The organism is Bradyrhizobium valentinum, from assembly GCF_001440405.1.
In the GTDB taxonomy this organism is placed as follows: Bacteria; Pseudomonadota; Alphaproteobacteria; order Rhizobiales; family Xanthobacteraceae; genus Bradyrhizobium; species Bradyrhizobium valentinum.
The window spans coordinates 13,078-70,127 of the sequence record NZ_LLXX01000121.1; the positions used below are offsets into that span (position 1 = coordinate 13,078).

A 57,050-nucleotide genomic window follows, 5' to 3' on the forward strand; every position below is an offset into this window, starting at 1 on the left:
CAGCGTCTTCCACGGCGCCGACGCCGGCACCGCCAGCAGGGTCGGATCAGCCAGCACGCGCGCGATCGGCGCGAACTGCGCGACCTCATACGCCACCGGGCGATCGAACAAGCGGTCGGCTTCTGGCAGCACGGCGAGCGAAGACAGCGTCATTAACAGCGTGTGGCCGTCAGGCTCGGCGCGCGCCGCCGCCGCATTGCCGACCGATCCGCCACCGCCGCCGGCGCGGTTGTCGACGATCACGGGCTTGCCGAAGATCCGCTCCAGCGCCTGCGCCACAGGGCGCGCCGCGAGATCGGCCTGGCCGCCCGGCGGAAATGGGACAATCATGGTGATGTTGCGCGAGGGATATGGGCTTTGCGCGAAGGCGGTGTGCGAGAGCACGGTGTTCGCCAGCGGCAGCGCGGCGGCGGCTTTCAGGAGCTCGCGGCGGTTCATGGTGGTTTCTCCCCAGCGATTTTGTTTTGGTTGTCTGACGAGCGTAGCCTCAAATCGTAGGGTGAGCAAAGCGCAGCGTGCCCACCAACTTCTAGTGCACTGTCAGACCTCATCCTGAGGAGCCGCGCAGCGGCGTCTCGAAGGATGAAGGGCACCAGCGGGGCCTCGTGGTTCGAGACGGCGCTGCGCGCCTCCTCACCATGAGGGTTTAATGGTCGACACAGAACCGGCTACTTCCGCTTCTTCGCTTTCGCAAAGTGCTTCGCCAGAAAATCCGCCAGCACTTCCACGCGCGCAGGCCGCGGGCCGCCGGGTGGGGTGACCAGATGCACCGCGCCTTCGGGCTGATGCCAGCCTTTCAGGATCACCTCGACCTCGCCCGATGCGATGGCCTCGCCAACGATGAAATCCGGCAGGTCGGCGATGCCGAGCCCGGCAATGACGCTCGGCAGCAGCGCCTCGCCGTTGTTGACGCGGAGCTGGCCCGCAGGCCGCACGCTGGCCTGCTCGCCGGCCGCGTTGGTGTAGTGCCAGACGCCCGGTGTCGAGAGATAGGCATAGCCGAAGCATTTGTGCTGTGCGAGATGCATCGGATGCGTCGGCCTGCCATGGCGCTTCAAATAGGCCGGCGCCGCGATCGTGTAGCGCGGCATCGCGCAGAGCCGCCGCGCGATCAGCGAAGAGTCTGGCAGCCGCGCGATGCGCAAACCGGCATCGAACCCTTCGCCGATCAGGTCGACCGCCGCATCGCTCAGATGAAGATCGATCGAGACTTCCGGGTAAGCCGCGAGAAATTCAGGCAATAACGGAGCGACCGCCTTCACCCCGAACGTCATCGGCACCGCGAGCCGCACCAGCCCGCGCGGCGCCATCGCTTGCGACAGCGCTTCGTTCTCGGCGTCCTCGCCATCCGCGAGGAGGCGCGCCGCGCGCTCGGCGAGCTTCTGCCCGGCATCGGTCAATGCCAGCCGCCGCGAGGTGCGGTTGAACAGCCGCGCGCCGAGCCGCTGCTCCAGCCGGCTGACAGCCTTGGACACCGTGGCCTTGGACAGCACCAGCTCGGTCGCGGCTGACGCAAACGACCGCAATTCCACGACTTTCGCGAAAATCGCGAGCGCCTCGAAATCTGGGAGTCTCGACATTCAAGGCTCACTTTTGGAAACAATGAGTTTCAATAGTTTCTATTTCTATACCACGTCGCAGCGCATATCCAATGGTCCATCGGAATTCAAGCAACGGAGAAATCCAATGACCAAGAAGCTCTCAGGCAAGGTAGCCCTCGTCACCGGAGGTTCGCGCGGGATCGGCGCGGCAAGCGCTCGCGCCCTCGCCGCCGAAGGCGCGGCACTAGCCCGGCAGAGTGCGGTGAACGTCGATGGCGTCATCACGGCGATCCGCGCCGCGGCAAAGCTGATGGGCGAAGGCGGCCGCATCGTCACGATCGGCTCCGATATCGCGACCCGCGCCTCGTTCCCCGGTCTCGCCGATTACGCCGCCACCAAGGCTGCCGTCGTCGGCTACTCCAAGGGCGCGGCGCGCGATCTCGGCCCCCGCGGCATCACCGTCAACGTGCTGCAGCCGGGATCGATCAACACCGACATGAACCCGGACGACGACCGCGATTTTGCTGACCTCCAGCGCAAGCAGCACGCGCTGCAGCGCTTCGGCAAGCCGGAAGAAATCGCAGCCGGCGTGCTGTTCCTCGCGAGCCCCGAAGCGTCCTTCGTGACCGGCACGGTGCTCAATGTCGATGGCGGCTTCGGCGCGTAACTCTAACCCAGCGAGGCCGGGCGGATGCCGCCCGGCCGCCTAATTCAAAAAACTTACAATGAAGGAATATTCCATGATCGAGCTCAGACCTTTTGCAAAACTCGCCAGCGCCGATCACGGCTGGCTGAAGGCAAAACATCACTTCTCATTCGGCAGCCATTACGATCCCGACAATATGGGCCACGGCGCGTTGCGGGTGTGGAACGATGACGAGATCGCGCCGAACACCGGCTTTCCCGCCCATCCGCACGCCAACATGGAAATCATCACCTATGTCCGCGAAGGCGCGATCACGCACCAGGACTCGCTCGGCAACAAGGGCCGGACCGAGGCCGGCGACGTGCAGGTGATGAGCGCCGGAAGCGGCATTCGTCATTCCGAGTACAATCTGGAGCCTTCGAAGACCAAGATCTTCCAGATCTGGATCGAGCCGACGACGAAGGGCGGCCAGCCGACCTGGGGCGCCAAACCGTTTCCGAAGTCGAATCGCTCCGGCAAGCTCGTCACCATCGCCAGCGGCATCGCCGGCGACACGGACGCGCTGCCGATCCGCGCCGATGCGCGGGTGCTCGCCACCACGTTGAAGGCCGGCGAGCGGGCGGAATACGCACCGCAGAATGCGCGTCATCTTTATCTCGTGCCGGCGGCCGGCAGCGTCGAAGTCAACGGCGTTCGCGTCAACGCCCGCGACGGCGCCGCGATCCGCGACGAGGCGAAGCTGACGATTACCGCGCTGGAAGATTCCGAACTGGTGCTGGTCGACGCGGCGTAGCCCGCCCACTCACTGCTTGTCGTGCCCGGGCTTGACCCGGGCATCCATCCTCTTAGCGAGACTCTTTCAAAGGCGATGGATTGCCGGGTCAAGCCCGGCAATGACACCCAACAAACAACACAACTTCAAACCCAAAGGAAAGCCATCATGGCCAAAGTACTCGTGCTTTATTACTCCGCCTACGGTCACATCGAGGCGATGGCGAACGCCGTCGCGGAAGGCGCGCGCAAGGCCGGCGCCACCGTCGACATCAAGCGCGTGCCGGAACTGGTGCCTGAAGCGATCGCCAAAGCCTCGTACTACAAGCTCGATCAGGCCGCACCGATCGCCAAAATCGAGGATCTCGCCAATTACGACGCGATCGTCATCGGCACCGGCACGCGCTTTGGCCGGATGGCCTCGCAGATGGCGAACTTCCTCGATCAGGCCGGCGGCCTCTGGGCCAAGGGCGCGCTGCACGGCAAGGTCGGCGGCGCCTTCACCGCGACGGCGACCCAGCACGGCGGACAGGAAACCACGCTGTTCTCGATCATCACCAATCTGCTGCACTTCGGCATGACAGTCGTCGGTCTGAACTACGGCTTCGCCGGCCAGATGAAGCTTGACGAGGTCACCGGCGGCGCGCCTTACGGTGCGACCACCATCACCGGCGGCGACGGCAGCCGCCAGCCAAGCGAAAACGAACTCGCCGGCGCGCGCTATCAAGGACGCGTGATCGCCGAGACCGCCAGCAAACTGCACGGCTGATGCGACAAGGGCGGCATTCTCATTCGGGGATGCCGCCCTGTCTCGTCCCTCACGGCGGAAACAATGATGGTCGAACTTCTTTTCATCGCTCAACTGGCGCGTCAGCCGCTGCAAGCTGTGATGCGGAGCCTCTACCGCGCCTCGCGCACAGCGGCGCTGCCGGGAATGCACGAAATCGTGAGCCGCGCTTTTTAAACCTCTCATGAATTCGTGATACGCCTTCTGTCTTCACGATGAGCGCCGACAGGGTTCTGATATGAGCAAAAAATCGCAAGGCCCGTGGCCGGAATTGCCGACCGCGGCGTGGCGCGACACCTGCGCGACGCTGCACCTCTGGACCCAGATCATCGGCAAGATCCGGCTGACCAAATCGCCCTGGCTCAATCATTCCTGGCATGTGACGCTCTACGTCACGCCGCGCGGATTGACGACTTCCCCGATGCCCGACGGCGCGCGAACGTTTCAGATCGATTTTGATTTCATCGACCATCGCTTGAGCATCTCGACCAGCGACGGCACGCAGCGGCACTTTGCGCTGGCGGGTCATTCCGTCGCCAGCTTCTACGCCGCCACGCTTGCTGCACTTGCCGAACTCGGCATTGCCGTTGCCATCGACGAGATGCCGAACGAACTGCCCGATCCGGTGCGCTTCCCAGAAGACACCGCGCACGCCTCCTACGATCCCGATGCCGTCGGGCGCTTCCTGCAAATCCTGGTCAACTGCGACCGCGTCTTCAAGCAATTCCGCACCGGCTTCCTCGGCAAGGCGAGCCCAGTGCATTTCTTCTGGGGCAGTTTCGATCTGGCGGTGACGCGCTTCTCAGGCCGTCGCGCGCCGCGCCATCCGGGCGGCGTGCCGAATTTGCCCGACCCGGTCGCCCATGAAGCCTATTCACACGAAGTCAGCAGCGCCGGCTTCTGGCCAGGCAGTGGCGCGATCGATTATCCCGCGTTCTATTCCTATGCCTATCCCGAGCCATCAGGCTTCCGCGCGGCGAAGGTGCTGCCGGAGGCGGCGTTCTTCAGCGAAGCGCTCGGCGAGTTCATCCTGCCCTACGATGCCGTGCGCACGGCTGCCGATCCCGACAAGGCGCTGCTCGATTTCCTGCAGAGCACCTACGAGGCCACGGCGATCGCAGCGAAGTGGGATCGCGGGGAACTCGACTGCGATCCGGGCAAGCCGGGTGTGGTGCGGCAGGTTTAATGCTGCTGTGTAGGGTGGTTAGGCACAGGCGTAACCCACCATCGCGGCAAAGAAATCGTTGGGTTGCGCTTTGCCCTGCGAATTCACCGGCTAATGTTGCAGTTGCGGCTTCGCGATGGTCTGGCGAACTTCGGCGCCGCAGTCGGCGCATTCATAGGTGAGGTCGATCTTCGCCATGCTCCAATGCGGCTCGACGTCGCGCACAAACATCGGCAGTCCGACGCAGCTCGGACAGATGACGAAGGCTGGTTCGATATCGTGCTGATGGATATAGGCTGGCATGTCGGCTCTCCCCAAGAAAGCTTTCAAGAAAGCATTCACCAGTGGTCCCTGACCCAACGCGGAGCATATGCCCATAGCGCGAGGGCGATCATGAACTCTCGCGAACACAGGAAGAACATCCGCACAATCCCCGTACGTGTTGCATATTTGCACGCCGTTCCCGTGCGGCAACAATGTGTCAATCTTCGTGTGGCAGCGGCTTACCGAGCGCGCGTCTCAGCCAGGAGCCGCGGATAGTTGCGCAATGCGCGCACCACACGATCGCGCGCCGTCTCTGTGCAGCGCTGCCGGCGCTCTATCCCGGCAGCCAGGTTACGGATTACAGATGCGTCGACGACCTGTCTCATGAGACGATCTTCGAAGCCTTGCAGGGTTGCGGTTCGAGGCCGAGCGCGGCCAGCGCGCTGCCGATCGCCACCGTAATGGGATGCATGGCAATCGTCCGCTCACGTTCGGTCAGGATTACGCCCACGGCATAGACAATAGAAAGCGGCAAGGCTGCCAGCAGTTTGGCGGTCAACTTCGCCCGCAGCCAGAGCGTCGGCGTCGCCTTGCGCTGGACGTGATAATTGATCGCTCCGATCCGCAGGCCGCGCATAGCCAGCCATTTCAAGCTGCTCCGGCTTTTCGGCACGGTCTCGCTGATCACGGCTTTGGCCACCCAATGAAACCGCAAGCCGAGCCTCATGCAACGGTAGAAGAAATCGGTATCCCCGCCGCCCAGAAAATTGAAACGGAGATCGAACGCCGGCATGCCCAACCGCTCAAATACCGAGCGCCGGATCAGGCAATTGCCGCAGCCGTAGATCAACGGCACCGGGCCTGAGGCGTCATACGCTGGGGCAAAAGCGGGGTGGCGGCGCAAGCCGCGCTTCCGTTCATCATCGAATTCAGGGAATACCGGTCCGCCGACGATGTCGGCGCCGGTCGCATTGGCAGTCCTTACCATCTGCTCCAGCCAGTCCGGCGAAGCGATTTCGTCGTCTTCGATCATCAACAAGTTGGTTGCCGCCGGGAACATCTGCAGCGCCGTCTCGAAGGCAGCGTTGATCGCATGGCAATTGCCCTGCCGCGGCTCGATCACGCACAGCCCTGCGAATTTCCCCGACGTCAGCAATTCGGCCGCAACCGGGACGCTCTCGCTCTTCGACGCATCATTCTCCACCATGACGACGGCGAAGCGACGGCTGGTGCGCTGAGCGGCAAGCGACTCCAGCGTCCGGCGCAGATGCTGAGGACGGCGGAAACAGGGGATGCAAACGACGGTTTCAACCGTGGGATCGAGCGCCGGCGAGATCGCCACCAGCGCGCGGAGAGCCCTGACCGACGGATCAGGCCCGTTCACCCGGAGATCGCTGATCGAAATCTCTGCCATGACGCTTAGGTCGTTCACGAATATGTCTCATCGTCTCGAAACGGGATTGGCGGCGTCATGCCGGGACACTTCCGTCTCGATAAGGTCGTTCATTCCGGTATTGATCCGGCCCGTCGAACGTAACGCGCACAGTCGTGCAATATTCGGTCCCGCCCCCGAAGCGTGAAGCAACGAACTCCAGCGACGGTTAATGGACGCGGTTAATTCGCGCTGAACAAACTCGCGTCGCAAATCAGCGGCTGAACAGCTTTCGGAACAACCGGTGAGTAAGCGGCGTAGGAAATCCTGTCCTGGTTCTTCATGAACCGGTCGTGCATCTGCTGAACGAAGAACGGGTTGTCGCCGGCGTTGCTCACGCCCCATTCGGGTTAGCTCATCCGCTTGCCATGCCGATGCTGCCGGGCCTCGCCGACGGCTTTGCTGCAAGAGACGCGAGAAAAGCGGCAAGTTAACCACGCTAATGCGCGGCAAGATGTGTTGCGCCGGTTCGGCACCGATCTTGCTCCATGGGCAGCGCGGGGTTCTGCGCCGGTCTCGAATGGACCTGGTGCATCTGGCTGGAGCCGCGCCGGCTGTTCTGGCACTATTTGACCACTAATCCGCGCGCGCTCTATCTATTGCTGAACAGGAGCCGATCGACTGATATCGGCAGGAAACACAACCAATGAGCAGCCGTCCAGCCATTCTCGTTACCGGCGGCGCGGGCTATATCGGCTCGCACTGCTGCAGGGCGTTAGATGCGGCGGGCTATCAGCCCGTCACCTACGACAATCTTTCGACCGGCCACCGCAGCTTCGTCGCGCGCACGCTGGTCGTCGGCGACATCGCCGACAGGGCCACGCTGGCACGGGCCTTTGCCGAGCATGACATCGTGGCCGTCATGCATTTCGCCGCCTCCAGCCTGGTCGGCGAGTCCGTTGCCGATCCGCAGAAATATTACATCAACAATCTCGCCGGCACGCTGTCTCTGCTGGAGACCATGCGCGAGGCCGGCTGCAAGCGCCTGGTATTTTCGTCGACCGGCGCGGTCTATGGCAATGCCGACAGCAAGGCGCTGCGTGAGGATTACGCCTGCGCCCCGATCAATCCCTATGGCGCCTCGAAATGGATGATCGAGCGCGTGCTGGCGGATTATCGCGCAGCCTATGGCTTCGGCTCGTTCGCGCTGCGTTATTTCAACGCTGCTGGCGCCGACCCCGCCGGCGGCATCGGCGAGCTGCGCGAGGTCGAAACCCATCTCATCCCGCGCGCCATGATGGCGCTGCAAGGACACGTACCTGACTTCGCCGTGTTCGGCGACGACTACGACACGCCCGATAGGACAGCGATCCGCGACTACATTCACGTGACCGATCTCGCGGCCGCCCACGTGCTTGCGCTCAAGCTGCTGCTCGAGGGTCATTCGGGCGGCGCGTTCAATCTCGGCACCGGCAACGGCTTTTCGGTCCGCGAGATCCTCGCGGCGATCACGGCCGAAACCGGCCGCGAAGTCCCCCACGTCGTCAAGCCACGGCGGTCAGGCGATCCGACCTATCTGGTCGCCGATCCCTCCGCCGCACGCGCGACGTTGAACTTCAGCCCCACCCATTCGGATCTGGCCACGATCATCCGTACCGCGTGGGCGTGGCACAAGAAGGCTCACCCGCTGAAGACGGGTGCGCCTGGTCGGGTGTGAGACGAGCGGTGCAAGCGATCGCTCAGCGACCTACAGCGGCTTGATCTGCACCTTGCGCCACTTGATGACGCCAGAACCGTACTGCAGCGCGAACGGGCCGCTGGCGTGTTTTGAATCCTGGACATCAACGGTCTTCTGGCCGTTCAGCAGGACAACGAGATGCGGTCCCTTGGCCGTGATTTCGTAGGTATTCCATTTGCCGCCCGCCTTCGGCATCGGGTCGACCTTGGCCACATCGACGATTGCGCCGGTGCCGTAGGTCGGATCGGGCCGCTTGTCGAAAATATTCACCTCGTAGCAGATCTTGGAGTCGATCTTCCCCGACTGGTCGCAGCGAATGAAAATTCCGCTGTTGGCGTCATCGTCGGCCCAGAACTCGACCTTCATCTCGAAGTCTTTGTACGAGTTCTTGCTGACGAGATAGGACGGATCCTTGCCCTCGGTGATCTTGTCCGCGACGAGCGCGCCGTCCTTCATCGCCCAGTTGGCTTTGCCGATCTCGATCCAGTCGCCCATCTTGGTGCTGTCGACGAGCGTCACCCAGCCATCGCTCTGGCCGGACGCCAAGCTGGAAAATTGAATAGCGGCGGCGCCGATCACCAGACCGGCGGCAAGTACCGATATGCGCTTCATGAACGTCACCCTCCCATGGCTGCTTTTTGTTGGACGCAACCTAGCATCACAGTTCACGGCGTAAATCCGTTTTTCATGCTGCAATTGCGTTGTGCGCGTCATAGCAGCCGGTCTCGCATGCACGTCCGGCGCCTTGCCCCATGAGAACAGGGCCAACACGACGCCGATGCCGGCCGGCAGCTTCGTCACGCACTTCGGCAAGCGGGTGCATTGGGACGGCGCCAAGGATGGGGACGCCGTTCTACTGATCATGGGCGAAGGTCCGGCGACCTCGACGGCGGCAGAAGAGAAGTAACCGCTGAACAGGACCGGCTTCGAGATCAACGACCGGGCAACCATTCCGGCAGCGGCGCGTTTTATCTCCCCAACCATTGGAGGATATGAAACATGGCCTCCGCTTCACAGATCCGGGAACATATGGACGTCATCTCGTCGGACAAGAAGACAGTCGGAAAAGTCGACCATATGGAAGGAACCGACAAGATCAAGCTGACCAAACAGAGTTCGCCTGATGGCCAGCATCATCACTTCATTCCGATGTCATGGGTCGACCACGTCGATCAGCATGTCCATCTCAACAAATCAGGCGCGGATGTGACCTTGCACTGGCAACACGGCCGGCAATAACCGGCAACATGCATTGCGCCGCCCGTGGATGCGGATATCATCAGGCTTCAGGAGATGGAATGCATCCGGCGGCGAGACTGCAATTTGAACGTATGATCGGCGAATACATCACGTGGCGTGCCGTTCCGGAAACGGAACGATCACCCGCCCCGGCATGGTGGTGGGGACCCGCGATGGAGTTGCGCGCCTCCTCCCAGTCGCTCCCCGCCGAATGGTGCGCCGAGCTCGGATTGCCAGACCGGGCAACTTATGCGTCCGCCGCGGACATCTTCCTTGGGGCCTTCGCAGGCCAGACGTCTGTGCCGTGGCCTTATGATTTTCCCCGCAAAACGGCCATCCCGGACCCAGCAGTCCGCGAGCTGCACCCGCAACCGTCAGACGACAGTGCTTTTCAACCCTGACCCGGCTTCCGGCTGCAATGGCGGCGAAGCCAGCCGCGGTTCGGCCCGAAGCAGATCGGCCATTTGCTTCGCAGGCAGCGGCATGGAGAACAGGAAGCCCTGCATTTCATCGCAGGCATGGCTACGCAGGAAAGCCTCCTGCTCCACGGTCTCGACACCTTCCGCAATGACGGTCATACCAAGCGCCTTGCCCATGCTGATGATCGCCTGCGCAATGGCCTGGTCTTCGGAATCGACAGGCAGGTCGCGAATGAAGGAACGATCGATCTTGATGGTATCGATCGGGAACTGCTTCATCAGCGACATTGACGAATAGCCGGTACCGAAGTCGTCGATCGCAAGTCGAATGCCGCGGCTCTGGATCGCGTCCAGCACCTTGATCGCGCGCGAGACGTTCCGCATCACCATGCTTTCGGTGACTTCGAGCTGCAGCAGCACCGGCGACATGCCGCTTGCCACCAGCGCCTCGTCGACATCGTGCAACAGATGCGGATCGGCGAATTGCCGCGGCGACAGGTTGACCGCCATTGTCACCGGGCGCAGCCCACGGCGCTGCCAGGCCATGTTCTGCGCGCAGGCTTCCTTGAGCACCCAGCGGCCGATCGGAACGATCAGCCCGGTTTCCTCGGCAAGCGGGATGAACTGCCCCGGCGATACGGCGCCTAATTCGGGATGAATCCAGCGCAGTAGCGCCTCAACGCCGGTGATCTGGCCGCTCGCCATATCGATCTTGGGCTGATAGTGCAGCGAGAACTGGTCGCGCTCGAGCGCACGGCGCAGCGCGCTCTCCATCGTCAGGCGCTCGATCGACTGCGTCTTGATCTCCTTGGTGAAGAAGCGGAAGCCGTTCTTGCCGTCCTCCTTGGCGAGATACATCGCCATGTCGGCGTTCTTGGTCAGCGTCTGCATGTCGGTGCCGTCGGACGGGTACATCGCGATCCCGATCGAGGCGGTGGTATGGCACTCGTGACCGCTGAGCTGCAGGGGCTGGCTCAATACGGAAAGCAGCTCGCCGGCAATGCGCTCGATCTCGTGACGTTCGGCGGTCTCCTCCAGAATGACCACGAATTCGTCGCCGCCGAGCCGCGCCACGACATCGCTCGAACGCAGCGCGTGCCTCAGCCTGCCGCCGATCTCGACGAGGAGCATGTCGCCGGCGTCATGTCCCAGCGAATCGTTGATGACCTTGAACCTGTCGAGGTCGATGAACAGCAGGGCAAACTGCCGCTGGTAGCGCGCGGCAGCATCGATCGCACCGCGAAGCATGCCGTTGAACATTTCCCGGTTCGGCAGGTTGGTCAGGCTGTCGTGCGACGCCAGATACTCGATCCGCTCGTCGGCCTTGGTCTTTTCGTCGGCGCGTTCGAAATTCTCCAGCGCGAACGATACGTTGTCAACAAGTCGGTGCAGCAACTCCGCAAACTCGGGCGTGAACGTATCCTTCTCACGCGACATGAAAGACATCGCACCGACGACCTGCCCCTGCACCAGCAGGGGGAATGAAGCGCCGGAGTTCGTGCCGTCATTGCGAGCGGTGGCGTGAAACGCCTCGGCGCGCGGATCACCAAGGTAATCGTTGATGATGCAGGCACGCTGCGAACGTATCGCCGAACCACAGAGCCCACGTCCCTCCGGGTGCGCCTCGCTGCTCGATATCGTTGCCTGGCGCGCGCTCGATGCGGTCGGGCCGGCGGCAGCCACGACGTCAAGATATTCGCTGTCGGGCTTGATCAGCGCGATGGAGGTCAGGGTAAACTTGCCGCCGTTCGCCGCCGCTTCGCACACCAGTTCGAACAGTTCCGCCCGAGAGGAGGCGCGGATGATCGCCTCGTTGGTTGAGCTCAGCGCCGCCAGCATGCGCGTCAGGCGCTCTTTCTGGACCTCGGTCCGTGCCTTGTCGTCGGCGCGGTCGAAATTCTCCAGCGCGAACGACACATTGTCGGCCAGTCGTTGCAGCAGTTCCGAAAACTCTGAAGTGAACGTGTCCTTGTCCAGGGACATGTAAATCATGACGCCGACCGGCTCGTCGCGCACCAGGAGGGGGAAGGCAGCGCCTGACTGAGCGCCGTAGCTGCCGACGACGGCCTGGAAGGCGGCGACGCGCTGGTCGGTGACATAATCATTGGTGATGCAGGGGCGCCTGGTTCGGAACGCCGTTCCGCTGAGCCCACGGCCCTCGGGACGGGTTTCATCCACCGACAACCTGACGTGCCGCGTCGTCTCGGCTGCCGGGCCCGAGGCGGCCACGATTCTGAGAAGATCGCTGCTGGAATCCGCCAATGCGATGGTGGTCGACGTAAACCTGCCGCCACCCGCCGCGGCTTCGCACACCAGGTCGAACAGGTCCTCACGGGATTTTGCCCGCATGATCGCCTCGTTCGTCGCGCTCAAAGCAGCGAACATCCGGGTCAGGCGTTCTTTCTGACTTTCGGTCCTCGCCTTCTCGTCGGCCCGGTCAAAGTTTTCCAGCGCGAACGATACATTCTCCGTGAGCCGCTGCAGCAGCTCGGCGAATTCGGGCGTGAACGTATCCTTCTCGGAGGAGATGAAGAACATCACGCCGACGGGCTGACCGGAAACCAGCAGCGGAAAAGCAGCGCCCGACATGGCGCCGTCGCTGTGAATGAACTGCCGAAATGCCGACCCTCGCGAATCGGCCCGCAAATCATTGGCGATGCAGGCTCGTCTTGAGCGGAACGCGTTGCCGCAGAGACCGCGCCCTTCAGGAAGATCCGCGTTGGTCGAAACCTTGACCCGCCGCATGTTGTTTGACGTCGGTCCCGCGACGGCCACCAGATCGATATCGTGGCTGTCGGGGCGAGCCAGCAATATGCTGGTCGAGTTGAACCGGCCGCCCTTCGCGGCGGCTTCGCACACCAGCTCGAACAGCTCCGTCCGCGACGTGGCACGAACGATCGCTTCATTGGTCGCACTGAGCGCCGCCAGCATGCGCCTCAGACGTTCCTTCTGGGCGTCGTCTCTCGCCTTTTCACCGGCGCGCTCGAAATTGTCCAGCGCGAACGAGACGTTCTCCGCGATCCGCGCCATCAGGGCGACGATCTCTTCGTCCTCCGCCCACAGCTTTCCGACAAAGAACAGCAACACGCCGACGCTCTCGTCGGCCTTGACCAGGGGAACAGCGACGCAGGCGGTGACGCCCGTCTCGCGCGCAGCCTGATGCCAGGGCTGGCCCTGAGTCGAGTTGAGGATGTCGTTGTTGACGGCTGGCTGCTGCGTTCGGAATGCCCTGCCGCAGACGCCCGTTCCATACGGGTTGCCGGCGTCGATCGAGAACGGCGCCCGCATGATCTGTTCGACGATGGCGCCCGTCCCGGCGGCCGGCTTCAACCAGATCGAGTCCGGCTCCGCCAGCAGGACCACGGTAGCTGCGGACTTTCCGCTGTGTACCGCGGCATCGCAGACGCGCTGATAGAGTTCCTGTTCGGTCTTGGCGCGAAGAATGGCTTCATTGGTCGCGCTGATGGCGCCGAACATCCGGTTCAACCGCCGCATGGTGCGCTCGCCGTTCTTGCGCGCGGCCTCATGGTCGAAGTTGTCGAGTGCAAACGAAATGTTTGCCGACACGCGCTCCAGCATCGAGACGAGCTGCCCGTCGATCGAGTGCGCCTCGCGCCGCGAAATGAGCAACACGCCCACGCTCTCGCCATTGCAGGTCAGCGGCAGCGCCGCCGCGGCGCCCACCTGATTGGCCTTGGCACCCTCGCGCCAGGCCAGCGAGCGCGGCTCGTTCAGGAAATCATTGCTGACGCATATTCGCCCGTCGCGGAAGGCTTGTCCGGCAACTCCGGATCCCTCGGGCGTGCCGGCCACGATCGAAATATCGATGCTGCGCAGCCGAGGAACGTCGTCGCCACAGCCGGCGGCGAAGCGCAAAAGATTGGTCTCGGGCTCCAGCAGGAAGACCGCCACGGCCAGGAAGTCGCCGACCGAGAACGCGGCTTCGCAGACCTTCGCGTACAGTTCTTCGGGTGATTTGGCGTACAGAATCGCTTCGTTGGTCGCATTCAACGCCGCGAGTGTGCGCGCGATATCGGTCTTCACCGTCCCCAAGCTCCTGCCGGCAGCGCCGGGCTGCCCCTTGCGGATTTTATGCGTGCAACAGGCCTAAATGCTCGTTATTGGCGGCCGGGAGTTGCGATTCAGAGTAAATGTCAGACCAACGGTGAACGATGCCGCTCCGGAGAACTACGGCCCATTCACGATTTGTCAGCCATACCGCTGGCGCGCGTCGGCCGGGTTGCGGGACCTGCTGCGAGCAATTTTCGAATTTTGCAGGATGAGAATCCTGATACGTGAGGGCCGTGCTGACGGCATGGCTAACAGGATATTTCCACGCTTGCCCTGCCGCGGGCGCTTTGAGAGCATGCCGGTACCAAGCACGACCCGCGGTTCGCGCGGGCGCTCAAGGTCGAGGAAATTCCCATGCCGATGGTCCAGGCCGACCGTCTCATGCAAATCGGCGCGGCCCTGCTTAGGGCTGCCGGCGCAACTGAAGAGGAAGCCAGTGCGGTTGCCGTCGGTTGCGTCAACGCCAATCTCGCCGGCCACGATTCGCATGGGGTGATCGCGATCCCGGCCTATATCGACCGGATCAAGGCCGGCCATATCGTGCCCGGCGCCAAATGGACCATCGTGCAGGAATCGCCGACCACCACCGTGATCGATGGCCATTGGGGGTTCGGCTTTCACGTCAACGCCAAGGCGATGGCGCTGACGATCGAGAAGGCGAAGACGGCCAATGTGGCGGCCTGCACGGTGTTCCGCCAGAGCCATGTCGGGCGGCTCGCCGCCTATCCGTTGATGGCGATGCGGGCGGGCATGATCGGCATTGCGGCTGCCGATTCCGGCCGATCGCCGAAGCATGTCGCGCCGTTCGGCGGCCGCGAGGCAAGGCTCGGCACCAACCCGATCTCGATTGCGGTGCCATCCGATCTCGAAGCACCATTCTATCTTGATATGGCGACCTCGGCGGTCGCGGCCGGCAAGATCGCGCTGTCGGTCGCGCGCGGCGAGCAGATCCCGCAGGGCTGGATCATCGACGCAGAGGGGCGGCACACCACCGATCCCACCCAGTATCGCAAGGGCGGCGCGCTGCTGCCGCTCGGCGGCAGCGAGGGCTACAAGGGAAGCGGTCTTGCCGCGATGGTCGAGGTGCTGTGCGGCCTGCTCACCGGCCTCGGCTTTGGTGTCGAGCCTACCGGCCGCCACAATGACGGGTGCTTCATGGCGGTGTTCAACGTCGCCGCCTTTCGCCCGCTGAAGGATTTCGAAAAAGAAGTCGGCGAGTTCGCGCGCTATCTCAAATCGACGCCGCCATCGGAAGGCTCCCCCGGTGTGTTCTATCCCGGCGAGATCGAACATATCCGCGAGCAGCAGCGCAGGCGCGACGGCATCGAGATCGAAGACGCCACCTGGGACAAACTGAAGGCGCTGGCCACCGACTACAAGCTCGCCACTGACCTCGACCTGAAATGAATTCTACCAGCACAAGGAGAACGGCATGACACGGCAAATGGCGCTGGTGGGATTCCTGCAGGCGCAGAACTGCACCAACCTGCCGAGTTCGTGGCGGCATCCGGAATCGCGAGACGATTCGATGTCGGCCGACTATTACCAGGAGATTGCCCGGATTCTCGAAGCCGGCAAGTTCCACATGGCATTCTTCGATGACCGCCTGGCGATGCCGGACCGCTATGGCAACGACCACGCCCATACCGTCGAATACGGCATCCGCTGCGTGAAGATGGACCCGTTGATCGTGCTGACCACGATGGGCATGGTCACGACGAAGCTCGGGCTGGGGTCGACCTGCTCGACCACCTATTACGAGCCGTTCGATGTCGCACGCCGTTTCGCCACCCTCGACCTGATGTCGGGCGGGCGCGCAGGCTGGAACGTCGTCACCTCGCTCAATGACGGCGAGGCCCACAACATGGGCAAGGACGCCCATCTCGAACATGACTTCCGGTACGACCGCGCCGACGAATTCATGGAAGTCGTGCTCGGCCATTGGGACACCTGGGAAGACGGCTCGCTGATCATGGACAAGACGAGCGGCCGCTTCGCCGATCCGGCCAAGGTGAAGCGGCTCGATCATAGGGGACAATTCTTCAAGTCGCGCGGGCCTTTCACCGTGCCGCGCTCGGCGCAGGGCCATCCCGTCATCATCCAGGCCGGCGCGTCCGGCCGCGGCCAGCGCTTTGCGGGGCGATGGGGCGAGGTGATCTTCACCGCCGCCCGCAACGTGGCCGCCGCCAAGGAAGGCTATGCGGCCGTCCGCAACGAAGCGGCAAAAGCCGGCCGCGATCCCGACCAGATGTTCCTTTGCAACCTCACCACGCCCATCTGCGGCGCGACCAAGACCGAGGCCGAAGACAAGATGGCGCTGATCAACAAGCTGCCGCTGCAGATCGATGCACTGTCGCTGCTCGCGGAAGCGCTGAACTACGACTTCGCCGCCAAGCCGCTCGATGAGCCGCTGACATCGGAAGAGCTCAAGAGCATGCAGGGTATCCTCGGCATTCGCGACGGCGTGCTCAAGAATTCAGGCAAGACCAATCCCAGCGCGCGCGACTTCGTCACCTTCTCCGGCCGCGGCCAGGTGCAGGACGCGATCGTCGGTGGTCCGAAAGAGATCGCTGACAAACTCGAAGAGATGTTCGTCGAGCGCGGCTGCGACGGCTTTGTCATCGCCGCCACCATCGTGCCCGGCTCCTACGCCGATTTCGTCAAGCATGTCGTGCCGGAATTGCAGCGCCGCGGCCTGTTTCACAAGGATTACGCCGGCAAGACATTGCGCGAAAATCTCGGTCTGCCGCGCCCCGGCGCCGGTGCCTGGAAAACCAGCCCGCAGGCCGCAGCCGAATAAAGCAAAGGACACTTCATGCGTTGGCTAAAGTTCACCGCCGCCGGCAGGACATCCTGGGGCATTGTCGAGGGCGGGCACGTGATCGCCGTAGATGGCGATCCGTTCGGCGAATGGCAGCGCGGAACGCAGTCGCATGCGCTGAAGGACGTCAAGATCGAGTTACCGCTGATGCCGCGCACCTTCTACTGCGTCGGGCTGAACTACCTCAAGCATCTCAAGGAAGCCGCCGACAAGGCGGGCACGGTGCCGAACATTCCCGACCGGCCCGAGATCGGCTATCGCGCCCAGAACGCGCTGATCGCCCACGACGAGGATGTGGTGATTCCGGCGACCGCGACCGAAAAGATCCATTACGAGGGCGAACTGGTGGTCGTCATCGGCAGGAAGGCAAAGCACCTCACCGAAGCCAACGCGATGGATTGCGTGTTCGGCTACACCATCGGCAACGACGTCAGCGAGCGTACCTGGCAGAAGGCCGACCGCAGCCTGTGGCGCTCCAAGAACGCCGACACCTTCAAGCCGATGGGGCCGTGGATCGAAACCGATGTCGATCTCGACAAGATGGAGACGGCCATTCGGGTCAACGGCAAGGAGACCGGCCGCTTTCGCACCAACGACATGATCTTCGGCATCGTGCCGTTCCTCGTCGAACTCTCCAAGTATTTCACGCTATCGCCGGGCGATGTGATCTGGATGGGCACCGACGGCACCTCGCCGGACCTGAGGGACGGCGACGTCGTCGAGATCGACATCACGGGCATCGGGACGTTGCGGAACAGGTTCGTGAGGGAGAACGTTTGAGATTTCCGACCCCCATCCCTGAGGAGCGCGGCACGCGCGTCTCGAAGGATGAAGGCCCGCCGGTGGCCTCGCCCTTCGAGACGGCCGCTGCGGCCTCCTCAAGGTGAGGAACAAAGAGCGTCCTCAGAAATGAGGACAGGCGCCGGAGGGGTGATGGGATCGCGCTGCTTCACCGCCTACTCGATCTTGATGCCGGCGTCTTAGATCACCTTGCGCCAACGTCCCACTTCGCTGCGGTAGTAGCGGCCGAATTCTTGCGGAGGTGCGGCGATCAACACGAGGCCCTCATTGACGCTGAGCTTTTTGAAGGTCGGCCTGCACCGCCTTGGCCGCCGACTGGGCCATTCTAGATCATCCGCGCCACGACCGGAATTTTCCGCAGCAGCAGCGTGACCGCCCAGCTCAGCGCCAACGTGCCGAAGAAAACGGCGGCAAATTTGGCAAAGGCCGGCCAGGAGTAATCGTAAACAGCGTATTGCAGCCAGATGACGAAGATGTAGTGCGTGAGGAAGATGCCATAGGCCTGCGGCCGCATGGCATCGAGCAGCTTCATGGTCGATGCGGCGAAACTCAGGGATACAGCCAGTACCGTGAACGTCATCGCGGCGCTGAACAGCGCAAAGGCAAGGCCATAACCGATTTGCCAGGATAGTGGCGGCGAATCGAAATCCGCGGTCCAGTTGTGGTGGGCATAGACCAGCAACAGGATCGCGCCGTAGAACAATGACAAAAATCCGAGCCAGACCGGCCAGCGCTTGGCCAGCTCACCGTCCTCGCTCAGGATCCCGGCGCGAAGGCTGACCACGCCGATGCCGACACCGGTCAGAAAATAGCCGGCATAGAGCAAGATCCGGCTGGTCTGGATCGGGAGCGGATAGCCGCCCGGCTCCAGCCAGCTCGCATCGCCGAAGAGCAGCCGCATCGGCACATAGACCGCAACCGAAAAAGCCAGGAAAGCGACGAAGGCTGTCCACGGCCTGTCGCGCAGCGAAAAGATCAGGAGACCGAACGTTTTCAGAAAGCGCGGCCCCAGCGCCCACAGCATGGCGGCGATGGCATCGAGCGCCAGCAACACCCACAAGAACCATGCCGGACCCGATGGCCAGGGGCCAACCGTCAGCGTCCGCCACCAGAAATGAAGGAAGTTGAAGTCGGTGGTGCCGGGTAAATGATAGCGCAGGAAGGTCGGGTAATAGGCAATCGGCATCAGCACGAAGATCGAGACAAGAAAGGGAATGCCAAGCCGCCACGCGCGATTTCGCAGGAAGTTCGTCGCTCCCCTGCGGGTCAGGCTGTCATGGACGAAGAGGCCCGAGATCAGGAACATGCAGGCCATGAAGAAACTGTCGTTGAACAGCACGACGAGGTCGAACCCGAGCCAGCGCATTTTGTCGCCGTTGCCGAAATGGGTGTAGTTGACCGCGGCGTGGTGGATCAGCACCAACAGCGTGATGAAGGTGCGCGCGCGGTCGAGCGCGACGAGACGTTTGCAGGCTGTCTGGGCCTGATTGCGTATTTCGGTCTTGCGCAGCATCTCATCTGTTCCAATCAGGCCTGCGCCAGATCATTTTTCGAGCGCGTCATAAATCAGCTTCTTGACGTTCACTTGCACATGCTGGCGTCCGGATGGCGCGTTCTCCAACACGACAAAGAACATGTCCTGGGCGCGGTCCACAACCAGATAGGCGCCGGTCGCACCATCCCATTTGATTTCGCCAAGCGAGCCCGGCGGTGGCGGCACCGCATTGCCGGGATCGGTGCGGACGCCGAAGCCATAGCCGAATCCAAAGCCGTCGCCCGGAAAATAGAAGTAATTACGTGCGACGCCCGAGCCCGGGCCGATGTGGTCGGTGGTCATGGCCGCGAATGTGCTTGGGCTGAGGTAGGTCTTGCCGTCGAGCGTTCCGCCGTTCAGCAGCATCTGCCCGAAGCGCGCGAGATCGGCGACAGTGGAGACCAATCCGCCACCGCCGGATTCCCAACGCGTGACATCGAGGGAATTGCGTTCGGTATGGCGGTCGCGGCGTAGCGGCTGGGCATAGCGTTTCCGCTCGGCCGGATCGGTCAGAAAGAACTTGGTGGTAGTCATTCCCAGCGGATCGAACAGTTCTATCCTTTCGAATTGGTAGAGCGACTGGCCGGAGGCGACCTCGATCACGCGCCCGAGCACGTCGATCGAATGCCCGTAATCCCACAGCGTCCGCGGCTGTTCGGCCAGCGGCAGCTTTGCAATCCGCTCGGCAAATTCAGCATTGTCGAAATCGCCGAGATAGATCCCGTCATAAGCGGCCTTCACCGGTCCTCTCGGGCCATAGAAGCCATAAGTGATCCCGGACGTATGCAGCAACAGATTCTCGACCGTGACGGGACGGCGCAGTTGCTCGAGATCGAGTACGGCTTTGCCGGACTCATCCTTGCGCTCGACGCCGACCTTCATGCCGGCGAAGGAAGGAATGTACGTGGCTACGGGATCATCAAGTTTGATCTTGCCGCGATCGACCAGCATCATCGCAGCAAAGCTGGTGACCGTTTTGGTCAAAGAATGCAACGGAAAGATCGCATCCGGCGTCATGTCGATCCCGGCATCGGCGTCGCGCTTGCCGAACCACTTGAAATAGACCGGCTTGCCCTGGCGCTGGATCAGGACGATGACGCCCGGAATTTCTCCTTGTGTGATCTGATCGTTGAGAAAATCGTCGATCCGCGAGAGCTTTTCCGCTGACAATGGAGCATTCGGCGGCGGGCCGAATTGGGTCGCGGGCAATGGGGCGCTCAGCAAAACCCATGCGAGCATCGCAACCAGCGATGTCGCACAGTGGCCTGTCGACACCGACTTGCGCGGTAACATCCGCCACTCCTCCGTTGCGTCGGTTCACATTATTGTATCTGGCAGCGTCGATCCAGATGATCGACTATCGTTCAGCTCAGGATACACTGACATTCGCCTCAGATTGAAACGTCCAGAGAGGAGAATTGCATGAAGCCCCGGATGAACTACTACCAAGCTGCGCCCGATACCATCAAAGCGCTCGTCGCGCTCGAAGCCCAGATCCAGGCTTCCGGCCTCGAAAAATCGCTGATCGAGCTGGTCAAGACGCGCGCCTCGCAGATCAACGGCTGCGCCTATTGCATCAACATGCACACCCAGGACGCCCGCAAGCAGGGTGAGACCGAACAGCGGCTGTATCTGTTGAGCGCCTGGCACGAGTCACCGCTCTACACCGACCGCGAACGCGCGGCGCTGGCCTGGACCGACGCGCTGACGCTGATTGCCGAAACACATGCCCCTGACGATCTCTACGAAGACATGCGCGCCCACTTCTCGGAATCGGAGGCGGTCAATCTGACCATGCTGATCGGGGCTATCAATGCCTGGAACAGGCTAGCCATCGCTTTTCGCGCGGTACACCCGGTCAAGGCCAAGGCCGCGGTGGCTTAAGCTTCAGCAATCCTTCGCTGTCATGCCCCGCTTCAAGTGGGGCATCCAGTACGCCGCAGCATCTCGGTTCAAGCACACTCGTCTCTGGAATACCGGATCGCTCGGTCGAGCCGGACGACGACGATGGTGATCTACGCCGCTGTCGCCTTGGCAAACTCGACATAGATCTCGCGCAGCCGGTTGGTCATCGGGCCGGGCTTGCCGTCGGCGACCATCTTGCCGTCGATCGACACTACCGCCTGCACGAACACGCTGGCGCTGGTGATGAAGGCTTCCTTGGCGGCCAGCGCCTCCTCGACCGAGAACGCCCGCTCCTCAACGCGGAGCTGACGCTCTTCGGCGAGCGCAACCACGGCCTTGCGGGTGCAGCCCGGCAGGATCTCGCTGCCGTTCTGCCGCGTCACGATCACGTCGTCCTGGGTCAGGATGAAACACGACGACGAGCCGCCCTCGGTCACCTTGCCGTCCTCGATCATCCAGGCCTCGCCGGCGCCGGCCACCGCGGCGGCCTGCTTGGCCAGCACCTGCGCCAGCAGCGCCACGCTCTTGATGTCGCGCCGGGCCCAGCGCAGGTCGGGCACCGTGATCACCTTGATGCCGGTCTTGGCCGAGGGCGCATTGATGATGTCCTTCGTGGACGTGAACATGATCATCGTCGGCTTGACGCCCTTCGGAAACGCGAAGTCGCGTCCGGTATCGGCGCCGCGCGTCACTTCCAGATAGACCATGCCGCTCACGAGATTGTTGCGCGCGACCAGCTCCTTCTGGATCTCCTGGATGCGCGCCGTCGTCTCCGGCAGCGCCAGCTCGATCTCGCCGACCGACCGCTCCAGCCGCGCCAGATGCGAGGCGTTGTCGATCAGTTTGCCGTCGAGCACGGCCGCGACTTCATAGATGCCGTCGGCAAACAGGAATCCGCGGTCGAGGATCGAGACCTTCGCCTCTGAAAGTGGCACGAACGAACCATTGACGTAAGCGATCTGTTCCAAGGTAGAGTCTCCTAGAGTAGCGACGCCAGTGCGGCATTCCTGTTAGTGTGGCTGAAGTTTCCAGCGTCATTCCGGGGCGATGCGTAGCATCGAACCCGGAATCTCGAGATTCCGGGTTCGCCTCTTCGAGGCGCCCCGGAATGACAGCAGCATCCTAATGCGACAGAATCTTCGACAGGAACTTCTGCGCGCGTTCGCTGCGCGGACTGCCGAAGAAATCGGTCTTCAGCGCGTCCTCGACGATCTCGCCCTTGTCCATGAAGATCACGCGGTGCGCGACCTTGCTGGCAAAGCCCATTTCGTGGGTGACGACCATCATGGTCATGCCTTCATGGGCAAGATCGACCATGACGTCGAGCACTTCGCTGATCATCTCGGGATCGAGCGCCGAGGTCGGCTCGTCGAACAGCATCGCAATCGGGTCCATCGCGAGCGCCCGCGCGATCGCAACGCGCTGCTGCTGACCGCCGGACAGTTCTGCCGGATATTTGTTCGCATGAACCGTCAAGCCGACGCGCTCAAGCAGCTTGTTACCCTTGGCGACGGCCTCGTCATGCGAGCGGCCGAGCACCTTCTCCTGCGCCAGGCACAGATTCTCGATGATGCGCAGATGCGGAAACAGCTCGAAATGCTGAAACACCATGCCGACGCGTGCGCGCAGCTTGGGCAAATCGGTCTTCGGGTCGTTGACCTTGATGCCGTCGAGAATGATCTGGCCCTCCTGGAACGGCTCCAGCGCGTTGACGCATTTGATCAACGTCGACTTTCCCGAGCCCGACGGGCCGCAGACCACCACCACCTCGCCCTTGGCGACGCTGGTGGTGCAGTCCTTCAGCACCTGGAAGGTCGGCCCGTACCATTTATTGACGTGGCTGATTTCGATCATGGGGTCTCACCGTACAATAGCAATGCGTGCCTGCAGGCGCCGGACGCCGTAGGACGCGACACAGGAAATCGCGAAATAGACCGCAGCCGCAAACAGGTACATCTCGACCAGCCGTCCGTCGCGCTGCGCCACCTTGCTGGCGGCGCCGAGGAAATCCGGGATCGACAGCACGTAGACCAGCGAGGTGTCCTGGAACAGCACGATGGTTTGCGTGAGCAGTACCGGCAACATGTTGCGGAACGCCTGCGGCAGCACGATGTAGCGCATGGACTGAGCGTAGGTCAGGCCCAGCGCGCTTGCCGCCGCCGGCTGTCCTTTTGAGATGGACTGGATGCCGGCGCGCATGATCTCGGAGAAGTACGCTGCCTCGAACATGATGAAGGTGACGAGCGACGAGGTGAACGCGCCGACGCGAATGGGCCGCGACGCGCCCGTCAACCACTGGCCGATATAGGGCACCAGGAAATAGAACCAGAAGATCACCAGCACCAAAGGCAGCGAGCGCATGAAGTCGACATAGAGCCCGGCGATGCTGCCGAGCAGCCGGTAGCTCGACAGCCGCATCAGCGCAATCAGCGTGCCGAAGACCAGGCCGCCCAGCGCGGACAGCCCCGTCAGCATCAGCGTGAAGCTCATGCCGTCGAGAAAGAGATACGGCAGCGAGCGGCGGATGACGTCGAAATCGAGATTATCGAACATGGTCATTTCCCCGCGATGTAGCCGGGGATCGCCAGGCTGCGTTCGAGGAAGCGCATGCCGGTGACGACGACGATGTTGATCGCGAGATACATCACGGTTGCGGCGGTGAAGGCCTCGAACACCTGGAACGAGAACTCCTGCATCGCCCGCGCCTGGCCGGTCAGCTCGATCAGGCCGATGGTGATCGCCACCGAGGTGTTCTTGATGGTGTTGAGGAATTCGGATGTGAGCGGCGGCAGGATGATACGGAACGCGATTGGCAGCAGCACGTAGCGATAGCCTTGCCCTGTCGTCAGCCCAAGCGCTGTTGCCGCCTGCTTCTGCCCGCGCGGGAGCGAGGCAATGCCGGCGGCAAGCTGGACGGCGACGCGCGCCGACATGAACAGCCCGACCCCGATCGCCGCCGTCCAGAACGGCGCATTGGGGAGTTGCTTCATCCAGAGCCCTGCGGCGCGCGGCAGCAGTTCGGGCAGCACGAAGAACCAGAGAAAGAGCTGCACCAGGAGCGGCATATTGCGAAAGAATTCGACGTAGGCGAAGCCGATCCAGGATGCCGTCTTCGATGGCAGGCTGCGCAGGATGCCGATGATGGTGCCGAAAATGAGCGCGATGACCCAGGCCAGCAACGCGGTCTTGATGGTCAGCAGCAATCCCGACACCAGCATGTCGAGATAGGTGCCGGCCCCGGTCGGGTTCGGCTCGAAGAAGATGTGCCAGTTCCAGTTGTAGTTCACGAAGCACCCTGCCCGAAAACGGCGGTAAAGTCCTTGGTCATTAGCGCTTATGCAAAAGTCCGGCCATTCTGCATTTCAAAATGGCCGGACTATCGACTTTCACCCCTCATCCTGAGGAGTCGCGCATAGCGCGGCGTCTCGAAGGATAGAGGCCCGAGTGAGGCCTCATGGTTCGCCCGGCGATGCGGAGCATCGTCCGGAGACGGCGCGTGCGCGCCTCCTCACCATGAGGGTCAGCACATCACTTACTTATACGAATCCGGATCCGGCGAATCCGACGGCTTCGCGAACTCGTTCTTCAGCTCGGCGCTGATCGGCACGTTGAGGTTCAGCCCCTTGGGCGGAATCTTCTGCATGAACCACTTGTCGTAGATCTTCTGGCCCTCGCCGCCGGTGTAGAGCGCCGCGGTCGCTGCATCGACCACCTTCTTGAACGCAGGATCGTCCTTGCGCAGCATGATGCCGTAGGGCTCGGGCTTGGAGAACGCATCCTTGGAGATGACGTAGTCGCCCGGCGCTTTCGAGCCGGCGACCAGGCTTGCCAGCAGGATGTCGTCCATCACGAACGCCACCGCGCGATCAGTCTCCACCATCAGGAATGCCTCGGCGTGATCCTTGGCCGGGATGATGTTGATGTTGAGGCTGCGCGCCGCATTCGCTTCGGTGAGCTGCTTGATATTGGTGGTGCCGGCGGTGGACACCACCGACTTACCCTTGAGTTCGTCGATCGAATTGATCTTGCTCGCCTTCTTGGTGACGTAGCGGCTCGCAGTCAGGAAGTGGGTGTTGGTGTAGGAAATCTGCTTCTGGCGTTCGACGTTGTTGGTGGTCGAGCCGCATTCGAGATCGATGGTGCCGTTGGCGAGCAGCGGGATGCGGGTCGACGACGTCACCGGATTGAGCTTGACCTCGAGCTTGTCGAGCTTGAGCTCTTTCTTCACGGCATCGACGATCTTGTAACAGATGTCCATGGCGTAGCCGATCGGCTTCTGGTTGTCGTCGAGATAGGAGAACGGAATCGACGAGTCGCGGAAGCCGAGCGTGATGGCGCCGGTATCCTTGATGTTCTTCAACGTCCCGGTGAGTTCCTGCGCCATTGCCGGTCCGGTGCACAAAGCGCCGGCAAGCAGACAGCCGATAATCTGACTATGTTTCACGTAACTCTCCCTCCAAAGGTTGCAGATGATTGCTCATCCGCTCTAACTCAGCGACTTGCCGGGCCGTTTGGCCGGCGGTCTCGAACCTGTCTTTGCAAGACCGCCCCCGGCGTGCCCGGCACTATACCTGCACAATTCGGACCAAAACAGATTTAGCGGCCGCTGGCTATTCATCCGATCGCGAAATGCGACTAAGGATAAAGGCAACGCCCATTTGTCGCCGCCGATCGGGGTGAGCCGCTTCCGGCCGGAAGCCGCGACAGTGCCCTCCGTTAACCAAGCCACGCCGCGTCCGCCGAGCGCCATGCCGCACAGAACGTCGGACATGTCGCTTTCGATCACTCGCACCCCGACAATGGGGGTGTTCTCCAGTATGAGATCGACCAGCCGGGCGAAATAGACGCCGGGCGAATACATCAAAAGGGGCACAGGATGTGACGTCCGCCCGGGCAGCGACGCGCCGCCCTTGGCCACCAGCCCTTCGCTGGCATAGGGCCGCAAAAATTCGGTGCCGAGGGTCACGCGTTCGTAGCGGTCCGGATCGAGATGGATCGGCTGCTGGGCGTGGTGGTAGCAGATCATCAGGTCCACGTTGTCGGAGACCAGCGAGGTGACGAGATCGTGGATGTTGCCGACGACCACCGAACAGCTCAATCGCCGCTCCTGCGACCAGACCTGCCACCAATGCGGCAGCCGTGCGGTCGCCATCGCGAACGGCAAGGCGATGCGGATATGTTCGTTGCGGCGAAGCGGCTTGCCGCCGAGTTCGACGCGGCTGTCGAGCATCTGCCGCAGCAACTCGCCGGCATGCTCGCGGAAGCGCTCGCCTTGCGGCGTGAGCTGCGTCGGGTAGACGCTGCGGTCGATCAGGTCGAAACCGAGCCAGGCCTCAAGCGACTTGATCCGGCGGCTGAACGCGGCCTGGGACGTATTTCGCTTTTCCGCCGCGCGCGTGAAATTGCCGGTCTCGGCCACCATCAGAAAATCCTGAAGCCAGCGCAGCTCCATCATGCTCCCCGTCTTGCAGGCGATGGAAGCGTCACGGCGACGGTTGCCGCCTTGATAGCCGCTTTGAGGCCGCATGCGGCCGCGGACGCCAACCGGCGCTGGTTCTCGATGCGAAATGTGAAGCCCCATGCCGGCAAAACTAGCGGATCGGCCTGCGGGATGACCAATGCAAGCTTTGCATCAGCTCGGCTTGTCGACGCCGCTCCAGCCATCCTCGTTAATCCTCGCACCGTCGTCTGGGCCATTCCGCATTGGCCTCTTATTAGCCTGCCACGCGGGAAGGGGGTTATGCAAATTTTGCATCATGCAGACTTGGCATCAATGGCAGCCCCCAAGCGCCGTAACCTGGTGAGCGATAAGCCTTCGACCGATCGGCCCTCGCGCGTCCGATCGGAAGATCACCAGGACGAGACCTGAAAATGAAAATCTGTGTACTTGGCGCCGGCGTCATCGGACTGACGACCGCATGGTGCCTTGCCGAAGCCGGGCACGACGTCGTCATTGTCGACCGGCATGCTTCCACCGCGAAAGACGCCAGCGCCGCCAATGGCGGCCAGCTCTCTTACGCGTTCGTGGCGCCGCTGGCGTCGCCGGCGACATTGCTCAAGCTGCCATCGCTATTGCTGTCGCCGGATTCGCCGATGCGCATTCGCGCCGGCCTCGATCCGTCCTTGATTTCCTGGGGCGCGCGCTTCCTGCTCGCCTGCCGGCCGGCAGCCGTACGCGAGACCATTGCGGCGCAGCTCGCGCTGGCCGCTTTGAGCCGGGGCGAGCTGGCGCGGCTGACGCAAACCCTGTGCCTGTCGTTCGGACTGCGGACCGCCGGCAAGCTCGTGATCTACCGCTCGGCAGGGGAATTCAAGGCGGCATGCCGTGCTGTTGTCGCGTCCGGCGAGGAGGACGGTCAGCAGATCCTGACCGCGGCCGAATGCCTCGCGCTGGAGCCGGCGCTCAGACTAGAGGCAGATAAGCTTGCCGGCGGCATCTTTACCGCTTCCGAGCAAGTCGGCGATTGCGCCGCGTTCTGCGCGGCGTTGACGGTCTGCCTGAGGCAGCGAAGCAACGTCGAATGGCTGCTCGATACGCCAATTGTCGGGCCGGTTCGTTCCGGCGGCCGGCTGGCCGCCATCGATACCGGCAAGGGGCAGGTGCAGGCGGACCATTTCGTTTTGTGCATGGGCGCAGCATCGGGCGCGTTTGCGAGCGCATGCGGGTTTTATCTGCCGATCTATCCGCTCAAGGGCTACAGTATCACCCTGACGCCGACACCGGATGCGCACACTATCAGACACAGCGTCACGGACATGGAGCGCAAGCTGGTATTCGCCCCGCTCGCGCGCGGTGGGCGGGCAGCGATAAGGGTTGCCGGCATCGCCGATCTCGAAAGCGACACGACACTCGATGCCGGACGCGTCGATATACTCCGCCGCGCGTCGGCGGAGCTACTCGGCATCGACGCTGCCGGCGACATCGAGCCCTGGTGCGGGCTGCGTCCCATGACGCCGGACAGCCGGCCGATCATCGACTGGTCGCCGCTGGACGGGCTGTTCATCAACGCAGGCCACGGCATGCTCGGCTGGACGCTGGCCTGCGGCAGCGCGCGGCTGGCGGCGGACACGATCGAGCGCAAGCGTCCGGGCACCGAGAGCGGGGCGTTTGCCCTGCGGCGCGCGGCATAGCCGCGATAAGCGTTTGCGAACGAATGGAGCCGGCCCATCCGGGCCGGTCCATACCGTATGGCCCCAAACATCCCGCGGCGCAGCGGCAGCCAAATTCCGTATCTCGGGATGCCGTGGCAGACCAATTGTCGCAGATGTCATTTCCAGCCGGTTGCGGCGCAGGCGGCGCGAACAGCCCCAGGTCAATAAGCTTTTCTTCCAGGCCGATTTCAGGGAAGATCAGGCACAGTAAAGAAAAAACGCGCCTCGCCATCAATAGAGGCCGCCGGGGAGGATTTGATATGGTTCGACGCAGCCGTCTGACGATCGCTGTCGCTGCCATCGGCATGCTGATATCCGCAGCCGCCGGCGCGCAGGAATATCCCACCAAGCCGATCACGCTGATCGTCCCATGGCCGGCGGGCGGCTCGACCGACATCTCGATGCGCGCGATTGCCGAAAGCGCTTCCAAGGTGCTTGGACAGCCGATTGCCATCGACAACAAGGCCGGCGGTAGCGGCACCGTCGGCCCCGCCACCATGGCGGCGGGCGCCAAGCCCGACGGCTACACCATCGCACAGATTCCGATCACCGTGTTCCGCCTGCCCTTGATGCAGGAAGTCTCGTGGAATCCGGACAAGGACTTCACCTACATCGTTCACCTCACCGGCTATACGTTCGGCGTTACCACCAGCGCCGAGTCGCCCTTCAAAACCTGGAAGGACGTCGTCGATTACGCCAAGCAGAATCCCGGCAAGGTGACTTATGCGACGCCGGGCGCCGGCACATCGCTGCATATCGGCATGGAGCAGATCGCGTCCATGGCCGGCATCAAGCTCACCCAGGTGCCCTTCAAGGGCGGTGCGGAAACCAACGCCGCGGTGCTGGGACAGCACACCATGCTCCAGGCGGATTCAACGGGCTGGCGGCCGCTGGTCGACGCCGGCAAGCTGCGGCTGCTGATGGTGTGGACCGCGGCGCGCTCGCCGAATTATCCCGACGTGCCGACGCTGAAGGAACTCGGCTATCCCATGGTCTACGACTCGCCGTTCGGCATAGCCGGACCGAAGGGCATGGACCCGAAGATCGTCGCCAAGCTGCATGACGCCTTCAAGAAGGCGCTGGAAGATCCGGCCGTGATCGCGACGCTGGCCAAATTCGATATGGTGCCCAGTTACAAGAGCACCGAGGACTACAAGAGGTTCGTCGTCGAGGTCACCGAGTCTGAGCGCAAGGTGGTCGACAAGCTCGGTCTGGCGAAGAAGACGAACTGAGACTTTCCGCGAGTGATGACGTCATCCTGAGGTGCGCGCTCTTGCGCGCCTCGAAGGATGGACACGGGCACCGTCGCCCTTCGAGGGCTGCGCTGCGCTCCGCCGCCTCCAGCGACAACGGCGAAGCCGTTGCGCGGGGGTGACGGTGGTCTGAGGGTGTTACACATGAATGATCAATCCAACGTCAAAATCCGCCTCAACAATTCCGAGCTGTGGGGTGGGCTGATCGGGCTTGCGCTCGGTGGTTTTGTGATCTGGTCCGGGCTCAAGTTGAAGCTCGGCACCATCAATGATCCCGGCTCCGGCTTCGTGCTGTTCTATACCGGCATCCTGATGTGCCTGTTCGCCACCTCGATCATCATCGCCGCGATGACCGAGGGCGGGCCGACGTTTGGCTCGCGATGGGTGAACACGCGCTGGACCAAGCCGCTGCTGGTGATCGTCTGCCTCGTCGCTTTTTCCTTCGCCCTCAACCCGCTCGGCTTTCTGCTGTCCGCAATTCCGCTGATGTTGCTGCTGCTACGCGTGGTCGATCCGGTCCGCTGGTCGCTGGCCATTCCGATTGCGCTGCTGGTTCCGCTTGGCATGTGGTGGATCCTCAAACGCCTGCTCCTGATCCAGTTGCCCTCCGGCATCTTCGAAATCGGCTGATCGCACCATGGACACACTCGTCAATGTCGCCCATGGCCTCGGCGTCGCGCTTCAACCCGTCAACCTGATCTACTGCTTCATCGGCGTGTTCATCGGTACGCTGGTCGGCGTGCTGCCCGGCATCGGTCCGATCTCGGCGATGTCGCTGCTATTGCCGATCACGCTGTCGGGAACGCCGGAATCCGGCATTATCATGATGGCCGGCATCTATTACGGCTCGATGTATGGCGGCTCGACCACATCGATATTGGTCAACATTCCCGGCGAGGCCGCCTCCGTTGTCACCTGCATCGACGGCCACCAGATGGCCAAGCAGGGCCGCGCCGGCCCGGCGCTCGGCATCTCCGCCTTCGGTTCGTTCTTCGCCGGTACTTTCGCGCTGATCGCGCTGATGCTGGTGGCACCGAAACTCGCCAGCGTCGCGATCGCGTTCGGACCAGCCGAATATTTCAGCCTGATGGTGCTCGGGCTCGTGGTGCTGACCTTCCTGACGCAGGGCTCGATGGCGAAGGCATTGTTGATGGCCTGCATCGGCGTCGTGCTCGGCGTGGTCGGGCTCGACAGCATCACCGCGCAACCGCGCCTGACCTTCGGCCGGATCGAGTTGATCGACGGCATCGGCCTCGTCCCCGTGGTCATGGGTCTGTTCGGCGTCGCCGAAGTGCTGCTCAATACCGAGCAGGTCATCAAACGCGACGTCATCAACACCAAGATCACGCACCTGCTTCCAAGCAGGGAGGACTGGAAAGCCAGCGCCGGCCCGATGTCGCGCGGAACGGTCCTTGGATTTTTCCTCGGCACCCTGCCCGGCGGCGGCGCGGTGATCTCCTCGTTCGCGTCCTATGCGCTCGAGAAGCGGCTGTCCAAAACGCCGGAACGGTTCGGCCATGGCGCGATCGAGGGCGTCGCCGGTCCCGAAGCCGCCAACAACGCGGCGGCCGGCGGCGCCTTCATTCCACTGATGACGCTCGGCATTCCGCCGAATGTGGTGATGGCGCTGTTGCTCGGCGCCTTCGTCATTCACGGCCTACAGCCCGGTCCGTTGATGATCACGCAGAACCCCGGCCTGTTCTGGGGCATCGTCGCCAGCATGTATATCGGCAATCTGATGCTACTGGTGCTCAACCTGCCGATGATCGGGATGTGGGTTCAGCTTCTCAAGCTGCCCTACAACATCCTGTTTCCGCTGATCATCCTGTTCACCATCATCGGCGTCTATTGCTCCAGCAACAACGTGTTCGACGTCTACGTGATGATCGCATTCGGCGTGATCGGCTATTTCATGCGCAAGCTTGGCTACGAGCCGGCGCCGCTGGTGCTGGCTTTCGTGCTGGGGCCGATGCTGGAGAACAATCTGCGCAAGTCGCTGATCCTGTCGCAGGGCGATCTCATGACCTTCGTGCAGCGGCCGATCTCGGCTATCTGCCTGGCGTTTGCCTTCGTGCTGCTCGTCGCGCCGCTGCTACCGGCGCTGCGCAAGAAGCGCGAACTGGTCGCGCTGGACGAAGAGGTGTGAGCCGCAGCTAAAACGCCCACTTCATCTCGCCGAGATCCCAGAACAACCCTGCCATGATGGCAAGCGCCTCTTCGGTCACGGGCAGAAGAATATGTTCGTCCGGCGCATGCTGCGAGCAGCCGGGATAGGAATGCGGCACCCAGATCGTCGGTAGCCCCAGCCCATCGGCAAACACGTCGTTGGGCAGCGAGCCGCCGAAATTCGGCAGGATCGCAGGCGCCTTGCCCGTGGTCTTCAGGATCGAGTCCGCCGTCCAGTTCACCCAGGGACTGTCGACGTCGGTGCGCGAGGCGGCGAAGCGCTGCGCGCCGCTGACCTCCACCATCGGAAAACCGTTGGCATGCAAATGCGTACGCACGGCGTCGACGACCTCTTCATATCGGGTGCCGACGACGAAGCGAAGCTGCAGCACGGCATTGGCGTGTCCGGGAATGGCGTTGGCCGGCTTCTCGATATTGCCTGATGACATCGCCAGCACCTCCAGCGTGTTCCAGGCAAACAGCCGCTCCGCCGGCGATAATCCCTCCTCGCCCCAGCCGGGCGCCAGCGCCGGTTCGTCCGCGGTCGGCTCGATCTTTACATCCGCAAGCGCCGCGCGTACGGCGTTCGAAATCCGCGGCGGCCTGAGCGCGTCGAGTTTCATCCGCCCCTTGCCGTCGACAAGGCTCGCAATGGCGTTGGCAAGGATCGTCGCGGGGTTGGCAAGTACCCCGCCCCAATTGCCGGAATGGTGCCCGCCCTCGCGTAAGTTGACATCGAGATGGATGCGGTTGCCGCCGCGGCAGCCGAGGAAGATGGTGGGCCGGTCGGCCGAAAGCCGCGGCCCGTCCGAGGCCAGGAATAGATCGGCCTTCAGCTCCTCGCGATGAGCCTCGCACACCTGCCGCAGATCGGGCGAGCCGATCTCCTCGCCGGTCTCGACGATGAACTTGGCATTGAAACCGAGCTTGCCACCGCGGGTCTGGCGCACCGCGCGCAGCGCCGAGATGTTGATGCTGTGCTGCCCCTTGTTGTCGGCCGTACCGCGGCCGTAGACGCGGTCACCTCTTATCGTGGTCTTCCAGGGATCGAGGTTGTCGCGCCACTCGCCGACCATGCCGTCGACGACGTCGCCGTGGCCGTAAGTGAGCACGGTCGGCCGTGCAGGATCCTCAATATACTCGGCCACCAGATAGGGACCTCCACCGATCGGCGACTCGATCAGTCGGGTCTTGAAATCGAGTTCGGCCAGCGCGGGCTCGAGATTCTCAGTAAGATATGCGCGCAGCGCATCGCCACGGCCGGAACTCTGGCTTTCGGTCTGGTAGCCGACCCGTTGATCAAGTTCGCGAAGGAATTCGCCCGACCGGAAGTGCTCGCGCACCCGCGCAATTGCGTCGGCTCTCTCAGCCATGAATTTTTCCTTTCGCTGGGCTTTATCGATGCAGCTATTCTGCCAGCCTAATTATCGGGATACGCTGCCTGCCGGAAGTGGCACGATCGCGCGGAGCTCTGCTAAAATGCAATAGCCATGCCACCATTGGAAGGCGCCAATCATGACAAAGCAAATCCGGCTCAATGCCTTCGCCATGAACTGCGTGGCGCATCAATCGCCGGGGCTCTGGACCCATCCGCGCGACCGCACTCTCGGCTACAACCGACTGCCCTATTGGCTCGATCTGGCGAAAACGCTGGAGCGTGGCCGGTTCGACGGACTGTTTCTCGCCGACGTGCTCGGCGTCTATGACGTGTTCGGCAGCAGCCCGGACGCCGCGCTGCGCAACGCCGCACAGACGCCGGCCAACGAGCCGCTGATGCTGATTCCGGCGATGGCGGCGGTCACGCAAAATCTCGGCTTCGGCGTCACCAGCAATCTCTCGTTCGAGCCGCCCTATCCGTTTGCGCGGAGAATGTCGACGCTCGATCACCTGACCGAGGGCCGCATCGGCTGGAACGTGGTGACCGGCTATCTCGACAGCGCGGCCCGCGGCGCCGGCAAGGACAGGCAGGCCGCGCATGACGACCGCTACGATATCGCCGATGAATATATGGAGCTGGTCTACAAGCTCTGGGAAGGAAGCTGGGAGGACGACGCCGTGCTGCGCGACCGCACGCGCGGCATTTTCGCCGATCCTTCCAAGGTGCATCGCATTGAGCATGAAGGGACCAACTACAGGCTCAGCGCGATCCACCTGAGCGAGCCGTCGCCGCAGCGCACGCCGGTGCTGTACCAGGCCGGCACCTCGCCGCGCGGACGGCAGTTCGCGGCGCAACACGCCGAATGCGTGTTCATGTCGGGCCCGTCGGCCAAGATCATCGGGCCACGCGTGGCGGCGATCCGCGCGCTGGCGAAGGAAATCGGCCGCAACCCGGCCGAGATCCTGATGTTCTCCATGATGACGATCATTCTCGGCCGCACCGAGGCCGAGGCGAAAGCAAAATACGCCGACTATCGCGCGCACATCGCCCCCGAGGGCGCGCTGGCCTTGATGTCGGGCTGGATGGGTGTCGATTTCTCGAGCTACGACCTCGACCAGCAGGTGCGCCACATCCAGAACGATGCCGGTCGCACCGCCCTCGACAACGTCACGCGTGCCGATCCTGATAGGGTCTGGACCGTGCGCGAGGTCGTCGAGCATGTCGGCATCGGCGGCGCCGGCCCCGTCGTGGTCGGCACGCCCGAAAAGGTCGCCGACGATATCGAGGCCTGGTTCGAAGAGACCGATGTCGACGGCCTCAACGTTGCGTTCGCCACCTCACCCGGCGATTTCGAGGACATCGCCGATATGCTGGTGCCCGAACTGACGACGCGGGGGCGGTACAAGAGCGAGTATGCAGAGGGGACGCTGCGAGAGAAGCTGTTCGGCAAGGGCCGAGCGCAGCTGACTGAGCAGCATCCGGCGAGCCGGTATCGCCCGCACCGTGCGGCGAAGGCGGCGGAATAATCGCACACTCATGGTTCCGTCATCCTGAGGCGCTCGCGCAGCGAGCCTCGAAGGATGAACGGCCACCAGCCGAGCTGTCGCCCTTCGAGACGGCCGCGTTGCGGCCTCCTCAGGGTGACGGGAGAGAGATCGGGCCGATACCGTCAATCGCGTCTCAATTCACCGAATTGCTCACCACGACCTCGATCAGTTTTGCTCCTGGCCGGCTGAATGCGGAGGACAAGACCGATTTGAGCTGGCCGGGATCGGTTACCTTCGTCGCTTCCAATCCGAGCGATTTCGCAAGACTGGTGAAATCCACCGGCGGATCGATGAAGTCCATGCCGACATAGTGATCGTCGCCATGGAAGGCGAGCAGCCGCTGCTTGATGATGCGATAGCCGCCATTGTTGACGATGACGAAGGTCAGCGGCAGCTTGTGGTTGGCCGCCGTCCACAGCGACTGGATCGAATACATAGAGCTGCCGTCGCCGGAGTAACACACGACGGGCCGCTCCGGATTGGCGAGGCTGACGCCGACGGAAGCCGGCAATCCCCAGCCGATGCCGCCCGAGGCCAGCGCGTGATAGCCGTAGCGGTCGCGATGCGGGCGCAGCGCGATGATTTGCCGTGACGACGTCAGCCCCTCATCGACCAGGATCGCATTGTCGGGCATTGCCTCGACCACCTGCAATGCCAGCCAGTCGGGATCGATCGGCGAGGTGTTGGCGTGCTTCGAAATTTGCTCGATCAGCGGCTGGCGCCGCACCGTCCAATTCTTCGACGCCAGCGCGTCCAATCCCTGTCTTGCGCGCGCTTGAAGCGCGCTGCCGCCGGCAGCCTGCAGCGCCGGGACCAGCGCGCGCAGGGCTTCCCTCACGTCAGCTTTGAGCGCGATCTCGGCGCTGTAATTCTTGGCGAGATCCCAATCGACCAGGCCGACCTGCACGATCGAAAGCCCGTCCGGCAGCGGATCGGTCTCGCTGTAAACCGACATCCGCAAGGGATCGCCACCGAGCGCAATGATGAGATCGTAGGGTGACAGCGTGTCGCGCGCGATCTTCTGGATGCGCGCCAGCGCTCCCATGAAACACGGGCTTTCCGACAGGAAATGCGCGCCATAGGGCGTCGACGACTGATACGCCGGGCAGCCCAGCGTTTCCGCCAGTTGCGCCGCCTCCTGCAAGGCGTCGCTTTTGACGATCTCGTCGCCGACGATGATCACCGGCCGCTCCGCCTTGAGGATGCGCGCGGTGAGCGCCTGCAGCGATTCGTCCGACGGTTTGACGCGGGTATCGACCCGGGTCGACCGGCCGAGCTCGATGCCGGCCTCGGAATTGAGAATGTCGCCCGGCAGCGAGATGAACACTGGTCCCGTGGGCGGCGTGGTCGCGATCTTGGCGGCGCGGCGCACAATCCGCGGCAGATCCTCCAGCCGCGTCACCTCGACCGCCCATTTCACCAAGGGCTCCGCCATCCGCACCAGCGGGCCGTAGAGCACCGGCTCGGTGAGGCCGTGGCCCTGCTCCTGCTGGCCGGCGGTCAGGATCAGGGGCGTGCCGGTAAAACTCGCATTGTAAAGTGAGCCCATGGCGTTGCCGAGGCCGGGCGCGACATGAACGTTGCATGCGACGAGCTTGCCCGAGGCGCGGCTGAAACCGTCGGCCATGGCGACGACGAGGCTCTCCTGCATCGCCATCACATAGGTGAGGTCCGGATGGTCTTTCAGCGCGTGCATGATCGGCAGTTCGGTGGTGCCGGGATTGCCGAACAGATGCGTAACGCCCTCGTCCTTCAGCAGCGCCAGGAATGCCGAACGGCCGGTGATCTTGTTCTTCATTTTTCCTCCCGCCCGCCGCTTCGTTGATGTGCGGGGCGGAGGCAGATGACCAAACTTGGCGCGCGTAAGCAATGGATCGCGGTCATGGCTGCTCTGCACAGGCATTTCCGTGTCCCGACGCCGTGCAGCGCGGCAGCGGTACACCGCGGGACCCGGACAAAAAACGCGAAAACAACCCCATGCAAAGTAGAATGGGACCCGGCTCGCAGCACTCAGGCAGCTTGCGTCCGAGGCACGAGATGGTCCGTCGTCACGGCCTCATCCCGCTCTAGACCGTGTACTCATTAAGCGACTGACTGATGTCCGCTCAACCCTCAACAGCGGCGGAATAGCGGACATAGCCCGATGTCGCAAAGGTTCACAGAAGCGGACGCTGGACCGCTTCTTTACCCGTTGGAATGTGCTCCGAACGGCGTGCGCGATACGAGACTATTTAGAGCGACCCGACCGACGCGGTTGAATGCCTTCGGAAGAAGATAGACTCTGAACCAACAATTGCGCCGGTAGGCTCAGGCCTTTCTCACGCACTAAAACGACGAACTGGCGCTTGGCCCATTTATCGCTGAGGGGGATCACCTTGAGCCCTAGCGCCTGCTGAATCGCGCTCGCCTCCTCAGCGGGTACAATCGCCACTGCCAATTGGGCCGCCACGATCCGGTAAGCGGCGTCCACGGTCGAGACCTGGATGCGGTAGCGCATCTGCTTGCCGGCGGCGGCCGCAGCACTGCGCTGGGTCGTCTGCATGATGCTGCGAGCGACGATGTCGACATGCTCGTAGTCAATCGTGTCGACGAAGGAGACAGAACGTTTTCTCGCCAATGGATGGGCGGGATGGACGACTACCGCAAGATGGTCGCGGTGATATGGCAAGGTCCGCAGGCCGCGCATGTCGACGGCGTCCCAACACACTCCGATATCGGCGCGCCCTTCCTCAACGCCGCGCACCACTTCCCAGATTTCGCGTTCCTCCAGGCTGACGCGTACGTCGAGATAGCGTTGCGCGAACAGGCTGATATCTTCCGGCAGGAATTGCGCCACCGCCGATTTACTGCCGAAGACACGCACGTGACCTTGCACTCCCTCGGCAAACGCTCCCAGTTCTGCCTGCATCCGGTCGAGCAATTGCAGCGATTCCCGCGCATAGCGGCACAGCACCTCCCCCGCCGCCGTCACCGCAACGCCGCGCCTGCCGCGTTCGAGCAAGGTGACGCCTGCGGCTTCCTCCATCTGGCTGATGCGCTTGCTCACCGCGGACGGCACGATCGCCTCGCGCCGGGCGGCTGTGGCGATGTTGCGTTCCTCGCAGACCGCGATGAACAGCCGCAACGAAACGGGATCGAAATTTCGCATGGTCTGTCCTGCCGTCAGATTCAGACATCTTAGATGAGAATGTCTGAGGTGAAAATTTACCATTTCTGAGATGGCTGACAAGTCGGCAGTTTCATCTACATTGCGTGGACCAAAAATTGATCCTGGGAGATATTCATGCGTGCGGTTGTGTGTGCTTCTCTGCTGTTCTTGACAGCGTCTGCAGCGATCGCCCAGGATTTCCCCAAGCGGCCCATCACCATGATCGTGCCTTTTGCCGCCGGAGGCCCTACCGACACCGTGGCGCGCGTGACGGCCGAGAACATGGGCCGTCTGCTCGGACAGCAGGTGATTGTCGAGAACGTCGCCGGCGCGGGCGGCACTCTGGGCAGCAATCGGGTCGTCCGTGCTGAGCCCGACGGCTATACGCTTCTACTTCATCATCTCGGACTGGCCACAGCCGTCACGCTGTATCGGAAGCTTCCGTTCGATCCGACCACCGACCTGAAGCCTGTCGGCGTCGTGTCCGATGCCAACATGGCAATCATTGCGCGCCCGGACTACGCCCCGAATACGCTGGCCGAAGTCATTGCAGACATCAAGGCCCGAGGCGATCACGTCACCTTCGCGCATTCGGGCCTGGGTGCGGCGTCGCAGCTTTGCGGTATGCTATTCATGGCGGCTGTTCAGAAGCAGATGAACGTCGTTCCATTCCGCGGAGGCGGCCCGGTTCTTCAGGCGCTGATGGGGAAGCAGATAGATCTTGGGTGCGAACAAGCCACGACCGCCGCGCCGCTGGTCCAGGCCAACAGCGTGAAGTCTTACGCCGTCACCAGCGCCAAGCGGCTGCCATCGATGCCTAACGTGCCCACCTCGGCCGAGGCCGGCCTGCTTGGCATGGAGATCAGCGTTTGGCACGGTATCTATGTGCCGGCGAAAACGCCCGATTCTATCGTGCAGGTGCTAACCAAAGCCTTGGCCGAGGCGCTCAAAAATCCGGCGCTGGCCAGCAGGTTCGCGGATATCGCGACCGATCCGACGCCGGACAAGGCAACGCCGCAAATCCTTCGTGAAACGCTGAAGAGCGAGATTGACCGCTGGCGTCCGATGATCACCGCAGTCGGCCAATACGCCGATTAAGCTTCCGCCCTCCATCCTCCGATACGGACATCCTTCTCATGCGCATTGTCGACATCCGGGAGCGTACCGCTCCGATATCTTCTCCCATCGCCAACGCCTTCATCGACTTTTCGAAGATGACGCTGAGTCTGGTTGCCGTAGTCACCGACGTCATCCGCGATGGCCGGCCAGTCATCGGCTACGGTTTCAACTCGAACGGTCGCTACGGGCAGGGAGGGTTGATCCGCGAGCGTTTCGCGCCGCGCGTGCTGACGGCTGCGCCGGACAGCCTGCTTGACGAAGGTGGCCTTCTGGATCCCGGCAAAATCTGGGCGGCCATGTTCACTAACGAGAAGCCGGGCGGACATGGCGAGCGTTCGGTCGCCATCGGCACGATCGATATGGCGGTGTGGGACGCCGTCGCCAAGATTGCGAGCAAGCCCCTGTTTCGACTCTTGGCGGAACGCGCCAAAGTGCAGGCCAACCCGCGTGTCTTCGTCTATGCGGCCGGCGGTTACTACTATCCAGGCAAGGGCCTCGAAGGCCTGGCAGCGGAGATGCAAGGGTATCTCGACCGCGGCTACACGGTCGTGAAGATGAAGATCGGCGGTGCGCCGCTGGCTGACGACTGCAAGCGCATCGAAACCGTTTTGAAAATGTTACCTGCGGGCTGCAAGCTCGCCGTCGACGCCAACGGCCGCTTCGATCTCGATACTGCGGTGGCTTATGCGAAGGCGCTGCGCCAATACGATCTGTTTTGGTACGAGGAAGCTGGCGATCCGCTGGATTATGAGTTGCAAGCGAAGCTGGCCGAGCACTATCCCGGCCCGATGGCCACCGGCGAAAACCTGTTCTCGATGCAGGATGCCCGCAACCTGATCCGCTACGGCGGCATGCGGCCAGATCGGGACTGGCTGCAGTTCGACTGCGCGCTGAGCTACGGGCTGGTCGAGTATTTGCGCACGCTGGAAATGTTGAAGAGCTACGGCTGGTCGTGGAGCCGCTGCATTCCACACGGCGGACACCAAATGTCGCTCAACATCGCAGCGGGGCTCGGGCTCGGCGGTAATGAATCATATCCCGATCTGTTCCAACCGTATGGGGGATTCCCCGATGGGGTACGGGTGGAAGCCGGGCATATCAACATGCCGGAGCTTCCTGGCATCGGCTTCGAAGGCAAGTCCGACCTGATTACTGAAATGCGAAGCCTAGCGTCGTAAGGAGCCCCGCGAAATATGTAGCCCGCGCCCTTGGTCCGCTTTGGGTCATTCGCGTCGATTTGGCTGGTCCACGGCGACTTCCGGTCTACCCCGGTGAACGGACATTCTCAGGATAGACGGGCACGTCTCAAAGGTGCCATTTGCGGAAGTGCACACGGTTAGCTCGAAGCGAATTGTTAGTGCCGAGACAACGCCAAGACAGTAGGCCGTCCCGAGTAGCGCTTCGGAAAAATCGAGCCGTCAGACTTTTAAGCAAATGTCGTAAGCGGTCACGAACAGCCCTACGGCCTTTCCCAGAATACAGTAGCGACTTTTTATTGAGTTTTAGGGAATCCGTGCCACAACCTTTGCATGAAAATAGCCATTGCAGCGCTCATCCTCGGAGCATTCTTCGGTCTGTCCGCCGTCGTGGGAGGCGACCGTTGGTACTTGATAGGCTTTTCGTACGTTCTCCTCTGGCCTTTGATGTTCGCCTTTGCGATTCTCCCGGGCGTTCTGATTGGCTCCCGCTTGCGGACTTGGCAAGAGTGCGTCGTTCTGACTGAAATAGTTACCTTCGTTGCCACGACCATGCTTGAACGCCCGACCATTGGAAAGTTGCTTCCTTGGGGGACACTACTGGCTATTGTGCACCTCGCCCTTTTCCCGCCAGTTCTGCTTTCGCTTCTCATTGGCTACTTCGGGAGAAAGCAACGGGAACATGGAGATCAAGAATCCGTTTGAGCACTGTCCGCTTCGGGTCAAACCGAGAAGAACTCAGGTGAGCGAATGTCTTCCGAGTTACCCCTGAAAGCGGACATCGCTCAAAACAACCTGCATGTCTCAAAGGGGCCAGAAGCTGACCTCGGCGGCGCCGGCTCTAGACGTCTCTAAGCTCCAAGGGCGATGCGCCGATCCCATGCCCCCGCGTGCAATGCGGCGTAACAATCGGCGCGAGGCTAGGGAACCGTGTGCCGCGGGCAACAGTTACCCCCGCGACGAAGCGGAGTGGCGCCGTCGGACGTTGATAGTTCAGGACGGCGCGGTGTATCTTTACTTTCTAGACCGAACGATCGGCAGACTTGAGGGCGAAGGAAAGGTCATGCGCGCCTTGATCCTAGCATTGTGTATCCTAGCGATCGTCGACAGCGCGCACTTTGCTAAGGCTGGTCTGAGCAGCACGCCTCGCGAAACGTTGGCACCCGCCGAAACGACAATAGCTACCGACGAAGCGACTCAGGAGACCGAGGAACAGATCGGCCTCACCAAGGCAAAGCGTCGTGGAGTGCAACGTGGGCTAACCAAGCTCGGGTTCAAGACCAAGGTCAATGGGAAGTTCGACGAATCGACTCGCGCCGTCATCGCGCGCTGGCAGGAGGAGCACGGCTACCCTACGACTGGCTTTCTCAACGCCGCCCAGCACAGGGTACTAACGGACGCCGCGGCAGAGGCTAGCAAATCTGGCCATCAAGACCGTCGTCGCGCTGGGAGCCGTACTCGCCATTCGCGTGGTGTCGGCGGTCCGATCGGCGCGATCGGCGGCGCGGTGCACGGCGTTGTGGGGGGTGTGGTGGGCGGACTATTCCGCAGGTGACTCGTCCAGCCTCAAGATAGTTGGAAATACGCCTAAGCAGCCTAGCACTTTGTTGGACGGCTGTGACGATCGAATCGCCTAGGGCGAACTCAGGGCATGCGCGTGGCTAGAGGCCGGAGGGTGATGTCGGAGATGGGTCAAGAACGACAAAGCTCAGGGTGAGCATAATAGGTCCGCTTTCGGGTGCATAGCGTCCGACCCGCTCCCTTGGCGCGCCACATTGAGCCGGACTGTCTTGCCGTGATTCAAGCCCCTTATCGCCTTCGTCCAGCTCGCATCCATCCGGCTATGGCTGGCTGCCGTAGTGGACCCACGCTCTAGACCATCCCTTCACGGTCCGCGCGCTTCTTCTTTTTCGAACGCTGCCAGACCACGCCTGGATATCCCTTCAGCGGCACCAGCGGCTCGCCGGTGTAGGCCCATTCCTGCAATTCCTCGATCGCGATGTGATAGAGCGGCTGCCGCCCGGTGCGGCCCGAAAACAGCGCGCGAGGAATGTTGACCATATGCGGCGAGCGCGGACGTTCATAGGCAATGGGCGTGCCGCAGTGCGAGCAGAAACTGCGTATGGTCTTGGTGGCCTCGTCTTCGTACCGCGTGAGGCTGGTTTTGCCCTTGGTGATACGAAAACGCTTGCGCCAGCTTCCGACATAGGTGGCATAGGCCGCGCCGTGGGCGCGGCGGCTTGACGGTGAATGATCGTGCCAGGCCCAGCGCGCCGGCACGTCGATCTCGAAGGCGACCTTGCCGCACAGGCATTGGCCGGTGGCGGGTTTGCCGAGGGATACAGCTTTGGTCTTCTTTTTCTCTTCCAGGTCCGGTTCGGGAAACATTTTCGGGTCCTGCTCTCACGCTCCGTCATTGCGAGGAGCAAAGCGACGACACTCCGTCATTCCGGGATGGTCCGAAGGACCAGACCCGGAATCTCGAGATTCCGGGTTCGATGCTTCGCATCGCCCCGGAATGACGGGTTCACTTTCTACGATTTCACAATGACGCCTGTGGTTCACGCCTGCTCCAGCTCATTGTGCTCCGGATAGTCCGTATATCCTGCCGCATCGCCGCCGTAGAACGTGGCGCGGTTATACGGCGTCAGCGGGAAGCCGCGCTGCAGGCGGCGCGGCAAATCCGGGTTCGAAATGAAGATGCGGCCGAATGCGACCGCGTCGGCATGGCCATTCCGGATCGCGGCATCGGCGGTTTCGCCGGTGAAGCCGCCGGCGGCAATCAGCACGCCTTTCCAGATCGGACGGAACAGCACCATCGCCGACGGCACGTTCTGGTGATTGACCTCGGCGCGGCCGGCGCCGGAGGAACGCGGTTCGATGAAATGCAGATACGCGAGCCCAAGCGGGTTGAGCTGCTCGACAGCATACGTGTAGAGCGGCATCGGATCCGGCTCACCGCTGCCATTGGCAACGCCGTAGGGCGACAGCCGTACGCCGACGCGATCTGCGCCCCAGACCTCGACCACGGCCTTTGTCACTTCCATCAGGAAACGCGTACGGTTCGGGATCGAACCGCCGTACTGATCGGTGCGGAGATTGGTGTGCGACTGCAGAAACTGCTCGATCAGATAGCCGTTGGCACCGTGCACCTCGACACCGTCGAAGCCGGCTTTCAGCGCGTTGGTGGCCGCCTGCCGGTAGGCGTCGACAACACCCGGAATTTCCGACGTCTCAAGCGCCCGCGGCGTCTCGTAGGGCACTGCCTTGCCGTCCGCCGTCCCGGTCTTCAGATCGGCGATCGGCACTGCCGACGGCGCGACCGGCAACGCGCCGCCCGGCTGGAACGAGGAATGCGAAACGCGCCCGACATGCCAGAGCTGCAGAAAAATGATTCCGCCCTTGGCGTGAACGGCATCGACCACCTCGCGCCAGCCTGCGATCTGCTGCTCGGTGTAAATGCCGGGCACGCCGGGGCTGCCGAATCCCGTTTCCATCACCGGCGAAGCTTCAGCGATGAGCAGCCCGCCCGGCGTCGCGCGCTGGGCGTAATATTCCGCATTCAGCGGCCGCGGCGCGAGCGACGGCTTGGTCGCCCGCATGCGCGTCAACGGCGCCAGCGCGAGGCGATGCTTGAGCTGGTATGGACCGACCTTGAGCGGCGAAAACAACGATGGATAATTCATGTCTATTCCGGGACCCCGTGTTGATACGGATATGTAACCGCTTCAGCTTGTTCGTAAAAGATGCGGGTGGCAATCTCGCCGCGTGCTGCAGAAGAGCAACTCATCCATGCCGAAACCGCGCGCCAGAACGCTGCCTTCCCTGAGCGTCCGGATCGATTTGGCTGACGAGGGCCGCATCGGACCCGGCAAGATTCAGTTGCTGGAGAATATCGAAGCCTGCGGCTCGATCTCGGCGGCCGGCCGCGCAATGGACATGTCCTACAAGCGTGCCTGGGACCTGGTCGACGAGATCAACCGAATCTGCCGCCAGGCTGCGGTGGAACGGCAGACCGGCGGCAAGAACGGCGGCGGCGCGGTACTGACGCCGTTTGGCACCTCGTTGATCGCGCGCTACCGCAAGATCGAACGCAATGCTGCCAGTGCCGCGCGCAAGGAGCTCGAGGCGCTGCGCAAGGAGATCGGGCGGCCAAAGAAGTCAGCCGGCCGGTGAAGAGCGCGATAGAGCATGATGAAGCAAGCTTGAATCAAGCTGATCCGTCACGCTGAGGAGCGGCGCTTCGCCGCGTCTCGAAGGGCGACGGCCACCAGCCGGGCCGTTTATCCTTCGAGGCTCGCCCAGCGGTGCAAGTGCACCGCAAGGCTCGCACCTTCGGAATAAGCGCAAGTGCGCTTATTCCTGAGATGACGGAGACTAGCAGGACAACGGCGGCCGAAGCCGCCGCATCCACGGGCCGAAGAGCGTCTCAGGCCGTCTTGATCCAGACAGCCTTGACGTTGAGATATTCCTCGACGTGCTGCTTGCCGGACTCGCGGCCATAGCCGCTCATCTTGTAGCCGCCGAACGGCACGGCCGGGTCCATCGTCTGATAGCAGTTCACCCAGACCGAGCCGGCGCGGAGCGCTTTTGCAACCTGATGCGCCTTGCTCACATTGGTGGTCCAGACGCCGCTACCCAGCCCGAACGTGGTGGCATTGGCGCGCTTGACCAGCTCGTCGGTATCCTCAAAGGAAATCGCCGAGATCACCGGGCCGAAGATTTCCTCCTGCGCAATCCGCATATTGTCCTGCACATTGGCGAACACTGTCGGCTGCACGAAATAGCCCTTCGCAAGCGCGCCTTCGGTCAACCGGCCGCCGCCGGCCACCGCCCTGGCGCCTTCCTTCTGGCCGATATCGAGATAGTCGCTGACGCGGTCCATCTGCTGCTGCGACACCAGCGGACCGATCTGCGTGTTGGGATCGAGGCCGTTGCCGACCTGCAGCTTCTTGCCGAACTCGGCGACGCGGCTGACGAATTCGTCATAGACCTTCTGCTCGACGAACAACCGCGTGCCGGCGCTGCAGATCTGTCCCGAATTGGCGAACACCGCCATTGCGGCCCCCGGCACCGCCGCGTCGAGGTCGGCATCGGCGAACACGATGTCCGGCGACTTGCCGCCGAGCTCGAGCGACACGCGCTTGAGGTTGCCGGCGGAGGCGCGGATGATCGACTGGCCGGTGATGTGCGAGCCGGTGAAGGCGACCTTGTCGACATCGGGATGTGACGCCAGCGCCGCGCCCGCGGTCTCGCCATAGCCGGGCACCACGTTGACGACGCCCGGCGGGACGCCGGCTTCCATGCAGAGCTCGGCGAGCCGCAGCGAGGTCAGCGGCGCCTCTTCGGCGGGCTTCAGCACCACGGTGCAGCCGGTTGCGATTGCAGGCCCGATCTTCCACACGGTCGCAGCAAGCGGCCCGTTCCAGGGAATGATCGCGCCAACCACCCCGACCGGCTCCTTCAGCGTGTACGAGAAGATGTCGCCGGGCAGCGAGTTCTCGATGGTCTCGCCGTGCAGCGCCGTCGCTTGGCCAGCGTAATAGCGGAGCATGCCGAGCACGCGCAGCCGGTTGCCGCGGGTACGGCTGATCGGCGCGCCCATGTCGACGGTGTCGAGCTGCGACAGCTCCTCAAAGTTCTTCTCGACGAGATCGGCGAGCTTCAGCAACAGGCCCTGCCGTTCATACGGCTTGACCTTGCTCCATGGCCCCTCGAAGGCGCGGCGGGCCGCGGCCACGGCGCGATTGATGTCCTCCCCATCACCCTCGGCGACGGTCGCGAGCAACTCGCCGGTCGCGGGGTTATGCGTCTCGAACCGCTTGCCGGAAGCAGCGTCGATCCACTGGCCGTCGATCAGCATCTTCTTGTAGGAGCCATCCGCGTAGGGATGGCGCGTCATCGGAATCGCCTGCGTGACAGCCATGTTTGCACTCCCTTGAGGTCGATCGAAATTCCACGATCGTTATATTCTGAGATCTATAACGGTGACATGAAACCGTAAAGCGGACTGCAGGCGGGAGAAAGTCGCCGAAGCGAAGACCTCCCATGTCCATTCGTACATGGTAAGCTAAATGCACCAGCCTGCGAATACATACCTCATATCTGTCCGGAGAATGACGATGCCCCATCCTGCAATGTCGCCAAATCATGTTGCCGTGATCACCGGGGGCGCATCCGGTATCGGGCTCGCCGCCGCCATGCGTTTCGCCGGCCTCGGCATGAAGGTCTGCATTGCCGATATCGGGGAAGACCGGCTCGCTGCGGCTTCCGCCAGGCTGGCATCCGCCGCAGGCGGCGGGGTGGCCGATGTCATGGCCGTCACCGTGGACGTCAGCCGCTTCGATGAGGTCATGGATCTCGAAGCCGCAGTGCAAAAAAAGTTCGGCGGTACCGACATCCTGATGAACAATGCCGGGATCGGCCCCGACAGCAACAGTTTTGGCCCGCTGGAGAACTGGCAGCATATCCTCGCGGTGAATCTTTGGGGCGTCATCCATGGCACGCAGGCTTTTGCGCCCCGCATGATCGAGCGCGCCCGGCCCGGGCTGATCATCAACACCGGTTCCAAGCAGGGCATCACGACGCCGCCCGGCAATCCCGCCTACAACGTCTCGAAGGCCGGCGTGAAGGCGCAGACGGAGGCGCTGCAGCACGAGTTGCGGAACATACCGGGCTGCAGGATCAGCGCGCATCTGATGATCCCCGGTCACGTCTTCACTGCATTGACCGCGCGCGGCCGCACCGAGAAGCCGCCCGGCGCCTGGACACCGGAGCAGACCGTCGACTTCATGATCGCCCGCGTCGACGCCGGCGATTTCTACATCCTCTGCCCGGACAATGACGTGCCACGGCCGCTCGACGAGAGACGCATGCTGTGGGCTGCCGGCGACATTGTGGAAAATCGTCCCGCGCTGTCGCGCTGGCATCCGGATTATGCGGATGCGTTTGCGAGGTTCGTGAAGGGGGAATAGTTGCGCGGCGCTGTGTCCCCTCTCCCCTTGTGGGAGAGGGTGGATCAATCGCGCGGAAAGCGCGATTGAGACGGGTGAGGGGTCTGTCTCCGCGGAGAGAACCCCTCATCCGGCGCGGATTGCATCCGCGCCACCTTCTCCCACAAGGGGAGAAGGGAAGTGAGCGCGAATGGGAAGCCGCGCACGAAACCCTACAACGTTTCCTGCTTGTGGCCGCATTGCTTGCAGGCGAACTTGACGCGGGTGGTGCCCTTCTCAGCCTGCAGGCGGTTCGGCGCGCCGCATTTTCCGCAGGTGGTCTCGATCCTGGTGTTGCCCTGCTTGACGACGAGGGCCTTCTTTTCCATCGTCTCGCGGATCAGGCGCTCAGCCTCCTCGCGCATCGCTTGCTTCGACATCGCCTTGCCCTGTCATGAACCGCCATTGGGGGCGGTCTTATCACAGTCGCAATGCATTGCGTAAGCCGGGCGCGAAAAATCGCGTGACTGAATGTCAAATTGTATCCGGCGTCAGCGCCAGCAGGCGTCGCACCAGGGCGAGTGCGGTTTCCGTGGCCGGATCGGCCGAAATCACGGGAACCGCAAGCGCGATGACGTCGATCGGATCGTGCGACAGGACAATGAGATGCGTCGCGCTGTTGGCCATCAGCAGCGACATGATGCGCTCGACGGCCGGATCGGACGATATCAGGCCCCACGGCGCGTCAGAGCGGCGCAGCACCCGCCGGGTCGACAGGAAATCGTGCAGCAGCGCGGGATCGTAGGCCAGGAGTTCGCTCTCGCGGTAGCGCCGGGCGCTCTCGAAGATCGGATGACGCGCAAGTTCCGATATCAGCGCGTCGCGGGTTCGGGCCGGCGACGCCGCGACGGAATTAAGAACGCCGGGCACTTGCGATTCGAAGTGGGCCCGCAGCGCGTCTGCCATCAGCCCGATGGTGAGAACGCCGGCGATCGCAATGGCGCAAAATCGCATGACCTGCGCCGCATCGACATCCGGCGCAACAAACGCCGCGGCAATACCGAGAAGGGCCGAACTCGACAGCCGCAATGCCGTCATCATCAACGCCTGACGCTGCGTCTCTGCGCCGCGTTCCGCGATCAATATCGCGGTAACGACGAGCAATGCTCCCAATGCCCCGAGCCTGACCGGGATATCCGGAAACAGCACTCTGAAATCGGTGACGATGAAGGGAATGACCAGGATGGCGCCGACGGCGAGACGGCTAACGATGCGATTCTCTGATACCATCAGCGTCGCCCGGTCACGGGTCGCAAGCAACCAGGCGCAGATGGCGAAGCCGCCAAGCTGAAACAACGCGAGCAGGATGGCGGCGGGCATCGCGAGGGTTTCCAACCCGGCAGCGCCGGCGAGACCGAGCGCGATGCCGCCACTCAGAAGCGCGATCTTGGCCGGGCGCGGGGCATGACGCCGCAGGATACCTTCGGTAACGATCAATGCGCCGAGCGGGATCAGCCCGGCCGGAATTGCCGACAGGTTGTTGAGCACCGCGCTGCCGCTCCACCACGCGGTGCCACGCACAAGGAACAGCAACGCGATAATACCAAGCGCGACCAGAAGACGCCGCGTCAGCGGCCCCTTGGGATCACGCCGGTAGAGCGTGATCATGGCGACGCCAAGCCCGATCGCGCCGCAGAGATTGACGATGGAGTCGGCGATCATGCCAGATGTCATTTCACCTGGTGTCATCGGCCGTTCCCTCGCCACGGCCGCAAGCTGCCGAACGGACGCGTATCGTCGAACCAGTAAACCACTGGCAGTATCAACCGCTGCAGCGCCAGCACGGCAGAGGCAGCGAGCAGCGCCGGTAATGAACCGGCCGGCACATCCCGCTGGACGTAGCGGCGGGCACCGGCAAGGTCGATGCGGCCGAGCTGAAGGACGTCGTCGCCCCTGGCGTAATCGAGCTCGCGTGCGCACCAGGCGTTATATTGCTCGTCGCGATGCTTCGGCGCAGCATCAAAGGATTTCTTCAGCGCGTCCGATCCACCGGTATAGGCATCGGTGATGACGAAACGCGCCTCGTCGAACCCGGCCTCGCCGCCGACGCCGAACACTGCGCGATGTTCGCGCATGATTCCGCGCGCCAGTTGCAGATGCGCAAAGCTCCGGCGCGCGCCCGCATCCGGCGACGGAAATACGTCCGAGAACGTGTCGCAGACCATGCCGAACACCGCCGGCACCTGCGTGACGTTCGAAATCCATTTCGGGCGCAAGCCGTCGCGCGCGAACAGCACCAGCGTGGTCAAGCCATACAGCACCCAGGACAGCCCCTGCCCCTGCACGTCGGGATCGACCATGACCAGGCCAAGATGGGTGACTTGCTGCGGCTCGCCATCGAGTTCGACGGACATTACCGACAACGCATTGAAGGCGATCGGGCGTCCCGTCGCCTCCTCGGAAATCAGCGTGACGATGGCGCGCGACAGCCGTTCGCGCTCGCCGGAGAAGATGCCATAGGTCAGGTCGCCGGCCGGCAGCGTCTTGCCGGCCACGGTGCGCAATTGAGAGACCAGCTCATCGAGTTGGCTTTGCGAAAGCGCGAGCCCCGGGCTTTCAACGATCCGCGTCGTCAATCCCGAGTGGGTGCGCAAGGTGAGATCGATGGCCGGCTGATGAAATGCCCTCAGCCAGAAAGCGGCATAGCTGCCCAGACGGCCGGCCGCAGAACGGACCTGCCGCAGACCATGACGGGTCGCTGAATTGCCGCTCCAGAAAAACGCCATGCCACTTGCCCGTACTCGGGCGGGATTGGTGCACCAGGCCTGTTAAGGAGCCATGAGTACGACACGTTACGGTGGCAGGAGGGTAAACGATGTGTTGGTGACGTCAAACTCCCCTGTAAGACGGGCTAACGGCGGATGCCGAAACATCCGCCGCCCGCCTTCGCCAGCACCGCGTCACAGGTTACGCGGTCTTGGAAATCAAGCGATCTTGGAAATTAAGCGGTCTTGGAAATTAAGCGGTCTTGGAAACTTCCATCAGCAACCGCTCGGCCTTGGCGTCCTCATTGGCTTCGCTCGTAACTCATGCCGGATTTCTGCGCCCGCGCCAGTTAAGGAGCGATAACTCGATCACCTTTAGGTTGCGGCAGGGTAAACGATGCTTCAATGACACGCAGCGGATACGCTGCAAATCAGGCCGGTCGCCCGACGCAGTCAGGCGCGCAGCCGGCAGGCCGTCGCCGGTCGCCATCATCGTTCGACAACAGCGAGCACAAGCCCATCGGCAGCAGCAAGAAGAAGCCTGCGCAAAGTGCTCCATTCATGACCTCTGGCGGGACTGTCGGTGAGAACGTCATCTTGAACAAGGTGAGAACCAGGCCGATGGCACCCGTCATACCGATAGCTGCGGTCAGAAATGCCCTCAACAGCGCCGGCAAGCCCCGAGCGAGATACCCGTCCACTAGCCCGGTGATCGCCGATACGGGCAAGGTGATGAGAAAGGACGCCGTTACGCATAATGCAACGAAAGCATCGTCGACCGGACCCGCGACGGCGACAGCAACCATCAACACTGCAAGCGCGACCAGCGAAGGCCCCAGCAGAAGAAACATCACAGTTCGTTTCATTGAAGTCGATCCTTCCTTTGAGTCTTCCGACACGAAGCCGGGCTGCAATTATTTCTGCATCATGCCGGCCAGCGAATCTGGAGTTATGGCCGCCGACAGACGGCGGATGCCGAAACATCCGCCGCCGCCTCGCCAGCACCGCGTCACAGGTTACGCGGCCTTGGAAACCAAGAAGCTTGAAAATCAAGCAGCCTTGGAAACTTCCATCAGCAACCGTTCGGCCTTGGCGTCCTCGATGCGGTTCACCAGCTTGCCGCTCTCGTGCATGTCACGAACGGTCTTGGTCAGGGTGACGCAGGACTGCACCAGCATCACGATGCCCATTGCGAGATAGCCCTTGATCCAGAGATCGAGCGGCAGAAAAAACACGCCGATGGCGACCATGAAGGCCGAGGCGGAGAACGAAACGTAGGTGAAGGTAACCCAGGCACCGCTGTGGGGTTGGACGTTCTGGTTCATGATAATCTCCTGTTTTGATATGGGTTTAATCGATCAAGTTTAGTTTCAGGCAGCTTGCGTGCGTTTGGCGTTCAGCCGCGCGAGCACGTCGTCCGCGGTTGATTTCAGCCGGGGGCCAAAGCCCTGCTCGGCGAGCTTCTCGGCGGTCGCCAGCGGACCGCTGGCGGCATCGAGCTCGATCAAGGCGTCGGCGGCGGCCTGGGCCTCGGTCTGGCGTTCGCGCAGCCGCTTCAGCGTGTTCTCGGCTTCCGGCAGCGTGGATTCGTAAGGACGCGCCGCCTCGATGCCGCCCCGGCGCAGCGCGCGAACCGCCTCGGAGGCGCGGGCGATGCGACGGCCACGCTCGAGCTCGGTGATCCGCGCCTCGGCACTGCTGACCTGACGCTTCATGCGCGTGATTTCAGAGGCAAACAGGGCTCGCGCGGTCATGGCGGCATCACGGTCAGCCTCGAGATTGGCAATCGCCTGTGCCGCCTCGCGGGCGAGATCTTCCCGGCCGCCATCGAGCGCGGCGGTGGCGCGGACCTCGAGATCGGCAATCCGGGCATTGGTGGCGTCGAGACGGCGACCCTCCTGCTGGTCGCCGGCGATCGCCAGCGCCAGCGAGCGCTTGGAGCGCTCCACGGCCGCGGCCGCATCGCGCATCTGCTGGTCGAGAATGAGAAGCGCCGAGCGGTCTTCCAGCTCCTCCCCCGCTGCAGCCACGCTGCCCCGGAAGAGCGTCAAAACAGTTTTGAACATTGTTGGCTCCCTGTGTTATGAGCATTGCTCACGAATCAGATGTAGCACTAGTTTGAGCGACGCTCAAGAATTATTTTGAGCGTCGCTCAAAGATTTGGTGAAGAATGTCTAAAGCATTGGAAAGACGAGCTAAATTTCGGGAAGAGCTGATCCAGGCGGCGGAAAGAAGCATCGCCGCGGGCGGTTTGGCCGGTCTGAAGACCCGGGAGCTGGCGCGGGAAATCGGCGTCGCCAACGGCGCGGTCTACAATCTCGTCGAGGATGTGGACGAACTAATCCTGCGGGTGGGATCGCAGACGCTCGCGCGGCTGGACGCTTCCCTTACTGCGGCTGAAAGCAACGGCCCGGCATCGCCGCGCGAAACGCTGGTACGCATCGCGGTCGCCTATTGCGATTTCGCCGCGGAAAATCTCGAACTATGGCGCGCGCTGTTCGAGCACCGGATGGCGCCGGGCAAGCCGGTTCCGGAATGGGCGATCAGCGAACAGATGGACCTGTTCCGCCATATCTATCATCCACTCGCCGAACTCTTCCCCGAGCGAACGCCGGCCGAACTGGGCGTGACGGCGCGCAGTCTGTTCTCAGCCGTTCACGGCATGGTGCTGCTCGGGCTCGAACAGAAATTGATCGCGGTGCCGGTCGACGCGTTGCGGAAGGAGATTGCGGTGATCGTGGGCGCCATGGTCGATGGGCTGACACCTCCCGTCGTCCCGGGCAAGCGAAGCGTGACCCGGGACCCATAACCACCGATGTCAGATCTCCGGCGCGATGAGGCCACAGCTCGGTCCATCGCCGGCAGCGGTGGCTATGGGTCCCGGCTCAAGGCCGGGACGACGTGGTGGGAGTTGTGCCCGGCCCACCCGTGACAGGCAGCCTAGGTCTCGATGATGACGTAGCTGTCCTCGACGTGCACTGGAAACGTCTCGGCGAAGGCCCGTTCTGCAATTCCTCGCCGCTCTCCACCGCAACCGGATAGAAACGCTCCTCGATTGACAGACAAATCGAACGCCATCCAAATGTCCGCGTAACGAGCGCGTCGAACCTGGGGGATAGAATGCAGATGAAATCCGGCAGGCCGGCGATTCTCGCCGTCTCGCTTCTCACAGCAACTGCGTCCACCGCATCGGCCGCTTCCGCAACGGTCAACGGCCATGCCGCGCTGGCGCTGGCCGGCGTCGTGGCGCTGTATTCGCCGCTCTTGACCTCGGACGAGCGGGAAGCCGTCTCGGCACTCTTCGTCGGGCAGAGCGGCGTGCGCTACGCCAAGAAGATTTCGGTCACCGCCGACAAGATCGTCTGCCGGATCAGCAATGTCGACATCACCGCGCGCTCCTGCGAACTGACCTTCAAGGGCGCCAAGCAAACCATCACCGGACGGCGGGCGAGCGAAATCTTTGCGACCGAAGTCATGGCCGGCATACCCGCTGATGGCGCCGCCGGATCGGTGGTCGAAAGCCTCTCGAAGCTTAACTGCACGCTCGACCCGGCCGAGATCAGGAAAAAGGCCGGCGGCGGCGCTGATTGTACGTTCGAGACGGGGAATTGAGATAGCGCTATTTCCTGACGGCACGCTGCTTCTTCCCTTCTCCCCTTGTGGGAGAAGGTGCCTTCGCGCAGCGAAGGCGGATGAGGGGTTCTCTCCCTGGAGACAGACCCCTCACCCGTCTCAATCGTGCTTCGCACGATTGATCCACCCTCTCCCACAAGGGGAGAGGGGACGCAGACACGATTGACAGGACAATCGATCCCAACCCAAATGTCCGCCCCAATAAGGAAGCAGGCGGATCGCGTGGCGGGCAACGAACAAGAAACTTACGAATGCGACGCGCTGGTGGTGGGCTCGGGCTGCGCCGGGATGTCGGCAGCGGTGACCGCGGGGTATCACGACCTCAACGTTCTCGTCGTCGAGAAGGAGCCGCGCTTTGGCGGTACCACCGCGCGCTCGGGCGGCTGGCTCTGGATTCCCGGCACCTCGCTGGCGAAGGCCTGGGGCATCGAGGAAAGCCCGGAGCAGGCGAAGACTTATTTGCGGCATGAAGCCGGCAACAGTTTTGACGCCGCGCGGGTCGATGCGTTCCTGAGCGAAGGGCCGAAGGCCGTCGATTTTTTCACCAGCAAGACGGCGGTGCGCTTCGACATGCCGCTGACCTTTCCGGATTATCACGCCGAAGCGCCTGGTGGCACACAGGGCGGCCGTTCGATGGTGACGCGGCCGTTCGACGGCCGCGAGCTAGGCGAGCAGATCAAGAATCTCGGCAGTCCCCTGCCCGAACTGACCGTGTTCGGCATGATGCTGGGCTCCGGCAAGGAAATCATCCACTTCATGCGCGCGACAAAGTCGCCGGCCTCGGCGCTGTATGTCGCCAACCGCCTGTCGCGACATGCGATCGACGTGCTGCGCCACGGCCGCGGCATGACGTTGACCAACGGCAATGCACTCGCCGGGCGTCTGGCGAAGTCGGCGTTCGACCTGAAGATTCCGTTGTGGCTGTCGTCCCCGGTGCTCGAGTTGATCGTGGAAGGCGGCGCGGTACGCGGCGCGATCGTCGAGCGCCATGGAAAGCTGGTTCGGGTCAACGCCAGGCGGGCCGTGGTGCTCGCTTGCGGCGGCTTCCCGCATGATGTTGCCAGGCGCAAAGCGATGTTTCCGCACGCGCCCACCGGGGCCGAGCATTTTTCGCCGGGCCCCACCGGCAACACCGGCGATGGATTGCGCTTGGCGGAGACGGCCGGCGGCCGCATCGAAGACACGCTGCCGAACGCGGCGGCCTGGGTGCCGGTATCGATCACCGAGCGCAAGGACGGCAGCAAGGGCGTGATGCCGCACTTCATCGACCGCGCCAAACCAGGCGTCATTGCGGTGATGCGCGACGGCAGGCGCTTTTCCAACGAAGGCAATTCCTATCATGACTTCGTGCAGGCGATGGTGAAGGCGGCCAAACCCGGCGAGGAGATCACGGCGTTTCTTGTGTGCGATCATCGCGCGCTGAGGAAATACGGCCTTGGATGCGTGCCGCCTTTTCCGATGCCGCTGCGCCATCATCTCGCCACCGGCTATCTCAAGCGCGGCACCACGCTCGCTGACCTCGCCGACCGGACCGGCATCGATCGACAGGGGCTCGAGGCAACGATCGCCGAGTTCAACGCCTCAGCAGCGGACGGGCGCGATCCCACGTTCGGCAAGGGATCGCGTGCCTATAACCGCTACCAGGGCGACGCGCTGCACGGCCCGAACCCCTGCGTCGCGCCGATCAAGGACGGGCCGTTTTATGCGATCAAGCTGGTGATCGGCGATCTCGGCACCTATGCCGGCATCAAGACCGACGCGCACGCCCGTGCGCTCGACGAACACGGCCGGCCGATCGCGGGCCTTTATGCTGCCGGCAACGACATGGCCAGCATCATGGGCGGCAACTATCCCGGCGCCGGCATCACGCTCGGACCTGCGCTGACGTTCGGCTACATCGCAGGCAAGCATATCGCGGGAGCGGCTGCGCCCTAGAAATGTCTGGAGCTGGAACGAACGTCGATCGATTCGATTGTCTCGAATCGAACCGGAGATCGTTCCATGCGCGCGTACCGCCTGTCCGCAACCTTCGCCCTCGTCGCCTTCACTCCCGCACTCGCTTTTGCCGGCGATACCGAGTGGCGGCGCTACGTGATCGCAAGCACCGGGACCAGCGTCGACATGCCGGTCTCGATCTTCACCAGCGACGCCGGGCCACCGGAAGGCGGAACCGGACGACGGTTTTTCACCGAAGACCGCCGCGCTGATCTGACGGTGCAGTCCGTTCCCAATCCGGAGAATAACTCGCCCGCCACATTCCTGGCCAAGAAGCGCCCGCCCGCCGGCATCATCTACAAACGGATTACGCCTGAGTTCTTCGTGGTGTCCAGCATTCGCAAGAACCGGATCTGGTACAACCGCTGCAACCGCGGCAACGGCACCATTGACTGCGTGCTGATCAATTATCCCGCTGCAGAAAAACGCCAGTGGGACAGTGTGGTTACGCGGATAAGCCACACGTTGCGAAGTTAGCGCGGTCCGCGTGACCGGATTTAGGCAATCGGGAAAAACCGGCAGTTCTGTTCCGAGGTGAGGAACCGCCGCGCGTGCACTGCGTTGCCGAGGGTCGCCATTAGTAACCGCGAGGTTGTTTAGTGAATCGCAGGAATTTTCTCGCTGCTTCCGCGTTGCCGTTGGTATCCGGGGTGGCGCGGGGACTTTTGTCCCCCGCCCATGCCCAGCCGGCGCCGTTCGACCGATCCAACGTCCGGCAAATGGCGCGCGACCTCGCAAGCAAGCCGTACAAGGCGCCCAGCGAGAAGCTGCCCGACAATCTCGCCAACATCGACTACGATCGTTACCGCGCGATCCGGTTCTTGCCAGAGCGCGCACTCTGGCGCGGCGAGAAACTTCCGTTCGAAGCGCAGTTCTTCCATCGCGGGTTCTTCTACAAGAATCGGGTCGACATCTTCGAAGTGAAGGACGGCAAGGCGTCGATCATTCCCTACCAGCCCGACCTTTTTTCGTTCGGCGATCTGGCTCCGCCGGGGCCGGCGGTGGACCTCGGCTTTGCCGGGTTCCGGCTGCATGCGCCGATCAACAAGCCGGACTATTATGACGAGGTCTGTGTCTTTCTCGGCGCGAGCTATTTCCGTGCGGTGGCCAAAGGCCAATTGTACGGCCTTTCGGCGCGCGGCCTGTCGATCAACACCGGCGAAGCCAAGGGCGAAGAATTCCCGTTCTTCAAAACGTTCTGGATCGAGAAGCCGGCACCAGGCGCCAATTCCATCGTCGTACATGCGCTGCTCGACAGCGAGAGCGCTGCGGCGGCCTATCGTTTCACCATCCGGCCCGGCGACACCACCGTGTTCGACGTCGAAATGGCGATCTATCCACGCGTGGATTTAACTCATGCGGGCCTCGCGCCGATGACCAGCATGTTCTTCTTCGGACCGAACGACCGCAAGGACGTCGAGGACTTCCGTCCCTCGGTCCATGATTCGGATGGGCTTGCGATCTTCAACGGCCGCGGCGAGGAGCTTTGGCGGCAGCTGCATAATCCGAGGGATCTGCAAGTCTCTTCGTTTGCCGATCTCAACCCCCGGGGCTTCGGCCTGATGCAGCGTCAGAGGGATTTTGCTGCTTTCCAGGACCTCGAATCGAATTTCGAGCGCCGGCCGAGCCTATGGGCGGAGCCGATCGGCGATTGGGGCGAAGGCGCGGTGAAGCTGCTCGAAATCCCGACCA

54 protein-coding genes (1 of these 54 running past the window's edge) are annotated in these 57,050 nt (G+C 62.6%); 27 read left to right on the forward strand and 27 right to left on the reverse strand.

The window, feature by feature from the left end:
* Positions 1-438 (reverse strand): tripartite tricarboxylate transporter substrate-binding protein (locus CP49_RS20150; RefSeq protein WP_249762056.1); only part of this gene is annotated, 438 nt, incomplete at its 3' end.
* 230 nt (positions 439-668) lie between these two features.
* A complete protein-coding gene (locus CP49_RS20155; protein ID WP_057851964.1) occupies positions 669-1,580 on the reverse strand; it encodes a LysR family transcriptional regulator in 912 nt (303 codons plus the stop codon).
* A gap of 106 nt (positions 1,581-1,686) precedes the next feature.
* Between CP49_RS20155 and CP49_RS20160 the strand changes: the two genes are divergently transcribed.
* The 5 genes from CP49_RS20160 (at position 1,687) to CP49_RS20175 (ending at position 4,931) form a co-directional block, all read left to right on the forward strand.
* The gene (locus tag CP49_RS20160; RefSeq protein WP_057852024.1) at positions 1,687-2,208 is read left to right on the forward strand and encodes an SDR family oxidoreductase; all 522 of its coding nucleotides are present in this window, start codon (positions 1,687-1,689) and stop codon (positions 2,206-2,208) included.
* A gap of 73 nt (positions 2,209-2,281) precedes the next feature.
* Positions 2,282-2,980 (forward strand): pirin family protein, encoded by a 699-nt coding sequence (locus tag CP49_RS20165; protein ID WP_057852025.1) that lies wholly within the window; start codon positions 2,282-2,284, stop codon positions 2,978-2,980.
* A gap of 147 nt (positions 2,981-3,127) precedes the next feature.
* Positions 3,128-3,727: an NAD(P)H:quinone oxidoreductase gene (wrbA, locus tag CP49_RS20170; protein ID WP_057851965.1), complete on the forward strand. Its 600-nt coding sequence runs from the start codon at positions 3,128-3,130 to the stop codon at positions 3,725-3,727.
* A gap of 63 nt (positions 3,728-3,790) precedes the next feature.
* Positions 3,791-3,922 (forward strand): hypothetical protein, encoded by a 132-nt coding sequence (locus CP49_RS48675; RefSeq protein ID WP_276326498.1) that lies wholly within the window; start codon positions 3,791-3,793, stop codon positions 3,920-3,922.
* Between the two features lie 61 nt (positions 3,923-3,983).
* Entirely contained in the window at positions 3,984-4,931 is a 948-nt protein-coding gene (locus CP49_RS20175) for a DUF5996 family protein (RefSeq protein ID WP_057851966.1), read from the forward strand.
* Between the two features lie 90 nt (positions 4,932-5,021).
* On the opposite strand, the gene CP49_RS20180 is transcribed toward CP49_RS20175, so the two are convergent.
* The 3 genes from CP49_RS20180 to CP49_RS44805 form a co-directional block, all read right to left on the reverse strand.
* Positions 5,022-5,213 carry a hypothetical protein gene (locus tag CP49_RS20180; RefSeq protein ID WP_057851967.1) on the reverse strand — a complete coding sequence of 64 codons (192 nt, stop codon included), beginning with the start codon at positions 5,211-5,213 and terminating at the stop codon, positions 5,022-5,024.
* Between the two features lie 343 nt (positions 5,214-5,556).
* Positions 5,557-6,588: a glycosyltransferase family 2 protein gene (locus tag CP49_RS20185; protein ID WP_057851968.1), complete on the reverse strand. Its 1,032-nt coding sequence runs from the start codon at positions 6,586-6,588 to the stop codon at positions 5,557-5,559.
* Between the two features lie 200 nt (positions 6,589-6,788).
* Complete coding sequence (locus CP49_RS44805; RefSeq protein ID WP_156438529.1) at positions 6,789-6,944, reverse strand: hypothetical protein; 156 nt, start codon at positions 6,942-6,944, stop codon at positions 6,789-6,791.
* A 308-nt stretch (positions 6,945-7,252) separates the two neighbouring features.
* Between CP49_RS44805 and galE the strand changes: the two genes are divergently transcribed.
* Positions 7,253-8,263: a UDP-glucose 4-epimerase GalE gene (gene galE / locus CP49_RS20190; RefSeq protein ID WP_057851969.1), complete on the forward strand. Its 1,011-nt coding sequence runs from the start codon at positions 7,253-7,255 to the stop codon at positions 8,261-8,263.
* A 30-nt stretch (positions 8,264-8,293) separates the two neighbouring features.
* Here the strand turns inward: galE and CP49_RS20195 are convergent, their stop codons facing one another.
* Positions 8,294-8,896 carry a 3-keto-disaccharide hydrolase gene (locus CP49_RS20195; protein WP_057851970.1) on the reverse strand — a complete coding sequence of 201 codons (603 nt, stop codon included), beginning with the start codon at positions 8,894-8,896 and terminating at the stop codon, positions 8,294-8,296.
* A 91-nt stretch (positions 8,897-8,987) separates the two neighbouring features.
* On the opposite strand from CP49_RS20195, the gene CP49_RS44810 reads away from it, so the two are divergent.
* Positions 8,988-9,191 carry a cupin domain-containing protein gene (locus CP49_RS44810; RefSeq protein ID WP_156438530.1) on the forward strand — a complete coding sequence of 68 codons (204 nt, stop codon included), beginning with the start codon at positions 8,988-8,990 and terminating at the stop codon, positions 9,189-9,191.
* A gap of 92 nt (positions 9,192-9,283) precedes the next feature.
* Positions 9,284-9,523 carry a DUF2171 domain-containing protein gene (locus tag CP49_RS20200; RefSeq protein ID WP_057851971.1) on the forward strand — a complete coding sequence of 80 codons (240 nt, stop codon included), beginning with the start codon at positions 9,284-9,286 and terminating at the stop codon, positions 9,521-9,523.
* Between the two features lie 374 nt (positions 9,524-9,897).
* Here CP49_RS20200 and CP49_RS20205 read toward each other — a convergent pair whose 3' ends face one another.
* Positions 9,898-13,986, reverse strand: a complete 4,089-nt coding sequence (locus CP49_RS20205; protein ID WP_057852026.1) for a bifunctional diguanylate cyclase/phosphodiesterase — start codon at positions 13,984-13,986, stop codon at positions 9,898-9,900.
* Between the two features lie 381 nt (positions 13,987-14,367).
* Here CP49_RS20205 and CP49_RS20210 point away from each other — a divergent pair, with 381 nt between their 5' ends.
* The 3 genes from CP49_RS20210 to CP49_RS20220 are packed head-to-tail and all read left to right on the forward strand — an operon-like array spanning position 14,368 to position 17,614.
* Positions 14,368-15,420 carry an Ldh family oxidoreductase gene (locus CP49_RS20210; protein ID WP_057851972.1) on the forward strand — a complete coding sequence of 351 codons (1,053 nt, stop codon included), beginning with the start codon at positions 14,368-14,370 and terminating at the stop codon, positions 15,418-15,420.
* Positions 15,421-15,445: 25 nt separating this feature from the next.
* A complete protein-coding gene (locus CP49_RS20215; RefSeq protein WP_057851973.1) occupies positions 15,446-16,813 on the forward strand; it encodes an LLM class flavin-dependent oxidoreductase in 1,368 nt (455 codons plus the stop codon).
* A gap of 15 nt (positions 16,814-16,828) precedes the next feature.
* Positions 16,829-17,614 (forward strand): fumarylacetoacetate hydrolase family protein, encoded by a 786-nt coding sequence (locus tag CP49_RS20220; protein ID WP_057851974.1) that lies wholly within the window; start codon positions 16,829-16,831, stop codon positions 17,612-17,614.
* A gap of 346 nt (positions 17,615-17,960) precedes the next feature.
* Here CP49_RS20220 and CP49_RS20225 read toward each other — a convergent pair whose 3' ends face one another.
* Positions 17,961-19,148, reverse strand: coding sequence for an acyltransferase family protein (locus CP49_RS20225; protein ID WP_057851975.1), 1,188 nt, complete (start codon positions 19,146-19,148; stop codon positions 17,961-17,963).
* 30 nt (positions 19,149-19,178) lie between these two features.
* A complete protein-coding gene (locus CP49_RS20230) occupies positions 19,179-20,462 on the reverse strand; it encodes a serine hydrolase domain-containing protein (protein ID WP_057851976.1) in 1,284 nt (427 codons plus the stop codon).
* Positions 20,463-20,591: 129 nt separating this feature from the next.
* Here CP49_RS20230 and CP49_RS20235 point away from each other — a divergent pair, with 129 nt between their 5' ends.
* Entirely contained in the window at positions 20,592-21,053 is a 462-nt protein-coding gene (locus CP49_RS20235) for a carboxymuconolactone decarboxylase family protein (protein ID WP_057851977.1), read from the forward strand.
* Between the two features lie 131 nt (positions 21,054-21,184).
* Here the strand turns inward: CP49_RS20235 and CP49_RS20240 are convergent, their stop codons facing one another.
* The 6 genes from CP49_RS20240 to CP49_RS20265 form a co-directional block, all read right to left on the reverse strand.
* On the reverse strand, positions 21,185-22,042 hold the full coding sequence (locus CP49_RS20240; protein ID WP_057851978.1) for a D-amino-acid transaminase: 858 nt from the start codon (positions 22,040-22,042) through the stop codon (positions 21,185-21,187).
* Between the two features lie 154 nt (positions 22,043-22,196).
* Positions 22,197-22,928: an amino acid ABC transporter ATP-binding protein gene (locus tag CP49_RS20245; RefSeq protein WP_057851979.1), complete on the reverse strand. Its 732-nt coding sequence runs from the start codon at positions 22,926-22,928 to the stop codon at positions 22,197-22,199.
* A gap of 6 nt (positions 22,929-22,934) precedes the next feature.
* A complete protein-coding gene (locus tag CP49_RS20250; protein ID WP_057852027.1) occupies positions 22,935-23,627 on the reverse strand; it encodes an amino acid ABC transporter permease in 693 nt (230 codons plus the stop codon).
* Positions 23,628-23,629: 2 nt separating this feature from the next.
* Entirely contained in the window at positions 23,630-24,361 is a 732-nt protein-coding gene (locus CP49_RS20255) for an amino acid ABC transporter permease (RefSeq protein WP_057851980.1), read from the reverse strand.
* Between the two features lie 245 nt (positions 24,362-24,606).
* On the reverse strand, positions 24,607-25,458 hold the full coding sequence (locus tag CP49_RS20260; RefSeq protein WP_156438536.1) for an amino acid ABC transporter substrate-binding protein: 852 nt from the start codon (positions 25,456-25,458) through the stop codon (positions 24,607-24,609).
* Positions 25,459-25,560: 102 nt separating this feature from the next.
* The gene (locus CP49_RS20265) at positions 25,561-26,601 is read right to left on the reverse strand and encodes a LysR family transcriptional regulator (RefSeq protein WP_063791727.1); all 1,041 of its coding nucleotides are present in this window, start codon (positions 26,599-26,601) and stop codon (positions 25,561-25,563) included.
* 344 nt (positions 26,602-26,945) lie between these two features.
* On the opposite strand from CP49_RS20265, the gene CP49_RS20270 reads away from it, so the two are divergent.
* The 4 genes from CP49_RS20270 to CP49_RS20285 all read left to right on the forward strand — a co-directional run bounded on the left by CP49_RS20270 (position 26,946) and on the right by CP49_RS20285 (position 31,625).
* Positions 26,946-28,205, forward strand: a complete 1,260-nt coding sequence (locus CP49_RS20270) for an FAD-dependent oxidoreductase (RefSeq protein ID WP_057851982.1) — start codon at positions 26,946-26,948, stop codon at positions 28,203-28,205.
* A 281-nt stretch (positions 28,206-28,486) separates the two neighbouring features.
* Positions 28,487-29,458: a Bug family tripartite tricarboxylate transporter substrate binding protein gene (locus CP49_RS20275; protein ID WP_057851983.1), complete on the forward strand. Its 972-nt coding sequence runs from the start codon at positions 28,487-28,489 to the stop codon at positions 29,456-29,458.
* Between the two features lie 165 nt (positions 29,459-29,623).
* Positions 29,624-30,109 carry a tripartite tricarboxylate transporter TctB family protein gene (locus CP49_RS20280; RefSeq protein WP_057851984.1) on the forward strand — a complete coding sequence of 162 codons (486 nt, stop codon included), beginning with the start codon at positions 29,624-29,626 and terminating at the stop codon, positions 30,107-30,109.
* 7 nt (positions 30,110-30,116) lie between these two features.
* Positions 30,117-31,625, forward strand: coding sequence for a tripartite tricarboxylate transporter permease (locus CP49_RS20285; protein ID WP_057851985.1), 1,509 nt, complete (start codon positions 30,117-30,119; stop codon positions 31,623-31,625).
* Positions 31,626-31,632: 7 nt separating this feature from the next.
* On the opposite strand, the gene CP49_RS20290 is transcribed toward CP49_RS20285, so the two are convergent.
* The gene (locus tag CP49_RS20290; protein WP_057851986.1) at positions 31,633-33,018 is read right to left on the reverse strand and encodes a M20 family metallopeptidase; all 1,386 of its coding nucleotides are present in this window, start codon (positions 33,016-33,018) and stop codon (positions 31,633-31,635) included.
* 142 nt (positions 33,019-33,160) lie between these two features.
* Here CP49_RS20290 and CP49_RS20295 point away from each other — a divergent pair, with 142 nt between their 5' ends.
* A complete protein-coding gene (locus CP49_RS20295; protein WP_057851987.1) occupies positions 33,161-34,549 on the forward strand; it encodes an LLM class flavin-dependent oxidoreductase in 1,389 nt (462 codons plus the stop codon).
* A gap of 154 nt (positions 34,550-34,703) precedes the next feature.
* Here the strand turns inward: CP49_RS20295 and CP49_RS20300 are convergent, their stop codons facing one another.
* Both CP49_RS20300 and CP49_RS20305 read right to left on the reverse strand, forming a co-directional pair.
* Positions 34,704-36,368 (reverse strand): thiamine pyrophosphate-binding protein, encoded by a 1,665-nt coding sequence (locus CP49_RS20300; RefSeq protein ID WP_057851988.1) that lies wholly within the window; start codon positions 36,366-36,368, stop codon positions 34,704-34,706.
* 429 nt (positions 36,369-36,797) lie between these two features.
* Positions 36,798-37,718 (reverse strand): LysR family transcriptional regulator, encoded by a 921-nt coding sequence (locus CP49_RS20305; protein WP_057851989.1) that lies wholly within the window; start codon positions 37,716-37,718, stop codon positions 36,798-36,800.
* 135 nt (positions 37,719-37,853) lie between these two features.
* Between CP49_RS20305 and CP49_RS20310 the strand changes: the two genes are divergently transcribed.
* From CP49_RS20310 to CP49_RS20325, 3 genes are all read left to right on the forward strand, one after another.
* Positions 37,854-38,816, forward strand: a complete 963-nt coding sequence (locus tag CP49_RS20310) for a tripartite tricarboxylate transporter substrate-binding protein (RefSeq protein ID WP_057851990.1) — start codon at positions 37,854-37,856, stop codon at positions 38,814-38,816.
* Between the two features lie 38 nt (positions 38,817-38,854).
* Complete coding sequence (locus CP49_RS20315; RefSeq protein WP_057851991.1) at positions 38,855-40,015, forward strand: mandelate racemase/muconate lactonizing enzyme family protein; 1,161 nt, start codon at positions 38,855-38,857, stop codon at positions 40,013-40,015.
* Between the two features lie 1,081 nt (positions 40,016-41,096).
* Positions 41,097-41,588 carry a peptidoglycan-binding domain-containing protein gene (locus CP49_RS20325; protein WP_057852028.1) on the forward strand — a complete coding sequence of 164 codons (492 nt, stop codon included), beginning with the start codon at positions 41,097-41,099 and terminating at the stop codon, positions 41,586-41,588.
* A 317-nt stretch (positions 41,589-41,905) separates the two neighbouring features.
* Here the strand turns inward: CP49_RS20325 and CP49_RS20330 are convergent, their stop codons facing one another.
* The gene (locus CP49_RS20330; protein WP_245310771.1) at positions 41,906-42,421 is read right to left on the reverse strand and encodes a GFA family protein; all 516 of its coding nucleotides are present in this window, start codon (positions 42,419-42,421) and stop codon (positions 41,906-41,908) included.
* Positions 42,422-42,594: 173 nt separating this feature from the next.
* Positions 42,595-43,719 (reverse strand): alkene reductase, encoded by a 1,125-nt coding sequence (locus tag CP49_RS20335; protein ID WP_057851993.1) that lies wholly within the window; start codon positions 43,717-43,719, stop codon positions 42,595-42,597.
* A 106-nt stretch (positions 43,720-43,825) separates the two neighbouring features.
* Here CP49_RS20335 and CP49_RS20340 point away from each other — a divergent pair, with 106 nt between their 5' ends.
* A complete protein-coding gene (locus tag CP49_RS20340; protein WP_057852030.1) occupies positions 43,826-44,209 on the forward strand; it encodes a winged helix-turn-helix domain-containing protein in 384 nt (127 codons plus the stop codon).
* Positions 44,210-44,462: 253 nt separating this feature from the next.
* Here CP49_RS20340 and CP49_RS20345 read toward each other — a convergent pair whose 3' ends face one another.
* On the reverse strand, positions 44,463-45,959 hold the full coding sequence (locus CP49_RS20345; protein WP_057851994.1) for an aldehyde dehydrogenase family protein: 1,497 nt from the start codon (positions 45,957-45,959) through the stop codon (positions 44,463-44,465).
* 196 nt (positions 45,960-46,155) lie between these two features.
* On the opposite strand from CP49_RS20345, the gene CP49_RS20350 reads away from it, so the two are divergent.
* Positions 46,156-47,007: an SDR family NAD(P)-dependent oxidoreductase gene (locus tag CP49_RS20350; RefSeq protein WP_057852031.1), complete on the forward strand. Its 852-nt coding sequence runs from the start codon at positions 46,156-46,158 to the stop codon at positions 47,005-47,007.
* A gap of 191 nt (positions 47,008-47,198) precedes the next feature.
* Here the strand turns inward: CP49_RS20350 and CP49_RS20355 are convergent, their stop codons facing one another.
* From CP49_RS20355 to CP49_RS20380, 6 genes are all read right to left on the reverse strand, one after another.
* Entirely contained in the window at positions 47,199-47,405 is a 207-nt protein-coding gene (locus CP49_RS20355) for a hypothetical protein (RefSeq protein WP_057851995.1), read from the reverse strand.
* Positions 47,406-47,499: 94 nt separating this feature from the next.
* Positions 47,500-48,699, reverse strand: coding sequence for a hypothetical protein (locus CP49_RS20360; RefSeq protein WP_057851996.1), 1,200 nt, complete (start codon positions 48,697-48,699; stop codon positions 47,500-47,502).
* An 11-nt stretch (positions 48,700-48,710) separates the two neighbouring features.
* On the reverse strand, positions 48,711-49,751 hold the full coding sequence (locus tag CP49_RS20365; protein ID WP_057851997.1) for a hypothetical protein: 1,041 nt from the start codon (positions 49,749-49,751) through the stop codon (positions 48,711-48,713).
* A 410-nt stretch (positions 49,752-50,161) separates the two neighbouring features.
* Positions 50,162-50,644 (reverse strand): hypothetical protein, encoded by a 483-nt coding sequence (locus CP49_RS20370; RefSeq protein WP_156438532.1) that lies wholly within the window; start codon positions 50,642-50,644, stop codon positions 50,162-50,164.
* 135 nt (positions 50,645-50,779) lie between these two features.
* Positions 50,780-51,055, reverse strand: a complete 276-nt coding sequence (locus tag CP49_RS20375) for a YiaA/YiaB family inner membrane protein (RefSeq protein WP_057851999.1) — start codon at positions 51,053-51,055, stop codon at positions 50,780-50,782.
* A 45-nt stretch (positions 51,056-51,100) separates the two neighbouring features.
* A complete protein-coding gene (locus CP49_RS20380; protein WP_057852000.1) occupies positions 51,101-51,796 on the reverse strand; it encodes a PspA/IM30 family protein in 696 nt (231 codons plus the stop codon).
* A gap of 104 nt (positions 51,797-51,900) precedes the next feature.
* Between CP49_RS20380 and CP49_RS20385 the strand changes: the two genes are divergently transcribed.
* From CP49_RS20385 to CP49_RS20405, 5 genes are all read left to right on the forward strand, one after another.
* The gene (locus CP49_RS20385) at positions 51,901-52,539 is read left to right on the forward strand and encodes a TetR/AcrR family transcriptional regulator (RefSeq protein WP_057852001.1); all 639 of its coding nucleotides are present in this window, start codon (positions 51,901-51,903) and stop codon (positions 52,537-52,539) included.
* A 317-nt stretch (positions 52,540-52,856) separates the two neighbouring features.
* Positions 52,857-53,342: a hypothetical protein gene (locus CP49_RS20390; RefSeq protein WP_057852032.1), complete on the forward strand. Its 486-nt coding sequence runs from the start codon at positions 52,857-52,859 to the stop codon at positions 53,340-53,342.
* 243 nt (positions 53,343-53,585) lie between these two features.
* Positions 53,586-55,298: an FAD-dependent oxidoreductase gene (locus tag CP49_RS20395; RefSeq protein ID WP_057852033.1), complete on the forward strand. Its 1,713-nt coding sequence runs from the start codon at positions 53,586-53,588 to the stop codon at positions 55,296-55,298.
* Between the two features lie 66 nt (positions 55,299-55,364).
* Positions 55,365-55,835, forward strand: coding sequence for a hypothetical protein (locus CP49_RS20400; RefSeq protein WP_057852002.1), 471 nt, complete (start codon positions 55,365-55,367; stop codon positions 55,833-55,835).
* A 122-nt stretch (positions 55,836-55,957) separates the two neighbouring features.
* A protein-coding gene (locus CP49_RS20405; protein ID WP_082646116.1) for a glucan biosynthesis protein G crosses the window boundary here: on the forward strand, positions 55,958-57,050 show its 5' portion. It continues 416 nt past the right edge of the window; 1,093 of the gene's 1,509 nt are visible here — the first part of the coding sequence; the start codon lies at positions 55,958-55,960; its stop codon lies off the right edge, out of view.

Bases quoted from the DNA above. Each gene is read 5' to 3' on its own strand.
- CP49_RS20155 (WP_057851964.1), bottom strand. From the start codon at position 1,580: ATGTCGAGACTCCCAGATTTCGAGGCGCTCGCGATTTTCGCGAAAGTC.
- CP49_RS20160 (WP_057852024.1), top strand. From the start codon at position 1,687: ATGACCAAGAAGCTCTCAGGCAAGGTAGCCCTCGTCACCGGAGGTTCG.
- CP49_RS20165 (WP_057852025.1), top strand. From the start codon at position 2,282: ATGATCGAGCTCAGACCTTTTGCAAAACTCGCCAGCGCCGATCACGGC.
- wrbA (WP_057851965.1), top strand. From the start codon at position 3,128: ATGGCCAAAGTACTCGTGCTTTATTACTCCGCCTACGGTCACATCGAG.
- CP49_RS48675 (WP_276326498.1), top strand. From the start codon at position 3,791: ATGATGGTCGAACTTCTTTTCATCGCTCAACTGGCGCGTCAGCCGCTG.
- CP49_RS20175 (WP_057851966.1), top strand. From the start codon at position 3,984: ATGAGCAAAAAATCGCAAGGCCCGTGGCCGGAATTGCCGACCGCGGCG.
- CP49_RS20180 (WP_057851967.1), bottom strand. From the start codon at position 5,213: ATGCCAGCCTATATCCATCAGCACGATATCGAACCAGCCTTCGTCATC.
- CP49_RS20185 (WP_057851968.1), bottom strand. From the start codon at position 6,588: ATGGCAGAGATTTCGATCAGCGATCTCCGGGTGAACGGGCCTGATCCG.
- galE (WP_057851969.1), top strand. From the start codon at position 7,253: ATGAGCAGCCGTCCAGCCATTCTCGTTACCGGCGGCGCGGGCTATATC.
- CP49_RS20195 (WP_057851970.1), bottom strand. From the start codon at position 8,896: ATGAAGCGCATATCGGTACTTGCCGCCGGTCTGGTGATCGGCGCCGCC.
- CP49_RS20200 (WP_057851971.1), top strand. From the start codon at position 9,284: ATGGCCTCCGCTTCACAGATCCGGGAACATATGGACGTCATCTCGTCG.
- CP49_RS20210 (WP_057851972.1), top strand. From the start codon at position 14,368: ATGCCGATGGTCCAGGCCGACCGTCTCATGCAAATCGGCGCGGCCCTG.
- CP49_RS20215 (WP_057851973.1), top strand. From the start codon at position 15,446: ATGACACGGCAAATGGCGCTGGTGGGATTCCTGCAGGCGCAGAACTGC.
- CP49_RS20220 (WP_057851974.1), top strand. From the start codon at position 16,829: ATGCGTTGGCTAAAGTTCACCGCCGCCGGCAGGACATCCTGGGGCATT.
- CP49_RS20225 (WP_057851975.1), bottom strand. From the start codon at position 19,148: ATGCTGCGCAAGACCGAAATACGCAATCAGGCCCAGACAGCCTGCAAA.
- CP49_RS20230 (WP_057851976.1), bottom strand. From the start codon at position 20,462: ATGTTACCGCGCAAGTCGGTGTCGACAGGCCACTGTGCGACATCGCTG.
- CP49_RS20235 (WP_057851977.1), top strand. From the start codon at position 20,592: ATGAAGCCCCGGATGAACTACTACCAAGCTGCGCCCGATACCATCAAA.
- CP49_RS20245 (WP_057851979.1), bottom strand. From the start codon at position 22,928: ATGATCGAAATCAGCCACGTCAATAAATGGTACGGGCCGACCTTCCAG.
- CP49_RS20250 (WP_057852027.1), bottom strand. From the start codon at position 23,627: ATGTTCGATAATCTCGATTTCGACGTCATCCGCCGCTCGCTGCCGTAT.
- CP49_RS20260 (WP_156438536.1), bottom strand. From the start codon at position 25,458: ATGGCGCAGGAACTCACCGGGACGTTGAAGAACATCAAGGATACCGGC.
- CP49_RS20265 (WP_063791727.1), bottom strand. From the start codon at position 26,601: ATGCGGCCTCAAAGCGGCTATCAAGGCGGCAACCGTCGCCGTGACGCT.
- CP49_RS20270 (WP_057851982.1), top strand. From the start codon at position 26,946: ATGAAAATCTGTGTACTTGGCGCCGGCGTCATCGGACTGACGACCGCA.
- CP49_RS20275 (WP_057851983.1), top strand. From the start codon at position 28,487: ATGGTTCGACGCAGCCGTCTGACGATCGCTGTCGCTGCCATCGGCATG.
- CP49_RS20280 (WP_057851984.1), top strand. From the start codon at position 29,624: ATGAATGATCAATCCAACGTCAAAATCCGCCTCAACAATTCCGAGCTG.
- CP49_RS20285 (WP_057851985.1), top strand. From the start codon at position 30,117: ATGGACACACTCGTCAATGTCGCCCATGGCCTCGGCGTCGCGCTTCAA.
- CP49_RS20290 (WP_057851986.1), bottom strand. From the start codon at position 33,018: ATGGCTGAGAGAGCCGACGCAATTGCGCGGGTGCGCGAGCACTTCCGG.
- CP49_RS20295 (WP_057851987.1), top strand. From the start codon at position 33,161: ATGACAAAGCAAATCCGGCTCAATGCCTTCGCCATGAACTGCGTGGCG.
- CP49_RS20300 (WP_057851988.1), bottom strand. From the start codon at position 36,368: ATGAAGAACAAGATCACCGGCCGTTCGGCATTCCTGGCGCTGCTGAAG.
- CP49_RS20305 (WP_057851989.1), bottom strand. From the start codon at position 37,718: ATGCGAAATTTCGATCCCGTTTCGTTGCGGCTGTTCATCGCGGTCTGC.
- CP49_RS20310 (WP_057851990.1), top strand. From the start codon at position 37,854: ATGCGTGCGGTTGTGTGTGCTTCTCTGCTGTTCTTGACAGCGTCTGCA.
- CP49_RS20315 (WP_057851991.1), top strand. From the start codon at position 38,855: ATGCGCATTGTCGACATCCGGGAGCGTACCGCTCCGATATCTTCTCCC.
- CP49_RS20325 (WP_057852028.1), top strand. From the start codon at position 41,097: ATGCGCGCCTTGATCCTAGCATTGTGTATCCTAGCGATCGTCGACAGC.
- CP49_RS20330 (WP_245310771.1), bottom strand. From the start codon at position 42,421: ATGTTTCCCGAACCGGACCTGGAAGAGAAAAAGAAGACCAAAGCTGTA.
- CP49_RS20335 (WP_057851993.1), bottom strand. From the start codon at position 43,719: ATGAATTATCCATCGTTGTTTTCGCCGCTCAAGGTCGGTCCATACCAG.
- CP49_RS20340 (WP_057852030.1), top strand. From the start codon at position 43,826: ATGCCGAAACCGCGCGCCAGAACGCTGCCTTCCCTGAGCGTCCGGATC.
- CP49_RS20345 (WP_057851994.1), bottom strand. From the start codon at position 45,959: ATGGCTGTCACGCAGGCGATTCCGATGACGCGCCATCCCTACGCGGAT.
- CP49_RS20350 (WP_057852031.1), top strand. From the start codon at position 46,156: ATGCCCCATCCTGCAATGTCGCCAAATCATGTTGCCGTGATCACCGGG.
- CP49_RS20355 (WP_057851995.1), bottom strand. From the start codon at position 47,405: ATGTCGAAGCAAGCGATGCGCGAGGAGGCTGAGCGCCTGATCCGCGAG.
- CP49_RS20360 (WP_057851996.1), bottom strand. From the start codon at position 48,699: ATGACATCTGGCATGATCGCCGACTCCATCGTCAATCTCTGCGGCGCG.
- CP49_RS20365 (WP_057851997.1), bottom strand. From the start codon at position 49,751: ATGGCGTTTTTCTGGAGCGGCAATTCAGCGACCCGTCATGGTCTGCGG.
- CP49_RS20375 (WP_057851999.1), bottom strand. From the start codon at position 51,055: ATGAACCAGAACGTCCAACCCCACAGCGGTGCCTGGGTTACCTTCACC.
- CP49_RS20380 (WP_057852000.1), bottom strand. From the start codon at position 51,796: ATGTTCAAAACTGTTTTGACGCTCTTCCGGGGCAGCGTGGCTGCAGCG.
- CP49_RS20385 (WP_057852001.1), top strand. From the start codon at position 51,901: ATGTCTAAAGCATTGGAAAGACGAGCTAAATTTCGGGAAGAGCTGATC.
- CP49_RS20390 (WP_057852032.1), top strand. From the start codon at position 52,857: ATGAAATCCGGCAGGCCGGCGATTCTCGCCGTCTCGCTTCTCACAGCA.
- CP49_RS20400 (WP_057852002.1), top strand. From the start codon at position 55,365: ATGCGCGCGTACCGCCTGTCCGCAACCTTCGCCCTCGTCGCCTTCACT.